The 52,363-nt window shown below is 45.0% G+C and carries 38 protein-coding genes and 12 pseudogenes (1 of these 50 cut by a window edge); 38 read left to right on the forward strand and 12 right to left on the reverse strand.

Going from position 1 to position 52,363, the window contains the following annotated elements; genetic code table 11:
- The 3 genes and pseudogenes from TZ48_RS01835 to TZ48_RS01845 form a co-directional block, all read left to right on the forward strand.
- A pseudogene (locus TZ48_RS01835) lies at position 1 on the forward strand (RNA-binding S4 domain-containing protein); it begins 515 nt to the left of the window's first position.
- 107 nt (positions 2-108) lie between these two features.
- Positions 109-852, forward strand: coding sequence for a phosphatase (locus TZ48_RS01840; RefSeq protein WP_112478042.1), 744 nt, complete (start codon positions 109-111; stop codon positions 850-852).
- A 189-nt stretch (positions 853-1,041) separates the two neighbouring features.
- Positions 1,042-1,413 (forward strand): cytochrome b562, encoded by a 372-nt coding sequence (locus TZ48_RS01845; protein WP_112478083.1) that lies wholly within the window; start codon positions 1,042-1,044, stop codon positions 1,411-1,413.
- Positions 1,414-1,493: 80 nt separating this feature from the next.
- Here TZ48_RS01845 and TZ48_RS01850 read toward each other — a convergent pair.
- Positions 1,494-3,166, reverse strand: a pseudogene (locus TZ48_RS01850) (FAD-dependent oxidoreductase).
- A gap of 208 nt (positions 3,167-3,374) precedes the next feature.
- On the opposite strand from TZ48_RS01850, the gene TZ48_RS01855 reads away from it, so the two are divergent.
- The 9 genes and pseudogenes from TZ48_RS01855 (at position 3,375) to TZ48_RS25670 (ending at position 11,010) form a co-directional block, all read left to right on the forward strand.
- A complete protein-coding gene (locus TZ48_RS01855) occupies positions 3,375-3,653 on the forward strand; it encodes an ArsR/SmtB family transcription factor (protein ID WP_112478084.1) in 279 nt (92 codons plus the stop codon).
- Between the two features lie 102 nt (positions 3,654-3,755).
- Entirely contained in the window at positions 3,756-4,172 is a 417-nt protein-coding gene (locus tag TZ48_RS01860) for a YeeE/YedE family protein (protein WP_112478043.1), read from the forward strand.
- A 9-nt stretch (positions 4,173-4,181) separates the two neighbouring features.
- Positions 4,182-4,624 (forward strand): annotated as a pseudogene (locus TZ48_RS01865) (DUF6691 family protein).
- A gap of 213 nt (positions 4,625-4,837) precedes the next feature.
- Complete coding sequence (locus tag TZ48_RS01870) at positions 4,838-5,842, forward strand: efflux RND transporter periplasmic adaptor subunit (RefSeq protein WP_112478044.1); 1,005 nt, start codon at positions 4,838-4,840, stop codon at positions 5,840-5,842.
- An 8-nt stretch (positions 5,843-5,850) separates the two neighbouring features.
- Positions 5,851-9,037, forward strand: a pseudogene (locus TZ48_RS01875) (efflux RND transporter permease subunit).
- A gap of 88 nt (positions 9,038-9,125) precedes the next feature.
- Positions 9,126-9,313, forward strand: a pseudogene (locus TZ48_RS01880) (YgaP family membrane protein).
- 68 nt (positions 9,314-9,381) lie between these two features.
- On the forward strand, positions 9,382-9,717 hold the full coding sequence (locus tag TZ48_RS01885) for a rhodanese-like domain-containing protein (RefSeq protein WP_112478045.1): 336 nt from the start codon (positions 9,382-9,384) through the stop codon (positions 9,715-9,717).
- A complete protein-coding gene (locus TZ48_RS01890; RefSeq protein ID WP_112478046.1) occupies positions 9,707-10,687 on the forward strand; it encodes a TolC family protein in 981 nt (326 codons plus the stop codon). Before TZ48_RS01885 ends, TZ48_RS01890 begins: the two co-directional genes overlap by 11 nt.
- Positions 10,612-11,010: a TolC family protein gene (locus TZ48_RS25670; protein ID WP_162674452.1), complete on the forward strand. Its 399-nt coding sequence runs from the start codon at positions 10,612-10,614 to the stop codon at positions 11,008-11,010. The genes TZ48_RS01890 and TZ48_RS25670 overlap by 76 nt, the downstream gene beginning before the upstream one ends.
- A 10-nt stretch (positions 11,011-11,020) precedes the next feature.
- Here the strand turns inward: TZ48_RS25670 and TZ48_RS01900 are convergent.
- Positions 11,021-11,835, reverse strand: a pseudogene (locus tag TZ48_RS01900) (endonuclease/exonuclease/phosphatase family protein).
- A 398-nt stretch (positions 11,836-12,233) separates the two neighbouring features.
- On the opposite strand from TZ48_RS01900, the gene nrdD reads away from it, so the two are divergent.
- The 4 genes and pseudogenes from nrdD (at position 12,234) to TZ48_RS01920 (ending at position 17,005) form a co-directional block, all read left to right on the forward strand.
- A complete protein-coding gene (gene nrdD / locus TZ48_RS01905) occupies positions 12,234-14,354 on the forward strand; it encodes an anaerobic ribonucleoside-triphosphate reductase (RefSeq protein WP_112478048.1) in 2,121 nt (706 codons plus the stop codon).
- A gap of 38 nt (positions 14,355-14,392) precedes the next feature.
- Positions 14,393-14,864: pseudogene (gene nrdG, locus TZ48_RS01910) on the forward strand (anaerobic ribonucleoside-triphosphate reductase-activating protein).
- 228 nt (positions 14,865-15,092) lie between these two features.
- Positions 15,093-16,280: an amino acid aminotransferase gene (locus TZ48_RS01915; RefSeq protein ID WP_112478049.1), complete on the forward strand. Its 1,188-nt coding sequence runs from the start codon at positions 15,093-15,095 to the stop codon at positions 16,278-16,280.
- A gap of 41 nt (positions 16,281-16,321) precedes the next feature.
- On the forward strand, positions 16,322-17,005 hold the full coding sequence (locus tag TZ48_RS01920) for a putative ATP-dependent zinc protease (protein ID WP_112478050.1): 684 nt from the start codon (positions 16,322-16,324) through the stop codon (positions 17,003-17,005).
- A 76-nt stretch (positions 17,006-17,081) separates the two neighbouring features.
- On the opposite strand, the gene TZ48_RS01925 is transcribed toward TZ48_RS01920, so the two are convergent.
- Positions 17,082-17,618: a hypothetical protein gene (locus TZ48_RS01925; RefSeq protein ID WP_112478051.1), complete on the reverse strand. Its 537-nt coding sequence runs from the start codon at positions 17,616-17,618 to the stop codon at positions 17,082-17,084.
- 239 nt (positions 17,619-17,857) lie between these two features.
- On the opposite strand from TZ48_RS01925, the gene TZ48_RS01930 reads away from it, so the two are divergent.
- The 4 genes from TZ48_RS01930 to modC are packed head-to-tail and all read left to right on the forward strand — an operon-like array spanning position 17,858 to position 21,941.
- On the forward strand, positions 17,858-19,336 hold the full coding sequence (locus TZ48_RS01930) for a cobyric acid synthase (protein ID WP_239670657.1): 1,479 nt from the start codon (positions 17,858-17,860) through the stop codon (positions 19,334-19,336).
- A 25-nt stretch (positions 19,337-19,361) separates the two neighbouring features.
- Entirely contained in the window at positions 19,362-20,138 is a 777-nt protein-coding gene (gene modA / locus TZ48_RS01935; protein ID WP_112478052.1) for a molybdate ABC transporter substrate-binding protein, read from the forward strand.
- 1 nt (position 20,139) lies between these two features.
- Positions 20,140-20,832: a molybdate ABC transporter permease subunit gene (gene modB / locus TZ48_RS01940; protein WP_112478053.1), complete on the forward strand. Its 693-nt coding sequence runs from the start codon at positions 20,140-20,142 to the stop codon at positions 20,830-20,832.
- Positions 20,829-21,941 (forward strand): molybdenum ABC transporter ATP-binding protein ModC, encoded by a 1,113-nt coding sequence (gene modC / locus TZ48_RS01945; protein ID WP_112478054.1) that lies wholly within the window; start codon positions 20,829-20,831, stop codon positions 21,939-21,941. Before modB ends, modC begins: the two co-directional genes overlap by 4 nt.
- 44 nt (positions 21,942-21,985) lie before the next feature.
- Here modC and TZ48_RS01950 read toward each other — a convergent pair whose 3' ends face one another.
- Positions 21,986-22,423 (reverse strand): DUF3069 domain-containing protein, encoded by a 438-nt coding sequence (locus TZ48_RS01950; protein WP_042495892.1) that lies wholly within the window; start codon positions 22,421-22,423, stop codon positions 21,986-21,988.
- Positions 22,424-22,658: 235 nt separating this feature from the next.
- On the opposite strand from TZ48_RS01950, the gene TZ48_RS01955 reads away from it, so the two are divergent.
- A complete protein-coding gene (locus tag TZ48_RS01955) occupies positions 22,659-23,621 on the forward strand; it encodes a GGDEF domain-containing protein (RefSeq protein WP_112478055.1) in 963 nt (320 codons plus the stop codon).
- A gap of 205 nt (positions 23,622-23,826) precedes the next feature.
- Positions 23,827-24,783, forward strand: a complete 957-nt coding sequence (locus tag TZ48_RS01960; protein WP_112478056.1) for a Solitary outer membrane autotransporter beta-barrel domain — start codon at positions 23,827-23,829, stop codon at positions 24,781-24,783.
- A 27-nt stretch (positions 24,784-24,810) separates the two neighbouring features.
- Here TZ48_RS01960 and TZ48_RS01965 read toward each other — a convergent pair.
- Positions 24,811-26,047: pseudogene (locus TZ48_RS01965) on the reverse strand (GGDEF domain-containing protein).
- A gap of 305 nt (positions 26,048-26,352) precedes the next feature.
- Between TZ48_RS01965 and TZ48_RS01970 the strand changes: the two are divergent.
- The 9 genes and pseudogenes from TZ48_RS01970 to TZ48_RS02010 all read left to right on the forward strand — a co-directional run bounded on the left by TZ48_RS01970 (position 26,353) and on the right by TZ48_RS02010 (position 35,566).
- A complete protein-coding gene (locus TZ48_RS01970) occupies positions 26,353-26,628 on the forward strand; it encodes an HlyU family transcriptional regulator (protein ID WP_112478057.1) in 276 nt (91 codons plus the stop codon).
- Between the two features lie 321 nt (positions 26,629-26,949).
- Positions 26,950-28,488 (forward strand): Re/Si-specific NAD(P)(+) transhydrogenase subunit alpha, encoded by a 1,539-nt coding sequence (locus TZ48_RS01975; protein ID WP_112478058.1) that lies wholly within the window; start codon positions 26,950-26,952, stop codon positions 28,486-28,488.
- Positions 28,489-28,497: 9 nt separating this feature from the next.
- Complete coding sequence (gene pntB, locus TZ48_RS01980; protein ID WP_112478059.1) at positions 28,498-29,901, forward strand: Re/Si-specific NAD(P)(+) transhydrogenase subunit beta; 1,404 nt, start codon at positions 28,498-28,500, stop codon at positions 29,899-29,901.
- A 236-nt stretch (positions 29,902-30,137) separates the two neighbouring features.
- A complete protein-coding gene (gene vxrA, locus TZ48_RS01985) occupies positions 30,138-31,532 on the forward strand; it encodes a sensor histidine kinase VxrA (protein WP_239670660.1) in 1,395 nt (464 codons plus the stop codon).
- Entirely contained in the window at positions 31,507-32,166 is a 660-nt protein-coding gene (gene vxrB / locus TZ48_RS01990; protein WP_112478061.1) for a response regulator transcription factor VxrB, read from the forward strand. Before vxrA ends, vxrB begins: the two co-directional genes overlap by 26 nt.
- Positions 32,166-33,043: pseudogene (locus TZ48_RS01995) on the forward strand (DUF2861 family protein). The gene vxrB and the pseudogene TZ48_RS01995 overlap by 1 nt, the downstream one beginning before the upstream one ends.
- Positions 33,044-33,136: 93 nt before the next feature.
- Positions 33,137-34,280, forward strand: a pseudogene (locus TZ48_RS02000) (conjugal transfer protein TraF).
- Positions 34,281-34,356: 76 nt separating this feature from the next.
- Positions 34,357-34,512, forward strand: a complete 156-nt coding sequence (locus TZ48_RS02005; RefSeq protein WP_112478062.1) for a YoaH family protein — start codon at positions 34,357-34,359, stop codon at positions 34,510-34,512.
- A gap of 853 nt (positions 34,513-35,365) precedes the next feature.
- On the forward strand, positions 35,366-35,566 hold the full coding sequence (locus tag TZ48_RS02010) for a hypothetical protein (RefSeq protein WP_162674453.1): 201 nt from the start codon (positions 35,366-35,368) through the stop codon (positions 35,564-35,566).
- A gap of 427 nt (positions 35,567-35,993) precedes the next feature.
- On the opposite strand, the gene yciH is transcribed toward TZ48_RS02010, so the two are convergent.
- Positions 35,994-36,305: a stress response translation initiation inhibitor YciH gene (yciH, locus tag TZ48_RS02015; RefSeq protein WP_042495943.1), complete on the reverse strand. Its 312-nt coding sequence runs from the start codon at positions 36,303-36,305 to the stop codon at positions 35,994-35,996.
- 1 nt (position 36,306) lies between these two features.
- Complete coding sequence (locus tag TZ48_RS02020; protein WP_112478064.1) at positions 36,307-36,675, reverse strand: DUF3319 domain-containing protein; 369 nt, start codon at positions 36,673-36,675, stop codon at positions 36,307-36,309.
- Positions 36,676-36,768: 93 nt separating this feature from the next.
- On the opposite strand from TZ48_RS02020, the gene TZ48_RS24280 reads away from it, so the two are divergent.
- The gene (locus tag TZ48_RS24280) at positions 36,769-37,341 is read left to right on the forward strand and encodes a hypothetical protein (RefSeq protein WP_162674454.1); all 573 of its coding nucleotides are present in this window, start codon (positions 36,769-36,771) and stop codon (positions 37,339-37,341) included.
- Positions 37,342-37,523: 182 nt separating this feature from the next.
- On the forward strand, positions 37,524-37,724 hold the full coding sequence (locus TZ48_RS24285) for a site-specific integrase (protein ID WP_162674455.1): 201 nt from the start codon (positions 37,524-37,526) through the stop codon (positions 37,722-37,724).
- On the opposite strand, the gene TZ48_RS02030 is transcribed toward TZ48_RS24285, so the two are convergent.
- Together TZ48_RS02030 and TZ48_RS02035 are read right to left on the reverse strand one after the other, a co-directional pair.
- The gene (locus tag TZ48_RS02030) at positions 37,715-38,716 is read right to left on the reverse strand and encodes a D-alanine--D-alanine ligase (protein WP_112478066.1); all 1,002 of its coding nucleotides are present in this window, start codon (positions 38,714-38,716) and stop codon (positions 37,715-37,717) included. The two genes, TZ48_RS24285 and TZ48_RS02030, sit on opposite strands and share 10 nt — an antisense overlap.
- Positions 38,717-38,878: 162 nt before the next feature.
- Entirely contained in the window at positions 38,879-39,508 is a 630-nt protein-coding gene (locus tag TZ48_RS02035) for an SPOR domain-containing protein (protein WP_112478067.1), read from the reverse strand.
- Positions 39,509-39,740: 232 nt separating this feature from the next.
- Here TZ48_RS02035 and TZ48_RS02040 point away from each other — a divergent pair, with 232 nt between their 5' ends.
- Positions 39,741-42,425, forward strand: coding sequence for a bifunctional acetate--CoA ligase family protein/GNAT family N-acetyltransferase (locus TZ48_RS02040; protein WP_112478068.1), 2,685 nt, complete (start codon positions 39,741-39,743; stop codon positions 42,423-42,425).
- Between the two features lie 28 nt (positions 42,426-42,453).
- Here TZ48_RS02040 and TZ48_RS02045 read toward each other — a convergent pair whose 3' ends face one another.
- Positions 42,454-43,341, reverse strand: coding sequence for a LysR substrate-binding domain-containing protein (locus TZ48_RS02045; RefSeq protein ID WP_112478069.1), 888 nt, complete (start codon positions 43,339-43,341; stop codon positions 42,454-42,456).
- A gap of 208 nt (positions 43,342-43,549) precedes the next feature.
- Here TZ48_RS02045 and TZ48_RS02050 point away from each other — a divergent pair.
- A pseudogene (locus TZ48_RS02050) lies at positions 43,550-45,747 on the forward strand (TonB-dependent hemoglobin/transferrin/lactoferrin family receptor).
- A 109-nt stretch (positions 45,748-45,856) separates the two neighbouring features.
- On the opposite strand, the gene TZ48_RS02055 reads toward TZ48_RS02050, so the two are convergent.
- Positions 45,857-46,222, reverse strand: a complete 366-nt coding sequence (locus TZ48_RS02055; RefSeq protein WP_112478086.1) for an NADH:ubiquinone oxidoreductase — start codon at positions 46,220-46,222, stop codon at positions 45,857-45,859.
- A 504-nt stretch (positions 46,223-46,726) separates the two neighbouring features.
- Here TZ48_RS02055 and TZ48_RS02060 point away from each other — a divergent pair.
- From TZ48_RS02060 to TZ48_RS02070, 3 genes and pseudogenes are all read left to right on the forward strand, one after another.
- Positions 46,727-47,959: an L-lactate MFS transporter gene (locus TZ48_RS02060; RefSeq protein WP_112478070.1), complete on the forward strand. Its 1,233-nt coding sequence runs from the start codon at positions 46,727-46,729 to the stop codon at positions 47,957-47,959.
- 186 nt (positions 47,960-48,145) lie between these two features.
- Positions 48,146-50,499, forward strand: a pseudogene (locus TZ48_RS02065) (fatty acid cis/trans isomerase).
- 30 nt (positions 50,500-50,529) lie between these two features.
- Positions 50,530-50,715 (forward strand): hypothetical protein, encoded by a 186-nt coding sequence (locus tag TZ48_RS02070; protein ID WP_112478071.1) that lies wholly within the window; start codon positions 50,530-50,532, stop codon positions 50,713-50,715.
- 131 nt (positions 50,716-50,846) lie between these two features.
- Here TZ48_RS02070 and TZ48_RS02075 read toward each other — a convergent pair.
- Positions 50,847-52,363 (reverse strand): ATP-binding protein (locus TZ48_RS02075; RefSeq protein WP_162674456.1); only part of this gene is annotated, 1,517 nt, incomplete at its 5' end.

Genomic DNA, 52,363 nt, shown 5'->3' on the forward strand with positions numbered 1-52,363 from the left:
GTTACGCACTGTCATTACTCGTAGCGCTGAGTTTAAAAGGATCTAGAACAAAACTGCAATATCAATGACCGATACTCATAAGAGTATCGGTTTATCGAGGAGAGAAGAATGAAGTTTGTGGTTGATACACACACGCATACCTACGCCAGCGGTCATGCTTACAGCACCATTACCGAGAATGCTCAGGCAGCAAAGGCCAATGGATTGGAAATTCTATGTACTACGGATCACGCAGAAACCATGCCCGGTGCTCCCCACTTTTGGTTTTTCTCAAACCAACGAGTGATCCCTAGGTTTCTTTCTGGTGTGGCAATCATTCGTGGTATTGAAGCCAATATTCTGAATACTCAGGGCGAAATTGACGTCAACCCTACGTCATACAAAGCGCTCGACTGGATCATTGGCAGTTTTCATGAGCCTGTGTTCAAACCGACGAGTAAAGAAGAACATACCGAAGCACTTATCAACGTGATTAAAAGTGGCAATATCGATGCGTTAGGTCATTTGGGAAACCCAAACTTTGACTTTGACTTCGAGGCCGTAGCAAAGTGCGCTGCGGAGCATCATGTTGCCATTGAGATTAATAATTCAACACTTAAGGGACATAGCCGAGTAGGGAGTGTTGACCGTTGTTATGAGATTGCCAGAGCAGTGAAAGCGGCAGGCGGGTATATTACGACCGGGAGTGACTCTCACTTCTATGACACAATCGGTGAGTTCGAACTGACGCGCAAACTCCTAGTTGAAGTAGAAATGCCGGTAGAGAAAATCATTACCGCGTCTGCACGCCAATTTCTCGACTTCTTAGCGCTTAGAGGCCGAGAGCCTATCGCTGAGTTCAGCGATTTATAAGCAAAGCGGTGTAGCGTAAACGTTACATGTTTTGATGCAATTTTTTATCCCGTTGTTGCAGGAACTTCGAGTACAATAGCCAAGACCTCAGGAAGCTGGGGTCTTTTGCTTTCAAAAGGATATAGAATGACAACGACAGCGCTTATAAAAACCAAAACGCTCGCCAAACCACTACAACTTGTTAGTCTTATGACGCTATGCTTTGCTATCTCTACATCAGTAATGGCGTCAGGTGGTGTTGATCTTAAGAAGAACATGCAAGCGATGAAGCTCGCCTTCAAGCAGGCCGCAGAAGCGCAGACTGTAGAAGCGATGCAAACACCGATTGCCGAGCTTGATCAATTGATTGCCGATTCAAAACAAGGCGATTACCCACCTGAAAAAGCCGATCTTTACTTAGAAGGCTTCAAAAAACTTTCGCTAGCAATCGACAATGTCGATGCGGAGCTTAAAAAGGGCGACTTAGAGGCGGCTAAGGAGTCTTTGCGTGAAGTCGATAGCCTACGTCTTGAATATCACGACAAGCGCAACCCGAGTATTTGGAAGAAGCTATTTGGTTAAATGAGTAGCACTTATACCAATTGAAAAGGAGCACCGAAGTGCTCCTTTTTACGTCGAGTTAAATAATGTTCGACTGATGATTAAGCTTGCGCAAACTTGTAGGTGCGGTAGCCACCAATCAAGTTACGAGCCTTGAAACCACTATTGACAAGCTGGCGATACGCCACGTTACCGCGTAAACCTACTTGACAGTAGATCACAATCTCTTTGTCTTTCGGTAGCTCATTCATGCGACCACGCAGTTGGTCAACAGGGATGTTAATCGCACCCTCAATAAAGCCCACGTTTTCAAGTTCGCCAGGGTTACGAACGTCGAGCAGGATCTGATCTTCTGTCAGGTTATCAATCTCGTCGAAGTGGATTGGCGTTGCATCACCTTTAAGGATGTTGTTCGCGACAAACGCTGCTTGGTTGATCACATCTTTCGCACTGCCGTACGGTGGCGCATAGGTAAGTTCTAAGTGTTGAAGCTGCTCAACCGTCATACCAGCGCGCTGTGCGACTGCCAGAACGTCGATGCGCTTATCGACACCATCTTTACCCGCGGCTTGCGCGCCTAGGATCTTACCTGTTTCAGGACTGAACAACATTTTTAAAGACACAATCTCCGCACCTGGGTAGTAACCCGCATGGCTTGCTGTGTGCACGTAGACTTTTTCGTAGGCAATGCCTTCACGTTTCAGAACCTTCTCGTTTTTACCGACAGAAGCGACGGCGAGATCGAAGATCTTAACAATCGACGTACCTTGCGTGCCTTGATAAGTTTCAGAGCGGCCAAGCATGTTGTCTGCAGCCATGCGACCTTGGCGGTTCGCAGGTCCTGCTAAAGGAACAAAGCCGGATTTGCCTGTGACAAAGTCAGTATCTTCAATCGCATCACCGACGGCAAAGATTGAAGGGTCGCTGGTTTGCATGCTGGCGTTGGTATAAATACCGCCCAGCTCGCCAAGTTGCAGGCCGGCTTCTTTTGCCAGTTTAGTTTCTGGACGAACACCAATAGACATGATCAGCAGTTCGGTCGTCAATGTTTCACCGTTGTTCAGTGATAAAGTCAATTCACCGGTATTGCCATCCGCACTTTGCGCCGACGGAGTGAAATCGACAGATTCCAGTGCTGCGCCTAGACGAAGGTCAATGCCGCGCTGTTTGATCTCAGCGTGTGCAAATCCCGCCATCTCTTTATCTACTGGCGTCATCACTTGATCCGCCATTTCAATCAGTGTGGTTTTAATACCAAGCTGATGGAAGCTTCCATCATTTCTAGTCCAATGAAACCGCCACCAACAACCGTTGCGTGCTTTGGCTTGTTGGTCTGAATCGTCTGGATAATGCGATCCATGTCAGGAATGTTACGCAATGAATGGGTCAGTGGGTTGTCAACACCAGGGATCGCAGGGATGAATGGCGCAGCGCCTGGGCTTAGCAGTAGAAAGTCGTAAGATTCGGTATACTCGCTATTATCAATAAGGTTCTTGATAGTGACTGTTTTGTCAGCACGGTTAATGGATACCACTTCGTTCATCACACGTACATCGACATTAAATCGAGCTAGGAAGCTTTCAGGTGTTTGTAGCAGGAGCTTTGAGCGGTCTTTAATGTCACCACCAATGTGATAAGGAAGGCCACAGTTTGCGAACGATACAAACGGTCCACGCTCCAACATAATAATTTCAGCGTCTTCGCTTAAACGACGAGCACGAGCAGCCGCAGAAGCACCACCAGCCACACCACCTACAATTACGATCTTAGTCATACCTTACCTCATTACTTATCTTGGATACTTGTCCAAAGATGCATGTTAATCGTGAATGACAGCCACTATAAACACTATAATTAGCTTTGTCTAATATATTTTAAACTAAATATAGTTTGGCTAATTAAGTATTGACTAATTTAATGGGTGTGTGGATAATGACGACATCAAATCAACACACAGAGGTAACAAAGTGAATTTACTGCAAATGAAAGATCGCGCAGTGGATGTAGCGGAAGTGCTTAAAACACTCGCCCATCCGGATCGCTTGTTCGTGTTGTGCCAACTAGTTGAAGGTGAACAGGGAGCTGGACAACTACAAGCAAATTCCAATTTAAGCCAATCGGCGTTTTCTCAGCATTTGTCTGTGCTGAAAAAAGCGGACTTGGTGACATCTCGAAAAGAGTCGCAACACGTTTACTACGCACTCAAAGACGATCGCGTTGTTGGGCTTATACAGCAACTTCATAGTCTCTACTGTCATTAAGAGTCCTCTTACTTTCTAGCTGTAGCTGGTTTAACTTGCAAAATTTTTGGATGAATTTTGCAACTTAAATCAATTTTAAGTTTGAAATTCAAAGAGGTAGTTATGGAATTTTCCTTCCCTTGGGCGTCTCTGCTCGGCGGTATGCTGTTAGGTGTATCGGCAACCTTGTTACTGATGTTTAACGGCAAAATTGCCGGCATTAGTGGCATTGTTGGACGTATTTACAAAGGTCGTAAAGGCGACACCAGCTGGCGCGTTCTGTTTGTATTGGGCATGATCTTAGGTGGTGTTGTTGTCGCCAAAGTGCTCAATATCGAACCCGCAGCGATGGTGGTGCCGACGCCGCTTGTACTCATTGCAGGTTTAATCGTGGGTATTGGTACTAAACTGGGCAACGGTTGTACCAGTGGGCATGGTATTTGTGGCATGGGGCGTTTGTCGAAACGTTCTATTGCGGCGACCATGACATTTATGGCCGTGGCAATGGCGACCACGACAATTATGCTACACGTACTTTAGGAGAAGACCATGTTTCGTATTATTGCTTTGATTAGTGGTTTTTTGTTTGGTGCGGGTATGATCGTTTCCGGTATGGGCGATCCGGCTAATGTGATGGCATTTCTCGATATCTTCGGCCAATGGTCTCCAGACCTTGCGTTTGTGATGGGGGAGCACTTCTGGTATTCGCGCCAAGCTATTGGTTGATTATCCGCCGAAAACCAGAGCCAGTGTGTACGGATCAGTTCTGTTTGACTGAAAACAAGAAAGTCGATGTTCAATTGCTAAGCGGTTCTGCACTATTTGGTTTGGGTTGGGGTATTGCGGGTATATGTCCTGGACCTGCTATCTCATCCATCGCCAACGGTAACATTGGGGTGGTTGGCTTTGTTCTTGCGATGCTTGTGGGCATGTTGATTGGTGATGTGTTGCTAAGCAAAAAAACACAAGTCGCGATGGCAAAGCAATCGTAGTGTTACAAACTACGACGAATAACTTTCTGAAATAAAGTGGAAATTTAAAGCTCGGTTGCCAAACCGAGCTTTTTTATTGCCTATAATTTGAAGAGCGACATACAACTTCAGTCACAAAAGCACATAAATTAGCACTTTCTAAATAAAAGTATTAGACATTTCTAATTTACGCCTTTATATTAGGGTTAACTAATTAATGATAATGAGGTAAACATGAAAGTCAGCTTTCTCAAATGGGCAGTGATCGCCAGTGCTGTCATCGGTACAAGCGCCAATGCGTATGAAACCACCATTATTGAACGAAACACTATCGATTCGGTTGTAGAGTTAGATGCAACCGTTGAAGCCGTTAATCGCGGCACACTGTCAGCACAAACGTCGGGTCGCATTGTGGCTGTTAACGCCGATGTTAACGATATCGTCAAGCAGGGTGATGTGCTGCTGGAAATCAGTGCTGAGCAACAATCAGCTTCACTTGACGCTGCATTAGCACAACTCAACAGTGCCAACGCCCAAAACATTAAAGCGACTGCTCAGGTAAAACGCTACCGTGAGCTGTTCCCTAAAGGTGCGATCTCCAGAGAGCGTCTCGATGCCGCGGAAGCCGAAGCACGTTCATCTATTGCTGAAGTGAAGCAAGCGAAAGCGGCCGTAGCACAAGCGAAAGAGTCGTTAGGTTATACCAGCATTCGTGCGCCTTATACGGGTGTGGTTACTCATCGTTATGTCGAACTGGGTGAAACAGTAGCGCCTGGCAGTCAGTTAATGGCAGGCTTTTCACTGTCGCCACTTCGTGTCGTGACAGAGATACCTCAGCGCTATCGTGAAAAGGTCCAAGATGCCAGCCAGTTTTCAATCACGACTTTAACTGGTGAAACGCTTGAGCCGTACGAGGCCAAATTGTTCAACTACGCTCATGAAAAATCTCGCACTTTCCATCTTCGTCTTGAGCTACTTGAACAGCCCAAAAACTTACTGCCGGGTGAATGGGTAAAAGTGGCGTTTCAACATGATGAAAAGCCCTCTATACAGATCCCAGAGTCCGCAGTCATTCGCCGCGGTGAGCTCAGCGTTGTCTACCGTGTAGAAGGTGAGCAGGTTTCAATGAATCCGGTACGTGTGGGTCAATCACACAATGGTCAACTAGAAGTGCTCAGCGGTCTTGAAGTGGATGATGAAATCGTCAGCGACGTAGTTAGCTATTTAGCTGAGAAGTAGGGGGCAGCATGAGTCACAATACACCAGATGAAAAAATGGGGATCTCCGGACGTATAGCGGCTGCATTCCAAGCTTCAGCGATGACCCCATTGCTGGCCTTGGTTGGCTTGCTGCTTGGTTTGATGGCGATTGCCGTGACACCGAAAGAAGAAGAGCCACAGATTGATGTGACCTTCGCAGATGTCTACATTCCGTTTCCGGGTGCTTCACCGAGAGAGGTTGAGAGCTTAGTCACCAATCCGGCTGAGCAAATAGTGTCTGAGATTAACGGCATCGATAAGATCTATTCGTTCTCTCAGCCTGGCGGCGCAATGATTGTTGCAATCTTCGAAGTCGGCATTCCAAGAAACGAAGCTGTGGTTAAGATATACAACAAGCTTTACTCCAACAATGATTGGATGCCAGCAAACATGGGTGTAGGACAGCCTATTATTAAGCCTCGTGGTATCGAAGATGTTCCCATTGTAAACGTGACCTTGTCACCTAAATCGGAATCAGCAACCCTGCAAGAAATCACCAGTGTTGCTCATGGTTTGGAAACAGAGCTAAAGCGCATTCCAGGTACGCGAGATATCTATACGGTGGGTCGTCAGCCAACGATAGTCGATGTGAGGCTTGATCCTGCGAAAATGTCAGGTTACGGCGTCACAATTGATTCGCTCAACCAAATGCTGCCAGATGCCAATTCAGCATCACCTATGCTGAGTCTGACGCAAGACAATCAATCGATCCCACTGCAAATTGGTGAGTTTCTCACCAATGTCGATGAGGTTAAGCAGTTAGTGGTTGGCTTACACGCGGGTCAGCCTGTTTACCTCGCTGACATTGCCGACATTAACTTGGGGACAGACACGCCAACGCAAGTTGTTTGGACCAGTGACAAGAGCGACATTAAACCAGCGGTAACCATTGCGATTGCCAAGAAAAGCGGTGAGAACGCCGTGGATGTAGCGAAAGCAGTGGAAGAGCGCTTAGGCGAACTGGAAAGCACGCTGATTCCCGATAACATTCAAGTGGATGTGACTCGTGACTATGGTCAGACTGCCGCGGATAAAGCCAATACATTGATTGGTAAGCTTGCCTTTGCCACCGGCGCTGTGGTGCTTCTGGTTCTGGTGACGATGGGCGTACGCGAAGCGGTTGTGGTTGGTGTCGCCGTCATTATCACTTTGCTTCTCACCTTGTTTGCGTCATGGGCTTGGGGTTTTACTCTTAACCGCGTTTCTCTGTTCGCGCTTATTTTCTCTATCGGTATTTTGGTCGATGACGCCATTGTGGTGGTGGAGAATATTCACCGTCATATGGTGAAGGGCAAACAGAAGCTGGCGGAGCTTATACCTGGTGCCGTTGATGAGGTTGGTGGGCCGACTATTTTAGCAACATTGACGGTTATCGCCGCTCTGCTACCGATGGCATTTGTTTCTGGCTTAATGGGGCCTTACATGAGCCCAATCCCAATCAATGCTTCGATGGGGATGTTGATCTCGCTGATCATCGCATTTGTATTAACGCCATGGTTAGCACGCATTCTGCTTAAAGAGGGTGATGCTCACGAAGAAGAGGTGAGCAGTAAGCAGTCGGCTTTCTTTAAAAAGGTGATGTCACCGTTTGTCGTTAGCCGAGTGCAAAAACGCAACCGACTATTACTCGGAGTGGGCGTATTGGTGGCGATTGCTGTCTCCATGTGGCTGCCAGTACAGCAGCTTGTGGTGATGAAAATGCTGCCGTTCGACAACAAGTCAGAGTTCCAAGTGATTTTGGATATGCCAGAAGGCAACTCACTAGAGCGCACTCAACGTGTATTGTTTGAGTTAAGTGATGCGCTAAATGACGTCGAAGAAGTCAGTGACTATCAGATCTATGCAGGTACTGCAGCGCCAATTAACTTTAATGCTTAGTACGCCACTACTTCATGCGTCAAGCGCCGGAGAAAGGCGATATCCAAGTTAACTTGGTAGATAAGTCAGAGCGTGATCGTTCAAGCCATGAGATTGCTGTCGCGGTGAGACCAAAGTTGGTCGAGATCGCTCAGAAATTTGGTGGCAAAGTTAAAGTGGTTGAAGTGCCACCTGGTCCACCTGTTTGGTCGCCAATATTGGCAGAAGTTTACGGTCCGACTCAAGAAGTTCGCGAGCAAGCTGCACTGCAACTTAGAGAGATTTTCCGCGAAACGGATGACATTGTTGATGTCGACCTCTATCTACCAGAAGCACATCAGAAATGGCAGGTAGTGATTGATCGTAGTAAAGCATCGCGCCTTGGCGTGGCTTACTCATCGATTGTTGATTCTTTGGCGACCGCAGTAGGCGGCAAACCGGTGAGTTACTTGCACAGCGAGCAGAGCAAATACCCGATCCCAATCCAAATCCAGCTAAAGAAAGTGCCAAAGTGCGTTTGGAGCAGGTGATGAATATGAAGATCAACTCTGCATCAGGCACACAGTACATTCTCGCGGATTTGATTAAGGTCCGAGAGCAGGCAATGGACAACTACATTGTTCATAAAAACCTAGTGCCAATGATCATGGTTGTCGGTGATATGACCGGTGACCTTGATAGTCCTCTGTATGGTATGGCCGATATTTCATCGAGCCTTGCCGACAAAGGAATGGACGTTGAGCAGTACTTTGTTTCTCAACCTTCTGGACTCAAAGGCATTGAGATCTTTTGGGATGGCGAGTGGACAATTACTTACGAAACGTTCCGCGACATGGGCATAGCGTATGCTGTTGGTATGGTCTTGATTTATCTGCTAGTGGTCGCGCAGTTTAAGTCTTACTTGGTGCCGCTGATTATTATGGCGCCGATCCCATTGACCATCATCGGTGTGATGCCGGGGCACGCATTGCTGGGTGCACAGTTCACCGCGACGTCGATGATCGGCATGATCGCCCTAGCGGGTATCATTGTTCGAAACTCGATACTGTTGGTGGACTTCATTAACCACCAGTTAAGAGATGGGATGGAGCTGGGTGAAGCGGTGATTGAGTCGGCTATCGTCCGTGCGAAACCTATCATGCTAACTGCATTGGCAGCGATGATTGGCGCTTTATTTATCTTAGATGATCCTATCTTTAATGGGTTAGCGATCAGTTTGATCTTCGGTATCTTCGTCTCGACAGTACTGACGTTATTGGTGATACCGATTCTGTATTACGTCGCATTAAAACGCGGCATTGTAAAGGCGGCGGTGTAGACACATCGTCATAGCACAGAGCTCCGTGTTGGCTGCGGAGCTTTTATTTGCATACAAATATTAGCTATTTCTTATTAAGAGGTTGATTATGAAAGTTGAAAACGGTATTCGAATTCTCGCAGGGACCATGGTTTTGATCTCGCTATTACTGACTGCTACGTGAGCCATCATTTTGTCTGGTTTACCGTGTTTATCGGTCTTAACTTGATTCAAAGTGGCTTCACTGGCTTCTGTCCACCACGTAAATTGCTGCTAAAGCTTGGCCTAAAAGAATGAGTCGTGCTTGCTAGTGATGACAACGCGTCACGCAATACCAGATAAAACAACAAAGTGGGGAAGTCACCATGTTTAATTGGATTACACGTCTTTTTGGATCCAACAATTATGCACAAACCATACAGGACTACTTAGATCAACAAGCGGTTCTGCTGGATGTGCGTTCGCCGCAAGAGTTTGCGAGTGGGCATATCGATAATGCCAAAAATATTCCACTGGATGCGCTAGCGACAAGAGCAAACCGAGAGCTCAAAACATCGGCGCCGCTTATCGTTTATTGCGCGTCCGGCATGCGCTCGCGCGCGGCTGTTGGTGTACTAAAGAGCCAAGGGTTTAGCCAAGTTGTTAATGGTGGCAGCGTGCACAAGCTTGCCGGTGCGGTAAGGAGTTGGAATGCCAAGTAGGTTCTCGCTCGCAGCCTTAACGCTGCTACTTGCAAACACTGTGTATGCCGAAAGCATACTGGATGTTTACAATACGGCCAAAGTGTCTGACCCAATGCTGCTGCAAGCAAAAGCACAATCTGAGGAAGCTAAGGAAGCCATCAATAGCACGCGCAGTGTGTTATTGCCACAACTCGATTTAACAGCGGGCTATGACTACTACAATAGTGATAGACCGCTATTGAGCAGCGAACAGTGGCGTGCTGGCGTTCAGTTTTCGCAGGAGATTTACAATCCAGCGAGTTGGATTCACCTTGAACAAGCTGAAAAATCGGCGGTGAGAGGCGGCGTGATGTACGCGCAAGCTCAGCAAGGTTTGATTATTCGCGTTGCTGAAGCGTATTTCAATGTGCTTAAAGCAGAAGATGCACTTAAGCTGACACAAGCTGAGAAGGCCGCCATTGAAAAGTACGCCAGTACGATAAATGAAGCCTATCGTGTCGGTACTGCAGATTTAACAGACTTACAAGATGCTCGAGCTCAGCTTGATAGAGTCAGTGCGACTTTAGTTAAAATTCGAAATCAAGTTCGCAATAGTTATGAAGCACTGCGAAAGATCACCAAAGTCAGTTACCAAGGTTTAGATACCTTGTCGGTTGAGCGCTTTGCCGCTTCTTTACCAACACTGCCAGCAGACTCGATGGTTGAACTGGCCTTACAAGAAAACCTATCGATTCTTAGTGAAACAATGGCGAAAGATATCGCTAAGACTGATATCGAGCTTGCACAGTCTGGGCATTTACCGCATTTGTCCCTAAATGCGGGGTATCAATACTCAAACGAGCAGCGTGATGACTCCTTTTATTCCAAAGGGGGAGTAATGATACCTATGGTGGACTTAACTTTGTATTGCCTTTGTATAGTGGTGGAGGGACCAGCTCTCAGGTTAAACAGGCTGAGCTTAGATATGTTGCAGCATCACAAGGTCTAGAGAAGGTCTATCGGGATGTATCCAGTGATGTACGTGGAACCTATAACGATATCCTAGCGAGTTTAGAGGACATAAAGGCGCAGCAACAATCGACAACGTCTGCTGAATTGGCACTGTCAACCCAACAGCTTGGCTTAGAAGTTGGAACCAGAACGATTGTAGATGTACTGCAAGCGACCAGTTTTTATTATGATGCTCAGCTTCGCTTATCGAATGCACGCTACAGCTATATCTTGAACCGACTGTATCTTAAGCAGCTGGTCGGTAACCTCAATGAGGGAGATATCCTCTCAATTCATCAAGGGCTTTCACGAGCTCAATGATGGCCTTCGTTTAGTGATCACTGCCATACAGAGTTATCGACAATGGGCAGTGATCACTCATCTGATATTTAATTACTTTCGATGTAGGCATGACATTTTGTTTTGCAGGACTAGCGCGTAGGTTAGGACTCACCACAATATGATCAATCAATGATCGATATTGGTGAGTGCTATTGGGATTTCGCTTTGAGCGTACCTTACAACGGGCTTTTGTGGATTGCGACGCTAGCCTTGGTGTCGTCGTTAATTCCTGAGTCATCAAAGTCCAAAGCCAATCCCCGCGATAACTCAAATTATGGTTAAAGTCACCAAGGATAAGATAGGGTTCATTATTGGCGTCTCGTTGCTGAAGCAAGAGTTGATAACTTGGCCTTGTTGTTTTAGCTGTTTACAGGCGCTGTGTCGACTCAGTTTGCCGCTGCAGCCAGCTTTTAAGTGAACGGAAAGAAGATGGATTGGTTGGTCGCTCGCCAACTCCAGAGTCACAGCACTGGCAAATCGTAGCTTACTCGCTTGTATGAGAGGGAAATCCGCCGTATCAGTTACTTTGATAGTTTCTTTAATCGCAAACCCTGTGTACTGATTGATGTCTGAAAACTGATGCTGACGATTATGGGCATCCGAGCGTTCTGACAAGTAAATACGGTATCCTTCGCCTACAACCCGTTTCATCGCTTGTACGCTGTCTACTTCTTGAAAGGCGAGAATGTCTGGATTGACGCTCTTGAAATGCAGATTTAGCGCATGAAAATCATCCTCACTTCGAAAACTGGTTTTGAATTTAGCCGAGGGTGTCGTGGTAAGCCACTCTAAATTCCAACTCATCAATGTTAGAGATTTTCCTTGTGCAATACTCAATGTAGGAAAAAGCGATATTCCAGCAAGTAAGGTTGTAACTAGGTGTTTATAACCGTTTGTTCTTATCATTGTCCTTGCCATTTATAAAACTCCTTTCAGCCAATGTGCCGTAAGCCTTGGCGGAAATGCAACTGTTTTTAGCGAAAAATTCGTGTCTTATTTTGAAATTACACGGTATGAGATCCAGTTCATTTAGATCGAATTCTTCTTGTTCACTACCCAGTTTTTATTGATCTAAGTCAATACTTTCAGTTGGTGCTTCTCGTTAAATACACCACAATATATTGTGTCAGAAGAAAAAGTAACAACCCTATATAGTGTGTTTGTGGATAACTCTGTGAGTATGCTAGGGGTAAGGAGAAAGGGTGAAAACAATCGTAATCAAGAGAGATGGCTCTCGTGCTCCGTTTACAAAGGATCGTATTGAAGCTGCTGTGGTAAGTGCGGCGGAACATGCAGACAAAGAACTCGAAATCTATGCTAAAAATGTAGCGTTAGCGGTCGAGCTCAAGCTGCAGGATTGCGAACATGTGGATATTCAGGAAATCCAAACTCTGGTTGAGAACGAGTTAATGCAGGGTCCATACAAAGGACTGGCACGTTCTTACATTGAGTACCGTCATGACCGCGATATTGCTCGCGAGAAAAAAAGCGCTCTGACTAAAGAGATCGAAGGCCTTATTGAAGAGAGCAATGCCGATCTTCTTAATGAGAACGCTAACAAAGACGGTAAAGTGATTCCAACTCAGCGTGACTTGCTTGCAGGCATCGTCGCTAAGCACTATGCGAAAACTCGTATTTTGCCGCGTGATGTTGTTCAAGCACACGATGAAGGCGATATTCACTATCACGATTTGGATTACGCACCTTTCTTCCCGATGTTTAACTGTATGCTTATCGACTTGAAGGGCATGCTGACGCATGGCTTTAAGATGGGCAATGCAGAAATTGACACACCTAAATCCATTTCAACAGCGACAGCGGTAACGGCACAAATTATTGCGCAGGTAGCGAGCCACATTTATGGTGGTACTACCATCAACCGCATCGATGAAGTACTCGCACCTTATGTAAAAGCGAGTTATGACAAACATCTTGAAATCGCGAAAGAGTGGGATATTCATCAACCAGAAGCGTTCGCTCAGGCACGCACTGAGAAAGAGTGTTATGACGCATTCCAATCTCTTGAGTACGAAGTCAACACACTTCATACCGCGAATGGTCAAACTCCGTTTGTTACCTTCGGTTTTGGTCTAGGTACGAGCTGGGAATCGAAATTGATCCAAACCTCGATCCTTAAAAATCGTATCGCAGGTCTGGGTAAAAACGCAAAAACAGCGGTGTTCCCGAAACTGGTGTTCGCAATTAAAGATGGACTCAACCATAAATCAGACGATCCAAACTACGACGTTAAGCAGTTAGCTTTGGAGTGTGCGTCTAAGCGCATGTACCCAGACATCTTAAACTACGACAAAGTGGTTGAAGTCACCGGTTCGTTCAAAACGCCTATGGGTTGCCGTAGCTTCTTGAACACCTATGAAGAGAATGGTGAACTTCAACATGAAGGCCGTAACAACCTTGGTGTTGTGAGCTTGAACTTGCCACGTATCGCAATTAAAGCGAAGGGTAGCGTAGATAAGTTCTATGAGTTATTGAATGACCGTTTATTGCTGGCTCGTAAGGCACTAGAAACACGTATCAGTCGTCTTGAAAAAGTCAAAGCGCGCGTAGCTCCTATTCTATATATGGAAGGTGCTTGTGGTGTTCGTTTGAAAGCGGACGATTCTATTGCACCCATTTTCAAGAATGGCCGCGCGTCTATCTCTCTAGGCTACATTGGTATTCATGAGACGATGACTGCACTATTTGGTACAGACACTCACATGTACGATGACAATCAAATGCGCGGCATGGCGCTAGATATCATCAAGCATATGAAAGAAGTAGTGAACAAATGGGCTGAAGAAACCGGTTATGCATTTAGCCTATACGGAACACCAAGTGAAAACCTATGTAGCCGTTTCTGCCAGATTGATACTAAAGAATTTGGCGTGATTGAAGGCGTAACAGACAAAGGTTACTACACCAACAGCTTCCACTTGGATGTGCAGAAGAAGGTGAATCCATACGACAAGATCGATTTCGAGATGCCGTATCCAGAAATTTCATCAGGCGGCTTTATTTGCTACGGCGAGTTCCCGAATATGCAGCGCAACATCGAAGCATTAGAGAACGTGTGGGATTACAGCTACAGCCGAGTGCCATATTACGGTACCAATACGCCAATTGATGAGTGTTATGAATGTGGCTACATGGGTGAGTTTGACTGTACCAGTAAGGGCTTTACGTGTCCTAAGTGCGGCAACCATGACTCTACTCGCGTGTCAGTAACACGCCGTGTGTGTGGCTATCTAGGTAGCCCGGACGCTCGTCCATTTAACTTCGGTAAACAAGAAGAAGTTAAACGTCGCGTTAAGCACCTGTAATCGTTAAACAAAAAAGTCAGTAAAGAGAGCAACAACGTATGAATTATCATCAGTATCATCCAATCGACGTGGTCAATGGACCTGGTACGCGTTGTACTCTCTTTGTTTCTGGCTGCGTGCATCAATGCCGTGGTTGTTATAACCAGTCGACGTTGTCATTGCATTCTGGTCATTTGTTTACCCAAGAGCTTGAAGACCAAATCATAGCGGACTTAAACGACAGTCGAATAAAAAAAACGCGGCCTGTCGTTATCCGGGGGAGATCCCCTTCATCCTGCGAATGTGAGTGCTGTACTTAAACTAGTGGAGCGTGTACGAGCAGAGTGTGAAGGTAAGGATATTTGGTTGTGGACCGGGTATGTCCTTGCGGAACTTAGTGCAGAACAAAAACAAGTAGTTGATCTTATTGATGTGCTGGTGGATGGAAAATTCGAGAAAGATCTTGCCGATCCCGAGTTAGAATGGCGTGGAAGTGCAAACCAGGTTATACACCGATTTACAAACCTGTAACATTAATAGTGCAAAAATAAGGAGCTTCGGCTCCTTTTTCTATGCCTCAGAGCGGTTAGTTACGCTGGCTTTGCTGATCTTTTATGCAACATATGGTCAGGCGTTAATCTGGTTTACGGCTAGGTTTACAGAACGAATCGTCCTCACCAATAACAAAACTATTTCAATATTTTTAATCTAATGATAACGTGAAGGCCATTGCTTGAATTTCAAAGGGTTGTGACTTTCATGTTCTCTCAGTTACCCGAGCCAGCGCTCGATCCTATTCTTTCTCTTTCCGTAGCTTACCGAAATGATCCTCGTACCGACAAAGTCGATCTGGGCATTGGTGTATATCGAAATAGCGACGGCCAAACTCCAATTATGAAGGCCATTGCCGAAGCTCAGCGCATTGTGACTTCAGAGCAACAGACAAAAGCCTACGTTGGCCTAGCTGGTTGTGAAGAATTTAACCAAAGCATCGCGAAAGTGGTTTTTGGTGAAACCCCTATCTACGACCGTATGTCAGTCATTCAAACTCCAGGCGCGAGCGGTGGCTTACGTATGCTGGGTGACCTAATGAATGTTGCTGCTCCAGGTACAACAGTGTGGTTATCAAACCCAAGCTACGTAAACCATAAGCCTGTTATGGAAGCTGCTGGTTTGAAAGTCAAATTTTATCGATACTTCGACGTAACGACAAAACAAGTGGATCGTGATGCAATGCTGACTGATCTGAGTCAAGCGGGTCAGGGCGACGTCGTATTACTGCATGGTTGTTGCCACAATCCAACAGGTGCAGATATTGCGTTGGATGACTGGAAGGCGATCACAGAGCTTAGCGTTAAAAACGGTTTTGTTCCGTTCGTAGATGTCGCTTACCAAGGATTTGGCGATGGTTTAGAGCAAGATGCATTGGGTCTTCGTCATATGGCCGAAAATGTAGAAGAAATGTTGCTGACCACCTCTTGTTCTAAAAACTTTGGTTTGTACCGTGAACGTACAGGTGCAGCAATTGTTATTGGTAAGAACGCAGCTGAAGCAAACAATGCCAAAGGTAAGTTGTTAACGCTCGCACGTTCAACATACACCATGCCACCTGATCACGGTGCAGCGCTGGTTAAAACGATTCTAAAGGATGACTATTTAACCAACATGTGGACAGCAGAGCTTTCTGAAATGCAACAACGACTTGTGTCTTTGCGTGATGGTTTGTGTAAGGCCTTGAAAGAGACTAACTCATCAAATGATTTTGACTTTATCATGTCTCACAAAGGTATGTTTACTGTGCTAGGATTTACAGCAGAGCAAATGCAAAAACTGCGCACAGACTATGCGATTTATGGTGTTGATGATGGCCGAATTAACATTGCAGGGCTTTCTGAGTCTCAATTACCATATGTAGCGGATGCATTGGCAGCCGTTAGTCAAAAATAAAGACAACTATAGAAACAACTAAAAATAATAAAGGTGAATGAATGAAACCTTGGAAAGCGATATTACCGTTAATGTTATCAGGTGGTCTGGTTGCGTGTTCGACAACACCGACAGAAACTCCGCCACCTGTTGAGCCACCAGCAGCAGAAACTACGCCAGAAACACCAAAAACTGAACCGGCTGAGCCAGAAGTAAAACCGGAAGAGAAGGTGACTGAAGCGAAACCAGAAAAGCCGGAAGAGCCAGTAAAAGAAACCAAACCAGCGGAGAAGCCGAAGCCAGCTCCGGTTAAGAGCGATGACGGTAAGTTAATCCTAGGTGAGCAAGAATATGTTCGTCTAATGGATATGAAAGTGACGACAAAAGCTCGTATCGACACTGGTGCGACAACGTCTTCACTAAGCGCGGTTGACATCGTCCCATTTGAACGTGATGGCAAAGATTGGGTGAAATTCAAAGTGAAGCACGATGGTGTGGAATCTAAAGAAGTATCGATGCCAGTTGACCGTTGGGTAAAAGTAAAGCAATCAAGCTCGGAAGAGAGTGATAAGCGCCCGGTCGTTGTATCAGTGATTAAAATTGGCGATATGACGAGTAAAACCGAGTTTACGCTTGCTGACAGAACGCACCTAAAATACCCAGTGTTATTAGGTAGAAGTTTCTTCAGAGATGTCGCAATCGTCGATGTGAGCCGTAAATACGTTCAGCCAAAACCAACCAAATAAAACAAAAGGGCTTTCCAAATATGGAAAGCCCTTTTTGATTCTTCGCACTATAACGAACAGAAAATATCGGTAGGGATTAGAAGCCAAACTCTACAGACATTTGTACTTGCGGGCCGTAAATGCCGCCATCTTTGATATCTGCACCTAGTGATAGGGCATCTGTAGAGTGGAAGCGTGCACCCGCGCTCCAAATAAACACGGTATCATCACGACGGTTTAACATACCGATTTGACCGACACCTTCAATATTCTGTAGTAGCCAAACACGTGAACCGATGTTGAATTCAGACATAAATTCGCTATCGAACTTTTCATCATCTCTGGTTTTCACGTTATGAATTAAAAGTTGACCATACACATCCGCAAATTGACCGGCAGGGCCATTAAAGCCTAAACCACCCGCGATGTCCCAGTCCCCTTCAAAACGGCTGTCTGCACGAGCAATGATATGCGTGTTTTCCGTAAAGAAGGTCGTAAACTCAGCACCTACTGTACCAGGGTTAGCACCTAAGCGGACTTCGAATGAGTTATAGTTAAAATTGTTCGCTTGAACCAGCGTAGGGGCGGCAACTGCCAATGTTAACAGCGCAGCTCGGCTTGCTTTACCTAGCATGAGGACTCCATGATAAAAAGGTATCGATATAATCTCGAAATTTGAATTGACCAATTATATAAACAAACTAATTGCAAAATACAGACCATTTTAGCGATATCGAGAGCTTGTAGGCACAATTGATGAAGCTTTAGTCAATCGGGCGTTGAATAATTCGTTAAGTTTCAATGTGAAGCGTTGGTCGTCATGCGTAAAAAAGGTAAACTAATCCCATTATTGATTAAGGAAATTTTCACGATATGCGCCGCACTTCACAAGCTCTTATGGTTCAAGGCACCACATCCGATGCAGGTAAGAGTGTATTAGTGGCAGGGTTATGCCGCGTTTTAGCGCGCCAAGGGATAAAGGTTGCCCCGTTTAAACCGCAAAATATGGCATTAAACAGTGCGGTTACTGAAGATGGTGGGGAAATTGGGCGCGCTCAGGCGGTTCAAGCTCAAGCAGCGAATGTAACGGCTACCGTTGATATGAATCCGGTATTGATTAAGCCAAACTCTGATACGGGCGCACAAATAATTATCCAAGGCAAAGCCTACGCCAATATGGACGCAGTGGGTTTCCATGATTACAAACGCTTTGCCATGCCATATGTACTGGAGTCGTTCGAAAAACTCAGCAGCCAATTTGATTCCGTGGTTATTGAAGGTGCAGGTAGCCCAGCAGAGATTAACCTTAGAGCCAATGACATCGCCAACATGGGTTTCGCCGAAGAAGCAGATGTTCCTGTTATTATCGTCGCAGACATTGACCGAGGTGGTGTGTTTGCCCATCTTTATGGCACTTTGGCTTTATTGTCAGAAACTGAGCAACAGCGTGTGAAGGGCTTTGTTATTAATCGTTTTCGTGGTGACATATCATTGCTAGAACCCGGTTTAGATTGGCTAGAGGAAAAAACCGGTAAGCCTGTCATCGGCGTATTGCCTTTTTTGCATGGGCTGAATATCGAAGCGGAAGATGCGATAGATGCCTCGCATGATATTAAATCTAACACAAAGCTCAGTGTCGCCGTTCCTGTATTAACACGCATCAGCAATCACACCGACTTTGATGCACTTCGTTTGCATCCAGATATCGATTTTAGATATGTAGGCAAAGGTGAACGCTTAGATAACGCTGATTTGATTATATTGCCTGGGACGAAATCTGTTCGCGATGATCTTGCTTATCTTCGAGAGCAGGGCTGGGATAAAGATATCTACAAGCATTTGCGCTTTGGCGGCAAAGTGATGGGGATCTGCGGAGGTTATCAAATGCTTGGTAACACCATTGCGGATCCGAAAGGGATAGAAGGCTCAGCAGGAAGTAGTGATGGCTTGAATCTACTTCAGCTCGATACAGTATTGGAAACTGAGAAGCAGCTTACCAACGTTAGTGGAACTCTTACTCTGGAGGGGTGCTCTGCACCGTTTTCTGGTTACGAAATTCATGCAGGTCGTTCAACCGTTGGTGACAAGCAGCCTGTGAGCTTCGATGATAACCAGCTTGATGGTGCTATCAGCGGTGACAACCAAGTGCTTGGAACGTACGTGCACGGCTTTTTTGATTCACCAGAAGTGACTCAGTTGCTCGCCCATTGGGTGAATGGTGCGGATATTGAGTCGTTTGCGATCAACGACGAGAAAGAGTTTGCCATCGATAGAATCGCAGACGCGATCGAACAGCATCTTGACCTTGTAAAACTTTGGCCTGACCTTAAATTATCAGGGCAAAAAGATTAAGAGTTCTGAAGAGGAAACGCCGTTAATGCGCACTGTAATTACTTGGTTATTGGTTACACTGTCGCAGTTTGCAGTGGTTCAATTTGCAATAGCTAAACCGCTTACGGTATTTGCTGCAAGCTCTATGACTAATGCAGTCAATGAACTCTCTCAAACGTTTGAACGCGAATATGGCATTGAAGTTCGGGCAGTTTACGCCGGCTCATCTTCATTGGCTAGACAGATTCAAAGAGAGGCGCCAGCGGACGTATTCATTTCTGCTAACGTGCGCTGGGTTGATTATCTCGTGTCCCAAAAGGTGATAAGCGCTAGCGACATTCAACATATCGCCCAAAATAAGTTGGTTCTGATCACGAGTAAATCAAACAGTGAAGAAACGTCATTTGATATTTCAAAGCAAAGTGATTGGCAGCAATACCTTACTGATGAGCGACTAGCCATCGGACAGGTTAACGCCGTACCAGCGGGTATATACGCGAAACAAGCATTGGAATCGTTAGGGCTATGGCCAACAGTGCAAAGTCAATTGGCGCCAGTGAACAATGTAAGACAGGTGCTAGCATTGGTGGATAGGAAAGAGGCGCCTTTGGGTATTGTATACAGTTCAGACTTAATGGTTAGTGACGGTGTCACCAAGCTGGCTGACTTTCCAGACTCGAGTCACGACGCGATCGACTATCCTTTAGTGACGCTCAACCATGACAAGCAGACCAAGCAGTTTGCTGAGTTTGTCGCTTCAGAACAAGGGCAAACCATATTGAGACAACATGGGTTTATCACAGATAAGGAAGCAACTCTTTAATATGCTGACTGACTATGAAGTAGAAGCGATACAGCTCAGTGTGAAGGTGGCTGGTGTTGCCATTCTCTGGTTGATTCCAATCGGTGTCTTTTTCGCATGGCTACTAAGCAAAAAGCAGTTCGTTGGAAAAAGTATTCTAGACAGCGTGATTCATCTGCCTTTGGTATTGCCTCCGGTTGTTGTGGGCTATTTGCTTTTGGTTTCTATGGGGAAACAAGGGGTCATCGGCCAGTTTATCTATCAGCTAACAGGGGTCAGTTTTAGTTTTAGCTGGCGAGGTGCCGTATTGGCCTGCATTATTGTTGCGCTGCCCTTGATGGTTCGTTCCATCCGCCTGTCGATGGACAGTGTCGACCACAAGCTAGAGCAGGCCGCTAGAACGCTCGGTGCATCACCGAGAAAGGTGTTTTTTACTATCACACTACCGCTTGTTATTCCGGGCATTATTAGCGGTACTATGCTGTCGTTCGCGCGAAGTCTCGGTGAGTTTGGCGCAACAATCAGTTTTGTCTCCAATATTCCCGGTGAAACACAAACTATCCCGTTAGCCATGTACAGTTTTTTAGAAACGCCAGGCGCTGAAGACGCTGCGATGAGGCTGTGTATTATCTCTATTGTGATATCGCTAGCGTCGCTCTATTTCTCGGAATCGCTTAACCGCTGGGTCGCTCGCCGATTAGGAGTGACACAATGACAAGGTTAGATATCGATGTTAGAAAACAATTTGGTGAACAAGCATTTCATCTAAAAGCTTCATTGCCCTCGAGTGGTATCAGTGCGATCTTTGGGCGCTCTGGTGCGGGTAAAACCACGTTAATAAATCTTATTAGTGGGTTAGTCCAACCCGATTCCGGGCATATTCGCTTTAATGGTCGAACGATTTTTGACTCTAGCCAAGGTATTGATCTTGCGATAGAAAAGCGAGAAATCGGCTATGTGTTCCAAGACGCACGCTTGTTTCCGCATTTATCTGTAGAGCGAAACTTGCGTTACGGGGTCACGAAAAATGATACTGCGCATTTTGATGAAATCGTCGAACTGCTTGCGATTGAGCCGCTTTTGAATCGCTATCCGAGTTCGTTATCTGGCGGGGAGAAACAGCGAGTCGCTATCGGACGCGCGCTATTGAGCAAGCCTAAGGTGTTGCTCATGGATGAACCATTAGCATCACTGGATAACCCAAGAAAACGCGAATTAATGCCTTTTCTGGAGGCACTTTCGAGTCGCGTCGATATCCCAATTCTATACGTAACACATAGTCTCAATGAGATATTACGACTTGCTCAGCACCTAGTTATTATTGATGAGGGCAGTATTGTTGAGTCTGGTCTGATTGAGCAAGTGTGGGGCACAAAGATCATGCAATCGTGGCAATCGTTTTCAGATAAGAGTGCGCTGTTTAAAGGTGAAGTCATCGCTCAGAATGACACCTACGGTCTGACCAAAGTGGCGCTAACAAACGATCACTACTTGTGGGTGCAACGCACGGAAGCGGCCGTCGGCGAGGCGGTACGATTGCGAGTGAGAGCGAACGACGTATCTATCGCATTGAGCCGCGCTAAAAATACCTCCATTCGAAACATTTTGCCTTGTACCATCAAAACCATTGCTGAGGGTGGGAAAGGAACGCCAAGACAAAGCGTAGAAGTGGTGTTGTCGTTGTCAGGTCACTGTGAACTTGTTGCAACGGTTACCCAGTGGGCAGTGGATGACTTGCAATTGAGCGTCGGCCAATCGGTGTACGCACAAATTAAAGGCGTGAGTGTCGCGCAAAAAGACGTAGCACTTGAACCTCACCTATAAAAAAAGCCACATGGAAATGTGGCTTCTTCAGTTCCCTATGGCGATTACTTCACGAATACTTCTTTGAAGTCACGCTTTAGAATCGCGTCACGACGCGCTTTCTTGATTTGCTTAACCATGTCTTTGATGCAGTTTTGTAGCACTTTATCAAGAAGCTCAGCTTTGTAAGATTCTTTATCTTCATCGCTCATATCTGCTGGTAGTTCCATTGTTGTAAACTCTTCAAGCGCGCTTACACCCGCGAACGCTTGGCTAACCGAGATCAACGCGTGGAACTGCTCAAAGTTGTCTAGGATGTTTTGAGCGCTAGCTGGTAGTGAGTCCCATGCTTCACGAACTGCTTCTTCAGTCACTTCGTGAATCGATACTACCATGTTGTAAAGCTCTTCTGGCACCTCGTCAAATAGGATCACCTGCTTAAGCTCAGCGGATACCGTTTCTAGGTCTACGATTGGGGTTTCAGTATTTTGTGTGTCAGACATGCAGCTTTCTCTGTGTAACGTTTATCGATAATCCTGCGATTACCGTTCTAAAAGACAATAATAATCCAACTCATCAGACAATGCCCAGCCAAAACTTGGTTTTCGGCCTAAACAAGCTGTTATTATTGCGATTTTTGTGGGACTGTTTGAATAATGTCCTAATATGTGGTTTATATTAACAATACATCGGCGTAATACAAAGACAAGGATGCTTATGAAGTCCATAGAATCTTCGATGAAAATACTTCTCGTAGATGACGCTCAGTTGGAAAGAATGCAGTTGCAAATACGCCTCAAACAGTTGGGGCATGAGGTCGAAGTTGCAGCAAGTGGGAGAGAGGCTCTCGCGCTTTATCCAACGTTTGACCCTGAGTTGGTCCTCTTAGATATCTCAATGCCTGAAATGGACGGATTTGAAGTCGCTTCAGAGATACGTCAACGCTACGAAGCCGATTGGATCCCCATTATTTTCCTAAGTAGTCACGATGAACCGGAAATGATTGCTAAAGCGATCGATGCAGGTGGTGACGACTATCTTGTAAAACCCGTCAATAAGATCGTGCTGCAATCAAAATTGATTGCTATGCAGCGTATTGCTCACATGAGACGCGAGTTAAAACAAGCCAGTTCTCAGTTGGAAGAAGCGAATCGAGCGCTTCAGCATCAAGCAAATGAAGATGGTCTCACCAAACTGTTTAATCGCCGCTATATGGATCAAAAGTTGACTGAATTAATCCAATGGCATGGCCGACATCAAATGCCGCTTTCTGTGATCTTAATGGATGTTGACCATTTCAAAGCGTTTAACGACAACTACGGACATACCGAAGGCGACCAATGTTTAATTAATATTGCTCAATTTTTAGATGTTATGTTCATCCGTTCTGGCGAGTATGTCGGGCGGTATGGTGGAGAAGAGTTCGTAATACTGCTGAGTCGAAGTGATATAACCGAAGCAGAAGAAAACGCAGCAAGAGTAAAAGATGGCATTGTGTCGCTGAACATTCCCCACGAGTATTCTCAAACAGCAGACAGAGTGACGCTGTCACTCGGTGTGTATAGCACGATCCCAACAGGCACTGAATCGATTAATGAACTGTATGAAAGAGCCGACAAGCTGCTCTATCAAGCGAAGCGAAGTGGTCGAAATCGCTACGTATTGCAGTTAGAGAACGATATTATTAGTACGACGTCATAACACCTTTTATCCTATCATTGTAGTTAAAACAATGAGTAAGCAACGATACTTAATGCTCGACTAAGTTGCATTTTGACTACCCCTTATGACAAAGCGTTACTTTGGCGAGTGGCGCTTTTGTTATTCTTAAAATAAGACTAGCTTTTAACTAGTCTCTGGATAAGCCAGTAAATTGTGTTTTTAGTTGTCTGTTTATGAGGTTGTTTTGTTAAAAGTCTCAAAGAGCTTCGTGGCTGCCGCGGTACTTTGTCATTTCTCGGTCCAGGCTGACCCAGAATTTAGCGACATCTTTGAAGAGGACTTTGCTGCCGCAATCATTCTTACGGATAGTGAAGCTTTGACGTTAGGGTTTAAAGACTTTGATCCCAATAGCGTATTCAATATCGACAACGAAAATATTGGTTCTCAAGACGCACTCGACCGTCGCAAGAATATTGGTGTGTCAGCATTGCCTATTACCTTTGACCTCTCCGACGATAAGATGTTCAAACGACGAGCCGTGGTGCGCTTTTCTGCGCTTCAGATTGAGGATCAAATCATAGATGGTCCCGATACACATAGAAAATATGTTCTCGGTCTCTTTAGTGGTTATGAGCAAGAAATTAACTTTACACCAAACTGGACGTTTGCAACGGGTATGGGTATCCATCTTCAATACCTCAACAGCAACTATGACTTTAAATCGCCATTTTCTAAGCTATTTCAGCCTTTTATCGATGGAAAGCTCGTGAATACCACGGCTTGGGCGACATCAATTCAACCAAAAGTCGGATTTCATTACACCAAAGATAAAGATTGGGGCCAGGTGAAATATAAATCTAACTTTAACTACTTTTTTGGTTATGGTTGGGGGCAAGCAAATGATGGTGATGTTGGTACTCCGGAAGGATGGTACTGGTCTAATGAGGCGAAGCTCTTTTATGACGTGACCGACTGGGGGCGTTCGATTCAAACGGTTTATACCAGCTTACGAAGAGTCGATATCGGTGGTGATACATTAGGGATATTAGGATCAAGTCATTACTATGAAGGAACGGTGGGGTGGTTGTTAACACCGCCGTTTCACATTCCTATGGTCGACAATGTTGGGATTGGGCTCAGCGTTAATTACGGTAGCGACTTAAAAGGGGGAAGTATTGTACTGTTCTTTAATCAAGAATAATGTCTTTCTCAATCAAGCAGAATGACGCTATCGCGCACACTGTACTTGGTTACGGCCTTTCTCTTTGGCGCTGTAAAGCGCTTTATCTGCTTTTTTAAGTACGTCTTCAGGCTTACGAGTCGTTTTGCTGTCGCTGCGCCAATACTGACAGTGACACTCACTGTCGACTGATCATTTTTAGCTCCGCGCTTCTTCACGCCTTGTTTGTTATTCGCAGGGCGTTTGGATTCGTCTCGAATAACCATCTGATAGTCTTGGATTTGCTCGCGCAGCTCATCTAAATAAGGCTTACTATCTTTCGCCGTTTTACCCTTGAACAAGATGGTGAACTCCTCACCACCATAACGGTACACTTTCGCATTGCCGCCAACACTTGTCATGCGTGATGCGACAAGTTTTAGTACGTCGTCACCAGTATCATGGCCATAGGTATCATTAAAGGATTTAAAGTGGTCGACATCGAGCATAGCGATGGTGAACTTTCTACCCAAATGCTTCATGTCCATTTCAAGTGCGCGTCGACCTGGTATGTTCGTCAATCGGTCGTTGAAAGCCATTTGATGACTGGCGGAGATGACGTACATGATGATGAGTACACCAGATAGCGAAAACAGTGTGCTTGAAATGTAAGGGATATGGAAGAAGATGAAAGTGCCGCCTGCCATAAAAATTGAGGCGAAGACAGCTGCGTCGATAGGGCGATTGTAATTAAGTAGAAAGATCCCAGTGGCGCCGACAATGGCTACAGTAAAAAGCACTAAAACCAATGGTAGCCGGGAGATTTGTGGAAACGCCATCAACAAATCACTTTCAAACCCTAAAAAGCCACCGCCGGCAAAATGAGAAAGAATGAGCGCGGTCCAGCCAACGAAGCTCATGATCGTGATACTAAAGATCGCCATACCGCGACTGATCACGCCAGTATCAGAAAACAGGTACACAAGACAGCAAGAAACAGGTAGTAAAAGGCTTAGCAATGACAATTCGAGCAACGTCGTTCCTGAACTAAGCGGGCTTTGAAGTCGAACTTGAACGAGAGATAAGCAAGCAGCATCGATAACGCCACCATGGCCATTCGAGACTGCTTAAACGTGTGACTGAGGGCGATCGCTGTCCCAAATAGGATATAAGGAAGATTGGTGACAAAACCTGAGTTAGCTTGAGTAGCGTCAATGATGTGATTTACACCAACCAAAACAACAATCATCATCAGCACGGGCATGAAGAGACGAAATAGGTTTGAACTGGTAAAAGAGGTCGCCATTAAATAAGAACTCAGGTACTTCAATAGAGATTATTATACAGTGCTTTAGCATACGGTAATTTAATGTTTTGCCAAGTATTTTGTCATTTAGGAGGCCAAAACCTGATCCTTTCCCGCAATGTTTATAAAAATACACTTTGCAATTAAATGTTTAGAAATTCCATGCCATTAGAAACCTCAATAACCACAAGGGAATAGTGCGTTCAATTCGGCATTAGATCGACAACTTCGCGAGATTCAAGTTGACCCTAAAATGGAAAATGGCGAACATGAGGTTTTAAGATAACTGCCGTTAAGGAAAGCCTGTGGGACTGTTTTCAAAATTGTTTGGTGGCGGGAAATCGCCAGAGCCAAAGCAAGTCGAACCTGTTGAGTACAAAGGGTTCCTCATTTACCAAGAAGCCATTGCAGAAAATGGCCAATATCGTATCGCTGGTCGAATCACCAAGACATTTGACGACGAAGTGAAAGAGCATCGATTCATTCGCTCTGATGTACTTGGAACTGAGGGGGACGCCAACGAGCTGATGCTCAAGAAAGCGCAAATGTTCATAGATCAAATGGGTGACACGATTTTTTAACATCCCTTTTTGATGCATTTTTGTTCTGGAAAGACCAGTTTCAGTTGATTGATTTAATTGACGTTGGTCATCTGTTTGCAGCAAATATTGTCATAATATGACCTACTTACACGAAAATTTCCCAAGCATAGGTAATATTGCACTGGTATGACCTCCAAATTGGGGTTTTCGTGTGGTTTTTTTACTAGATTAGTTTGTTTAAAAGTCATTACTTTCCGTTATATGTAATGAAATTATGTATTTCAGTTACAAATAGCTTGATGTTACGAACTCAGTTGGTTAAAAAAGAACAATACTTCTGCCAATAGTTAAGGAATAGCTATGCAAATTGGTGTGCCAAAAGAAACTCTCGCGGGAGAAACGCGAGTCGCTGCAACGCCGAAATCGGTCGAGCAGCTGTTAAAGCTGGGGTTTGATGTCTCAGTGGAATCGCAAGCGGGTGTGCTTGCAAGCTTCGATGACGCGGCTTATGAAGCTGCTGGAGCAACGATTATCTCTTCACAAGAAGTGTGGCAGTCAGACTTAGTTCTGAAAGTAAATGCGCCAAACGATGAAGAAATTGAATCACTTAAAGAAGGCGCGAGCCTGATTAGCTTTGTCTGGCCAGCTCAAAATCCAGAGTTAATGGAAAAGCTTTCTAGCAAAAACATTAACGTCATGGCGATGGACGCGGTTCCGCGTATTTCTCGTGCTCAAGCTCTTGATGCACTGAGTTCCATGGCGAACATTGCAGGTTATCGTGCCGTTGTTGAAGCAGCACATGAATTTGGCCGATTCTTCACAGGTCAAATTACGGCGGCGGGTAAAGTACCACCTGCGAAAGTATTTGTGGCAGGTGCCGGCGTTGCGGGTCTTGCAGCAATTGGTGCAGCGGGTAGCTTAGGTGCGATTGTTCGTGCGTTTGACGTTCGCCCAGAAGTAAAAGAGCAAGTTGAATCAATGGGTGCTGACTTCCTAGAAGTTGACTACCAAGAAAATACCGGCTCTGGCGATGGTTACGCCAAAGAGATGTCTGATGACTTCAATAAAAAAGCGGCTGAGCTTTATATGGAGCAAGCGAAAGACGTCGATATCATCATCACTACGGCACTTATTCCTGGCCGTCCAGCTCCAAAACTTGTTACGAAAGAAATGGTTGACGCCATGAAGCCAGGTAGCGTTATTGTTGACCTTGCTGCAGCAAACGGCGGTAACTGTGAATACACAGTGGCAGATCAAGTGATTACCACTGAAAATGGCGTAAAAGTGATCGGCTACACAGACATGGTGGGTCGTCTTCCAACTCAGTCTTCTCAGCTTTATGCGACAAACCTTGTTAACCTTCTAAAACTGCTTTGCAAAGAGAAAGATGGCAATATCGACATCAACTTTGAAGACGTCGTTCTTCGTGGTGTCACTGTCGTTAAAGAAGGTGAGGTCACATGGCCAGCGCCACCGATTCAAGTTTCAGCGCAACCAGAGGCGCCAAAAGCGGAAGCACCAAAACCTGCTGAAAAAGTAGAAGAACCAACGTCTCCTGTTAAAAAACTGGCTGGCCTTGTTGCAGCAGTAGGTGTGTTTGGTTGGGTTGCCTCTGTTGCTCCAGCAGCATTCTTATCTCACTTTACTGTTTTTGTACTGGCTTGTGTGGTCGGTTACTACGTTGTATGGAACGTAACTCACGCTCTTCATACTCCGCTTATGTCAGTGACAAATGCGATCTCAGGCATCATTGTTGTTGGTGCACTTCTGCAGATTGGTCAAGGTAATGGCGTTGTTTCTTTCTTGGCGTTTATTGCTGTATTGATTGCCAGTATCAACATCTTCGGTGGTTTCACCGTCACCAAGCGCATGCTTGAAATGTTCCGTAAAGATAAATAAGGAGTCACAATGTCTGCAGGATTAGTACAAGCAGCTTACATTGTAGCTGCACTATTTTTTATCATGAGTTTGGCGGGACTGTCTAAGCAAGAGTCAGCTCGTAACGGTAACTACTATGGTATCGCGGGTATGACGATCGCACTGATTGCGACCATCTTCAGCCCAGATGCTCAAGGCTTTGCCTGGATCATTGTCGCAATGGTTATCGGCGCAGCGATTGGTATTTTCTACGCTAAAAAAGTAGAAATGACTGAAATGCCAGAATTGGTTGCGATTCTCCACAGCTTTGTAGGTTTGGCAGCGGTACTTGTTGGTTACAACAGCTATATCGATCCACCGGCGATCCCAAATATTGAAACATTGGCAGAAGCTGAAGTTCACGCTCACCACGTTATTCACCTAGTGGAAGTGTTCTTAGGTGTGTTCATCGGTGCAGTGACCTTCACGGGTTCTATTGTTGCGTTCGGAAAACTACGCGGTGTCATTTCATCGTCGCCACTCAGTATTCCTCACAAACATAAGTGGAACCTAGCAGCTGTCGTTGTTTCAACACTACTCATGATCTACTTCGTGAAGGCTGATGGCAGCATGTTCGCGCTATTAGTAATGACAGCGATTGCTCTTGTGTTTGGTTACCACTTGGTCGCTTCTATCGGTGGTGCGGATATGCCAGTTGTGGTTTCAATGCTGAACTCGTACTCAGGTTGGGCAGCAGCAGCGGCAGGTTTCATGTTGTCGAATGACCTTCTCATTGTAACAGGTGCTTTGGTCGGTTCGTCTGGTGCGATCCTTTCTTACATCATGTGTAAAGCAATGAACCGCTCGTTCATCAGTGTTATTGCTGGCGGATTTGGTCAAGAAGTTGTCATTTCTAGTGATGAAGAACAGGGCGAACACCGCGAGACGTCTGCAGAAGAAGTTGCTGAGATGCTGAAGAACAGCAAATCGGTAATTATCACTCCTGGATACGGTATGGCGGTAGCACAAGCTCAATACCCAGTTCATGAAATCACTGAAAAACTACGCGCACAAGGCGTTGAAGTTCGCTTCGGTATTCACCCAGTAGCGGGTCGTCTACCAGGTCACATGAACGTACTACTAGCAGAAGCGAAAGTACCGTATGACATCGTTCTTGAAATGGACGAGCTAAATGATGACTTCGGCGACACTGATACGGTTCTTGTAATCGGTGCGAACGATACGGTTAACCCTGCGGCACTTGAAGATCCAAACAGCCCAATTGCTGGTATGCCAGTACTGGAAGTTTGGAATGCGCAAAACGTTATCGTGTTTAAACGCTCGATGAACACCGGTTATGCAGGCGTTCAAAACCCACTGTTCTTTAAAGAAAATACGTCAATGCTATTTGGCGATGCGAAAGACAGTGTCGATGCAATTTCAAAAGCGCTGTAAGACGCACTCAGTCATTACAAGCTCTTAACTCTTTAAAGCCAGCAATTGCTGGCTTTTTTTGTACATATTGACATCAACAAACAGTGAATTAACAAAATAATTGCGTGCAACTAGCTTTCTTCTTGCCGATAATGTGTAAAAATCCATGCCAATAAACGATCTACAAGACGCGTCTTTTGAAGAACTTACTTTACACCTTATTGCTGTCTCTGCCTCTTAGCTATTCCCACACGGTAATGGCTGAGTCTTTGCCTGAACGAATCGATAAGTTCGTAGAGTTTTTCGATTATGAACAAGCGACTGCCTCTTACGATGTGCGAGTCATTCAAGCCGATTACCCGACGCAGCTACTGACGCCGGTATCCATGTTGCCGCAAACGACTAAGTATCCGCTTAAGGAGATACAGCAGTTATATCGCTTAGCAGAAAACTGCAGCGGTACTTTGCCACTCAGCCCATTAATCACTGAGCCTTTGGTCTATACTCGGGCAATGTGTGGCGGGCGTCAGCTTTCAACTAAGTGGTTTGCTCGAAGTGGTTTGATTCACCCGGGCGGAGGGACTTATGCCGCGCGATATATCATCAAGTATCCGGATAAAAAAGACGCGCTGCAAAAGTACATGCACATTAAAGAGCGTGAACTAGCACCTCCTGGCTCTTTGTTAGGGCGCCTACAAATTATGGATGAAGCGACAGTGATTTCACTGATCCGTGGCTCATCTATGTTTGTCGAGAACTCCGAACTTTGGCTAAGGCGAGGGGATAGTTACTACTTGTTCGACTCTGCTATCTGGCGCGAGAATGCCAAGCAAGCGGGATTGAACTTTAAATTAGCTTCACAGACGAACACGTGTTTCGTACAACGAGGCAATTTGTGTTGGGAAGTAGAAGATCATTCTGATGTGTTAAGAATCAGCATGATCGTACTGATCATTGCCAATATCTTGTTGGTCATCGGTTGGTCCATCTATCGCTGGAACTCCAAACGACAAGAGATGAAAAGTCGTATGTTGGTTCTGCAAATATTGACTCACGAGCTACGAACTCCGATCGCAAGCTTGTCTTTGACGGTGGAAGGTTTTCGTCGAGAATTTGAGCACTTACCAGAAACTGTATATGATGAATTTCGACGCCTGTGTGAAGACACTCGTCGACTGCGACAATTGGCGGAAGCCAGTAAAGACTATTTGCAGTCAGACAATAAGCCGTTAGCGACTGAATGGCTGCCTTCTGTACAAGATTGGCTAAGCTATAAAGCAGAAGAAGAGTTTGAAGCTGACGTAAAATTGACTATCAATCAAGATGTAGCCGCTAAAATTAACATCTATTGGCTTGGAACCTGTATCGACAACTTGATTCGCAACGCAATCAAATATGGTGTTGCACCTGTGAGCGTCAATGTCGTGACGTCATCGAACTCACTCAAAATTGAAGTGATAGACAACGGACAATTAACGGCTAGGGACTGGCGAGAGCTTCGTAAGCCATTTGTAAGTAAGGCCGGTTTAGGGCTGGGGCTTACAATAGTAGAATCCATGGTTGGTCGAATGGGCGGTAAAATGTCCCTAGTTGGCCCACCAACAACTTTTATATTGGAGATACCTTGTGAAACAGACACTGCTACTTGTTGAAGACGACAAGAATCTAGCTGATGGCCTATTGGTAAGTTTGGAACTAGCGGGTTATAACGTCCTGCACGCCGAGCTTATTTCTCAGGTCGAACAGTATTGGGAACAAGCAGACTTGGTAATTCTCGACAGACAACTTCCTGATGGTGACTCTGTAGAACACCTAGCGGGTTGGAAGCAAACCAAAGATGTTCCAGTTATTTTGCTCACTGCATTGGTGACCGTTAAAGATAAAGTCACCGGTCTTGATGCGGGTGCAAACGACTACCTAACAAAACCATTTGCGGAAGCAGAGCTATTTGCACGTATTCGTGCTCAGCTTCGTGCACCGGAAGCGGATGCTGAAGATGCATCAAAAGTAGTAACCGAAAGCCTTGTCATTGATAAAGCGACGCGTGAAGTGAACTACAAAGGTGATTTTATTACGCTAACACGTACAGAGTTTGACCTACTGTTATTCTTAGCGAGCAACTTAGGTCGTGTGTTTACTCGTGATGAACTGCTTGACCACGTATGGGGTTATAACCACTTCCCAACAACTCGTACCGTTGATACACACGTACTTCAACTTCGTCAAAAGCTTCCGGGTTTGGAAATTGAAACACTTCGCGGTGTTGGCTACAAAATGAAGGGCTAATGGTTAACGCACGTAAACTTGCAATCATAGCGTTACTGTCGGCATCAACATCTGTTGGTGCCGATTGGTTTGAGGGTACCTCAACCATTTCTCAAGCGCATAAGCATTTACTCAATAATGATCTGGAATCGATGTTCCAATCGTTGGTTGAAGAGTGGCAACAGCAGCCAAGTAAAAGCATAAGATCGCATATCAATAAGCTGTTTCTACAATCACTTAGTGTCGATTGTGGTAAAGGCTATTCATCGCAGGCGTTACCTGATTGGGTAGAAAATGTTGTCGTCAAGCAGCAAACGATCCAAAGTCCAGGTCGAGACACATATTTATCAACGATTGAACTGGACTCAAATAAAGTCGTTTCGGAAATCAGCCTTAAGCGTTGGGTTGATAAACGAGTATCAAACGACAGTGAGTTTTATATAAATGGAAGCAGTGACAGCGTCACTGATGTCACCACATACGGTATTCGCTATAATCTCGCATCGCCACTAGAAGTCGGTTTATACCGTTTAGATGTTTCATTAGTGAACGGCGAAAGCTGGAGCCAATGGCTAATATTGACGAATCAGCGTTAAAGCAAACGGTCAGGTGGGCATCAAAAGATAAGTGGCAGGTAGAAAAGAACGCGCTTCTCAACCCATATTGCCCCTTGCCAAAACTTGAAGTGGGACTGTTTGATTACATCGATGGAAAATATACTCAGGTCTGGGGGCAGGAATATGAATCAGATTATCCAACCACACTAGATACCAAAGGTATTGCACCCGACCGATATGTGCTAGCTGTGTCTATGAAGCAAAGTCGCTGGCAAGGGCCAATTCGATTTGAGCGCGCGCAGATCATAAACAAGACTTTTGATGTATCTGCAGACGAGTAGCACATTTTCACTTATTTTCTAGCTAACTCGCTAAAGTATTTATAATTTACGCCGTTAATACCTACACAAAGGATTAACGGCGTTATTTTTTATATGAAGACCAAACTAAAAACCCTCGCTTTACTCGTAACTACTGCAACGGCATCAAGCCAACTCGCAGCGTCGACGCTTTCGATCGATGCAAGAGGAGATGCAATGGGGGCACGGGTGTTGTGTCTGCTTCATATTTAACCGCACCTTTCTATAACCCGGCTTTAACGGCCATTTACCGCCGCAATGACGATGCTGGGATGTTAGTACCAACCTTGGCATTAATTACGATGATCAAGACAACCTCTTAGACAAAGTCGACGATGCATTCAGTGCAGCTGACCGCAATGACGCGGCAGCCACTCAAGCAGCATTGCAAGCGTTAGATGGTACGCAAGCGAAAGTCGATTTTGGTGGTGCTGTTGCATTTGGCCTTCCAAATCGATTTGTTGCGGCGAACGTATTTGGTAAAGCTTACGTTGAAAACGTTGCAACGCCTGATATCGCTCCCGATCAGGGTGACCCTGTCACACAGGCGCAAAAGACCGCAATCAAAACTGCTTCTGTTGCTGTAACAGAACTAGGGATATCATTAGCGAAATACCAAACCTTGCTTGGCCAGCACTTCTCATTTGGAATTTCGCCGAAATTGCAGAGAATCTACACCTATACCAGTGTGAACTCACTTCAAGATTTTAAGTTTGACAACATTCGAGAGGACTCAACAGGTGAAACCGCGTTTAACTTGGATGCTGGTGCCTTGTGGTTTCATGGCCCGTTCCGTGCTGGTATCTCTGCAAGAAACATGCTTTCAAGAACAATTGATACCAAAAGTGGCTTCGTAACAGTAGGCGGGCGTGATGTCGCCTATGGCTACCAATACCAGTTACAGCCGCTCTATACGGTAGGTGCTGGCTTCATTGCTGACTATTTCCAGCTATCGGTGGACTATGATTTGAATAAAGAGAAAAAATTCACTCAGTTTGATGACGATGTACAAATGTTCCGTGCCGGTATTGAGGTCGACTTAGTTCGTCAAATACAGTTAAGGGGAGGGTATCACAAAAACCTCGCTCGAGATTCTGAAGGAACACTAACGGCTGGTATTGGACTAAGTCCACTTAATCTGTTTGAACTTTCTGTTGCAGCAAGCTATACATCTCCTCAAGCGATGGGAGCATCAGTCAATTTTCTTGCAACCTACTAATCTAAATCCCTTGCGCTTAACTTGAATTCGTCTATAGTCCTCCAATTACTCATGTCCGTAGTAATTGGAGGACTAAATGTTTGATGATTTACCAACACTAAGCCACGAAGAGCAACAAGCGGCCGTCGAAAAAATTCAAGAGCTCATGAAGCAGGGCATCAGTACCGCCCAAGCAATCAAGATAGTAGCGGAAGAAATTCGTGAAGAAATGAGTAATAAAGAAGACCATTAATCGCGAACAGCATAATCAGCCCACCTAAAGGTGGGCTTTTTTGTGCTTGAAATCCATCCATATACAAGTCGAATACTTTGCCTCTGGCGCCCGCACATCCTTTAAATAGATAGGGTATTTATAACGCAATCCATTAAATTCAACGAGTTACAACAGGATAAAACTCTAACGAAGTGCCCAGATATATATTTCGTTGTAATTAAATTACAAGATCGCTTTCAGTGAATTTAAGTGCCAGTGTTTTATGCTGCTTGTGATTTGGAGGATTCAAGGACAGTAGGCGTTTACAAACCTTTTCCTTTTAATGGTTACTATTTTCACTCTGGATGAGAACCTATTAGCTTTCTAGCCAGCTAAAAGAACCAGTCCAAGTAAACACCTTTAATTACGCTGTAACTTTTACGTTTGATTGCACGTTGTTTGGTTTTTATTTCTGAGTCGATCAAGGCTTTTAAATTGGTTTAGGAGGACACGAACGAGTCGTTTCTGAACGGCATCTAAAGTTACGATGTCACTTGAGTTTATTAGAAGAAGTACTAACGCACTATAACTCAGCGTGCCAATTGCTTGTTTAAAACAGTTAGAGGTGATTGTGAGATAGAACTTGAGCATCATATTGACCAAATCCGTCTAGATGTGAGGTGATAGCAACACATCAATCTGCATAAAGCTCTAAGTGACAATGTAACTAACTGTGCCGAAGCTATCAGTCCATTCATGGCTTCAACAGCGTTCGTGAAACGATTTATCGTGTTGCACCAAAGAAAGAAAATGGCTCAGAAAACAACGCACGTTTTATGGCAAAAGGTATTGGTGTTGGATCAACATCAGTAGTAACGAGCTACTCGCCAAGATGCTGTATACCATGTCCGTCATGGAAGTCGGTCGCAATTGCAGTGTTGCGGATGCAATGCAAAGAGTGCAGCGTGCAACTGGCATGACCAAAACTGAAATCGTTCAACGTGTTACAGTGGGCGTTACCGTTGCCTTTAAAACGGTGGTCATTTTTGCTAACCACTATAAGCTCGAAACAGTTGCTTTAGTAAGCGCCTGACATGTCGAGTAGAGATATTCAAAATATCAGCAGCGTCGATTTGTCGTAAGCGTTTTTCTCGCACACCCGTCAGGACTTTGAATCGATTAATCTCGTGATTACTCATAGCAATTAACTCCTCATAAGCTAACTACGAATTAAGCTTAGGAGGACATTTTAAAGTTGCTCAAACCGGACATTACTATATTGCTCTTACAATCTCACTTCGCATTATGTATATTATGTTAAATAAAGCATGGCTGAGCTTAAATTAATTCCCTTATTAGCTCCCCTATGTCACAAAACTTTCCCAATTTAACCATAACGATGATTTACCATAAAATACCTAATAACCACATTATCTTAATCTACGATTTAGATAATGTGGTTTTAGATACACAAAAGCCAGCACCTAAACTGTACTGGCTTTTGTTTTATTCTGGTGTCATTAACCGCCGGCTAACTTAACTGTGTAGCCTTTCTTTTCAAGTGCGGCTTTGATCTTGTCTCGAGCATCGCCTTGGATCTCGATGTTGCCGTCTTTTACTGAGCCGCCACAGCCACAAACTTTTTTAAGTTCAGCTGCAAGTAGCTTGAGCGGCGCATCATCTAGGTCTAAGCCTGTGATGATCGAAACTCCTTTTCCTTTACGGCCTTTAGTCTGTTTTTGGATTCGAACAATGCCATCGCCTTTTGGACGCTCTGGCTTTTGTTTTTCTTCTTTGATACGGCCTGTTTCCGTTGAGTATACGAGAGTCATATTATTTCTTTGCTAGTTCGGCTTTCTTTTTTGCAATTAGGTACGCCTCTATATGTCTTTGTATAGCAAGCTTACCACCTTTGATAAGTTTACCATTAAACATGCAGTACCAGGCGTTGTTTTCACCTGTATCGTTACGAATAGTAAAACCGTTGAAGCTTTCTTGCGCGCCTTTCGCGGGCGCTTTTTCGGAACGTGAAGCCAATGTAGCCGGGTCAATGATTGACGCGGTATCACACCACCAGTCAATGCTCTTCTTTACAGCAGCAAGAGTGCCCTGTAACTCACGGTTTTTAATAGTGACTTTCCATGTTTGATTGGAAGAGCCGATAGATTTTAGGGTAAACCCTCGATAACTCGCTAGAGCCATAAAGACTTTTCTCTTGTATCGTTGTTGTATCACTGTTCACGTGACATGTTATCAGGTATTGTAAGTCAATCAATTAAGTTATAGTGCATTAGTATGAAAAAAGACATCCCGAAAATAGCAGAACCTGACGAAGCTAACAGATTTAAAGGGTTGCTACGCTCATCAATTGGTTCTCAAGAGTTTGCTGACATGACTGCTAATTGTTACTCACGTAGTACAAATCTGGCGATGTCGAAAGACTGGCGCACTTTCAATGAGTTTTGTCAGCGACATCGTCATCCCTCATTACCCGCTACAGAAGCTACATTACTTGAATTTATCGAGCATACAAGGCAAACCAAAAAATTCAGTAGCGTTAGACGTTACCTTGTCACTATATCTTTGGTTCACTATCTATTTGATTATAAAGACCCTACTCGCTCGCGTCAGGTAGGATTGGTGATGAATCAGTTAAAAATAGCCAGCTACACGAAAGTCAAACAAACCACTCCTTTTACTTCTGAACATTTAGCCGAACTCCATAAACTCTTGTCTTCCAGCGATGAAAAGAAAGACTGTCGTGATTTGGCTATCTACTTTCTATTGTACGAGTGTGCGCTGAAGCGTCGAGATTTAAAGTCATTGACAGCGAGGATATCGCTCAAGATGATGAAAGTTACTGTGTAACAATAGACGATAGACAATATCGGTTAAGCGAGTATGGTGGTGAGAGCATCCAGCGATGGTTAAGCTTTGTTCCCTACTCTGTTTTATTTCGAGCGATTGATAGACACGGCAATATCAGTGATTCGCCGCTCGACGACTCTTCGATACATCGAGTACTGAAACGCGCAAGTCAGTTACTCGGCTTGGATGATACGCTCAGTTTTTCTTCTCAATCAGGGCGTGTTGGTGCGGTTCAAGAATTGTCTCGTGAAGGTTTGAAAATCAGGGAGATACAGGAGTTTGGTCGTTGGGCCAGTCCAGCAATGCCGCTGCAGTACAGCGGCAAAACGTCTTTGTCAGAAGAGCAGAAGTCACTCTTTAAAACAAAGAAAAATCACGATTGATTAAAAGCAGACTCTATACAATCAGTCAAAAACTCTGAAAAAGGTACGCCGGAATGCTCCACCATTTTTGGGAACATGGAAATCGGTGTCATTCCTGGGAATGTATTGACTTCATTTAGGTAGATTTTGTTGTCTTCTGTAAGGAAGAAATCTATGCGAGACAAGTGCTTAAGCTTCATTTGAGTGAAGACTTTACGTGCCGACTCATGAATAACAACGCGCTGCTCATCTGTTAAGTTGGTCGCCTCTACGGTCGTCGTTGAGTGGCTGTCTGCACTGTACTTTTCATCATAGCTATAAAACGCGCCGTCTGGAGCGGTTACTTCACCAGGCTGTGTGATAACCAGTTTGCCCTGGTATTCGTAGGCTGCGACTTCAAGTTCACGTGGCTTCACCGCTTGCTCTACGACAACTTGGTCTGAGTAACCGAATGCGGCATCAATGGCGTTATCAAGTTCGGCCTTATCCGTGACACTGTAACATCCAACCGATGAGCCCTGCTTGGCCGCTTTGACAAACACTTTACCCCACTTATCAAACGCTTGGCTTGCCGCCTGGTGAGAGTTTTCGTCATTTTCAGTCAAGAAAAGGTATGGTGTGTTAGGAATACCTAAGGTGTCGTACCATAACTTCGAGGTGATTTTGTTGAAGCTGTTACTGCTTGCCTCTGGTCCACAACCTAGATACGGGATACCTGCCATTTCAAACAATGATTGAATGTCACCGGTTTCTCCTGGGAATCCGTGAATACAAGGAACGACATAATCGATATCAAGTTTAAGATGTTCTCCCACCAACGCCTTTTGGTTGAGATCTAATACAACGAGATGACCATCGCTGCACGTCCAACCTTCTTTGGTGATTTCAACTCTGGTGACATTAAACTTGGCATTCAGTTTAAGTTGGCTTTCTAGATAGTTCGCAGAGACGAGAGAGACTTCATGTTCAGCAGAGCCGCCGCCACATAGAAGTAGGATATTCAGTTTTGACATCTTAAGCTTGTCCTTGGATTGCTTTCAAAGAATCATAAACGATTGAACAGCAAGATTCAGTTCTAAATCTGTTAAATTTGCCATTTATTCACTCGGATGAGCAGTTTACATACAAAAATGCCCAGTGCATCTAAGCACTGGGCATCTTGGGTATTCATTTTACTAATTAAGCTTGCTCAATGTTGGGTAGTCGGACTTTTTGATCTTGTCGATGCTGCGAACGAAAGGTTTTAAGTCTTGGAATTCTTGAGGTAAAGTTTTGATTGCCTGCTGCGCTTTCACTTTAGTAGCAAAGTCTCCGTAAAGTAGTGCGTACCATTTAGTGCCATTCACCACTTTATAGTTTTGCCAAACTGGTTGGCTGCTCTTAGGTAGCTTATTCGCAAAACCGGTTACTTTATCTTGACTACCTACGGCAACAACTTGAATCGTATACCCGAAGCGAACGTTCTGCTCTGCTTGTTTTTTAGACGGCGGGACAATCTTGACCACTTTATTGTCCTGAGCAGGCTTCGCTTTCACTGGGGCTGCTTTTTGTTTAGTTGCAGTGGATGCTGTTTGAGTCGATGCTGCTTGGGCTTTTGCAGGCTGATTTTCTGCTTTTTGACTCTTCGCTACTTTTTCTGAATCAGCATTTGCAGCTGCTGTTGTCGCGACCGCAACTGGCGCAGCCGTTGTTGCTACCGGTTGATAGTCTTCACGATAACTTTCTGACTTCACTTCTGCTGTGAAATCACCAGACGAACAAGCTGCCAACATGGTAGCTAAGCTCACTATTACCACTTTCTTCATCGTATCACTGCCTGAATTAACTTTTGTCTATCCTTTATCAGACAGGAATGTCATCTATCGATGGTTCCAGTACCCTGTCCTAACTACCTGTGACATGTTACACAATAATTGAGGCACAGCAATACGTTATGTCTAAATTTAAGAGCAAACCAACTTTAATCGATTCAAAGCTAGTCTAGTATTGTTGAATAATGCATCTTATGCCCAATACTCGACCGCTCAGGGAGACGCTATGTCGTTGGATACACTATTTAAACCCAGTTCTATTGCCGTAATCGGAGCATCTCGTCAACCGAATCGTGCAGGTAGCGTCGTTATTAAGAACCTCCTTATGGGCGGGTATCAAGGGACTATTTTGCCGGTTCACCCTAAACACAAGTCCGTTAATGGGATCCTTTGCTATCGCTCAGTCAGTGAATTGCCGCTGGTTCCAGACATTGCCATTCTGTGTACGCGAGGAGATAGAAATGTCGACTTGATTAACGACTTGGCTGTCGCTGGGGTGAAAGTCGCGATCATAATGGCATCGGACATGTCAGTTCCTTATGACAGCGAAAATACGATAGAACAAACTTGCTTGCGCATCGCTCAGCAAGCGGGCATGAAAATTGTCGGACCAAATAGCCTTGGGGTATTACTGCCTTGGCAACACTTTAACGCCTCGTTTTCACCCGTCGATTGTCTTCCAGGTAAATTGGCATTCATTTCCCAGTCTTCGGCCGTCTGCACAACAATTCTAGATTGGGCGAATGATAAAAATATTGGCTTCTCAGCATTCATCTCCATCGGCAATGGTAGCGATGTGGATTTCGATGACATTCTCGATTATTTATCTCGGGACAGTAAAACGGAAGCCATCTTGCTTTATGTTGACTCCATTCGAGATGCAAGGCGGTTTCTCTCAGCAGCTCGAGCCGCTTCTCGTAATCGACGTATTTTGGTTCTTAAAGCCGGTCGGCACACAGCCGGTACTATGGCGCAATCTAACCAACCTTCACGGTCTTTCGATATCGTGTATGACTCAGCAATTCAAAGAGCAGGTATGCTGCGGGTAAACAATACTCATGAACTGTTTGCTGCGGTAGAAACGCTCACTCATTCTGTTCCACTGAGAGGCGAACGCTTGGCCATTATTACCAATGGCATGGGGCCTGCATTAATGGCGCTCGACACGCTCGCTGATAAAGGAGGCAGTTTAGCCCAACTATCAGCGAATACGATCGACGAGTTAGATAAAATATTGCCGGTGAACTGGCCAAAGTCGAATCCTGTCGATTTAGGCGGCGATGCAACATCCGCACGATATTGCCAAGCAATACAACGAATCCTAGACAGTGAAGACATTGACGCACTGCTGATCATGCACAGCCCATCAGCAACTGCCGAATCCTCACAAACTGCGCGTGAAGTTATTGAAACCATTCACGCTCACCCCAAAGCAAAACGCTTTAATATTCTGACGAACTGGTCTGGCGAAGCAACAGCAAAAGAGGCACGCCTTCTGTTTACGCGCCAAGGGATACCCACCTATCGAACCCCCGAAAGTGCGGTGACGGCGTTCATGCACCTTGTCGAGTACAGACGAAATCAATGGCAACTTATGGAAACGCCGACGACAACAGATTCTTATTCAACAGAACAACTCGACAAAGCACACGAATGGCTAGCGACTCAAATCGGGACATTACCAGAGGCGAGTGGCTCTTCATCATTGGAATCTCATGTCTGTGAACAACTATTTGGCTTGCTTAATTTACCGACACTCCCGACATGGCTTGCACACGACCCAAGCGAAGCTATTCACTTAGCCGATGATATTGGCTATCCCGTTGCAGTAAAACTTCGCTCTCCTGATATCGCCCATAAATCTGATATCCACGGCGTCATGCTCAATCTAAAAGATGCGCAAGAAGTATCTAACGCTGCTCAGTCTATTCTTGATCGTACGCGTCTCTCCTACCCTGACGCACGTATAGAAGGGTTGACTGTTCAGCAAATGGCGAAGGTTGCCGGTGGTCAAGAAATACGAGTCAAAGTGCTTAGCGACCCAACATTTGGTCCGGCGATTTTTATTGGGCAAGGGGGTTCGGAATGGAACATCGAGCGTGAAGCCGTCACAGCGTTACCGCCTTTAAATATGGCGCTAGCCCGTTACCTTATTATTAATGCGATTAACAAAGGAACACTTAAGTTCCAACAGTCCCCCAATGCGATCAATCTTGCCAAACTGGCGGGATTCCTAGTAAAGATCTCTCAGATCGTAGTGGCCTGTCCAGAAATACATGAACTGGATATCCATCCACTACTTCTTAATGGCGATGACATTACCATACTCGATGCCTCCGTCGTCATCCAGCGCTTTGACGGAGAACCGCAATCCAGACTCGCGATCAGGCCATACCCAACCGAGATGGAACAGACATTAACGCTGCGTGATGAGACTCAAGTTTTATTGCGCCCCATTCGTCCGGAAGATGAGCCTTACCACGCGGATTTTATCAATAACGTCACCAAAGAAGATCTCTACAAACGGTTTTTCTCTGATGTTGGAGAGTTCAATCATGAAGCACTCGCGAACCTAACTCAAATCGACTACGACAGGGAAATGGCGTTTGTTGCGGTTGATCTGAGCCACCAAACACCGCACATCATTGGGGTATCTCGAGTACTCGTCACGCCGGATAATAGTGACGCTGAGTTTGCTATCTTGATTCGCTCAGATCTCAAAGGCAATGGACTTGGTCGTATCTTGATGAACAAGGTCATCGATTACTGTAAAAGCAAGCAGACCAAACAAATCTCTGGCATGACGATGCCCACAAACCGAGGCATGCTTACCCTCGCCCAAAAGCTTGGCTTTGAACTCGATGTACAGTTTGAGGACGGAGTCGCTGATATGGTGTTGAGACTTGATTAATTGAAATGATAAAGGGGCAAAAAGCCCCTTATTTTAAGTCCCAAGTCTTAGTGAGGTGACGAATACACCAAGATTTTGCTTCACCAATGTGGTTGCGTTTCCACGCCAGAACCACATCGATGCTACTGACTTCAGTGTCTTTAATCGCTTTGAGCTTCCCTTCAGCTATCAGTTTATCCGCAACTTGTGTTGGCAATGTTCCAATTCCTAATCCGGAAACCAATGCCTCAACTTTTGCGTCTAAATTAGACACTGTTAACCGGGGCTGCTTCTCTAAAATGTTGACGCTTAATGCTGGCTGCTCGCGAGCGGTATCGGCAATGGCAATCACTCGGTATTTGCTACGCGCTTCACTATCAAACTCACCATTACGTTTATGTACATAGTGATCTGTTGCGGCAACCCATGTCATCGACATTTCACCAAGACGCTGCGCTTTAACTCCTTGCGGCAATACTTCTGGCTGTGGACAAACAAGCAAGTCACAACGCCCTTCACTCAACGATTCCCAGCATCCAGCAAGGACTTCTTCCTCTAATTTGACACGTGTTTTGCTGACACTACCTAGCTTATCAACAAGGTCAAAAAAGTTAGCAACCGGGATAATGCTGTCGTAAGCAATGGTTAAATCGACTTCCCAGCCATTGGCGAGCAACCTTGCTTCATTAATCATGCTCTCCGTTGCCTGAAGAATGACTCGACCTCTTTCTAGAATCAATTTTCCAGCATCAGTCAGTGTCGCTTTGTGGCCAGAGCGATCGAAAATCATAATATCCAAGTCTTGCTCAAGCTTCTGCATTTGATAACTGAGCGATGACGTAGCGCGGTCGAATTCAGCCGCGGCTGCGGCAAATGAACCTCTTCTCTCAATGGCATCCAGAATGGTTAACGCTTCCAATGTAATCGACACCGACATTTCTGTTCCTTATCACCGACAATTTGGTGGGTATTGTCTAACTGTCTGTCAGTGATAGCAAAACTTAACGAGTTATACAAGGTGAACAATTTTTGCACGCCCGGTCAACTATTTTAACGATAATAATAGTAATTATCATTTAGATCTGTATTATCACATCCGCATCCTCTAAAGGCATTACTCACATTTTTATTTATGGATTAAATTGATGTACCAGTTTCCCTTCAAAAGACAACTCATCGCTACTTCAGTATTACTGGCCTTTGCACCACAACTATACGCAGAAATTGACGCTAAGTCCTATGACGACGTGGTTGTCGTTTCTGGCACAAAAACACCTCAAGCCTACTCTGATGTGTCAACGTCCATTAGCAAAATCTCAAGTGATGAATTTGAGAAAAATATGGCGGGCGATATTAAACAAGCAGTGAAATATCTACCTGGTGTTGAAGCGGAAGGCAGTGGACGGTTTGGTCTTTCAGGTTTCAACATTCGCGGTATGAACGGATCTCGAGTCAAAATTATGGTTGATGGCGTTCAACAACCTGTTGGCTATAACCCTGGTGCGGGAGAGCAGCGTAAATATCCCAATGCCATTGAAGTCGACACGCTGGCAACGATTGAGGTCAATAAGGGCGCGTCTTCGTCCCTGTTTGGATCAGACGCGGTAGCTGGTGCAGTTGTGATGAGAACCAAAAACCCCGACGACGTACTGGTCACAGATGACAATGAGCACCGTTTTGGGATCAAAACCGGTTACAGCTCGGCAGACGAGAACTTCAAGACCACAGGAACTTGGGCAATGCGCCAAGACAAGCTAGAAACATTGCTCATGCTAACGTATGCAGATGGCTCTGAAACCAAAACTCATGGTAGCGGCGCGAATGTGGTTGGCGAGCAACGAGGTGCCGCCAACCCTGCGAGCAAAAGGCTAGGAAATGTTCTAGCGAAAGCGTACTACCAAGTCAATGATCAACATCGTATTGGGCTTACGGGTGAGTACTACAATTACTCACATAAAGAAGATGAACTCTCCTACTACGGCATTAGCATTCCAATGGGCCCGATGGATTTCACCTACAACTCAAGAAATACATCAGATGAAAACAAACGATTCCGACTCGGGTTTGAGCACCAGTGGCAAATCAATAGCGCGTTCGCTGATGGTTTCGACTGGTCGGTTAATTATCAAGATAGTCGTAGCCTGAATAAAAACTTTGACAACACTAACCTGTACGGCGACCGACTAAGACAACGCGATGCTCAAGATAGCTCTTGGCTATTTGATGCGAAACTTAACAAGCAGTTGGATTACGACAGTCATTATCACCTACTTACCTATGGTACGAGTTACAAAGACAATCGTTTTCAACTGAATAACGATGACTACAAACAGACTGGCAGTGCTGTAGGATCGACCGGTGTACCCGATGCGACTACCACAAACTTTGGATTATTCATTGACGATCAGATCTTCTTGCTCAATGAACAACTGGTCTTGAACGCAGGGTTACGTTACGACAGCTTCAAGACGGATCCAAAACAAAGCGACGGCTATAGCAATGAAGTCAGTGCCTACCAAGATGATGACTTTTCGGCAAAACTGGGCGCAGTTTACCACCTAAGCCAACAATACAGTGTATTTGGTCAGGTGAGCCAAGGCTTTAAAGCCCTACCGTTCACGATCTTTATTACACCTATAACCAGGGCGCAATTATACAAGCCAACCCGAATCTAACATCTGAACGCAGCACATCTTATGAGCTCGGTTTTAGAAGCCAGTCCAAAAATGCTACGTATGAATTGGTTGGTTTCTACAATCAATATACTGATTTTATCTCTCAAAAAGATCTAGGAACGGATCCTGACAGCGGTAAAGAAGTGTACACCATGGTTAACTTAGACAACGTTGATATTCGCGGCGTTGAGTTTTCAACCAATGTCGCCCTCGATGAATGGTTAGGTGCACCTCAAGGCCTGTATTCTCGTTTTTCTTTGACCTACACCGACGGTGAAGACAAGTCTACTGGCGAACAACTCGACACCATTACTCCGGTTCGTTCCGTACTTGCACTTGGTTATGACAATACGGCTAACAATTGGGGATTATTGAGCTCGCTAACAATGGCGAGCCGAAAAACGGATTGGCAGGACAGAGACGCAGAAGCGGACAAAAAGAACGTAGATGCACCAGGTTATGCGGTTGTCGACCTCACCGCTTATTACCGTCCAATGCAGGATCTTACCTTACGCGCTGGCCTGTTTAACGCATTTGACACTAAGTATTGGCTGCATGATGACTTAAGATCAAAGACGGTCGTGCCAGGGTCAATGTCTCCAAAAAACTATGACCTCTATACCCAACCGGGCAGAAACTGGTCTGTTACCTTAGAGTACTTGTTCTAGTCAGTGAATGGCCTGTGGTAAAAAAGCAACACTCGAAAGGAAAAAGCGCCGACTCATGTTAATGAATCGGCGCTTTTCTATGCTTAGGTAACATACCTTGCTGAGGCAGTTATGCGACGTGCGCTTTCATTCCTTTAGGCGCTGGCGTAATGCTGTCACGGTAGCTGAACCACAAATAGCTCACGGCAATGATGTAGAACAGATAAGACAGAGCAAATACGATTGGTGAGGTGATCAAATCGTTTGAAATACTTAAACCTACCCCTACCACAGTAACTGTGAGTTTCGCAATCGTACCTAGAAGTAACAGTCCCATAGCAAATTGTGGGAAACGTGTGCTCGCAAATGCGATCATGTAACACGCGCCAACAGCCAAAGAAGCAATAGATAAACCAAGGAGATAAGAGTGAATGTGATCTGCGGCTGCGTAACCTGCTCCAAGAGAGACACCGAGCAACATTAGAATTTTGGTCATGAACATACGTCACCTCAACAAATAATCAAAAACGTGTTTGAAATGTCCATTTTCAATTTTGAAATCTCATTTTTCCTGTATTGTGATTCCTTATTGACGACATTTCAAGCTTACTTTTTGACCATTTTTAGGGCGCATTTCATACATTCATTTCTCGTTACAATTAGACAACAATCGAAAATATAGATCGCCTTGAGCAACAGTATGTTACGTATTTTACTGTCGAGTAAAATCATATTGTAACAATGTATTTACAATTCGCTTTTTTTTAATATTTGCCAATTTTGTGATCCCACAACCCAAGCCAATAATTCACACGTCAAATTAATATCAAATTTACACTTTTGTTACATCAATAAGTTAATTGAATTAATTCGGAAAAATCGATTCCAATTGTAGGAATATTGGTTATAATCCGCGCTCCTTTGCGGCATCTGTTGATAAACGCAAACTTAATTTGAATGTTTAACCCCCGAACGTTGTTCGACATATCAGAGAACAAAAATGAGCAAGATTGATAAAGCTATGCGAATCCTAATTGCAGGATTCTGTATCAACCTTTGTCTTGGCATCCTGTATGCTTGGAGTGTATTTAACAAAGCCCTAGTAAGTGAATGGGGTTGGAGTGCAGCAGACGCGTCATCTCCTTACGCTATCGCGACCATCACTTTTTCTATCTGCCTTCTTGTGGCTGGCGTACTTCAAGACCGTATGGGTCCACGTAACATCCTTATTTTGGGTGCAACGCTCACTGGCCTTGGCATGATTGCTTCTAGCTTTGCTCAATCGGTAATGATGCTTAACATTACGTTCGGTATGATCACTGGCGCGGGCATCGGTTTCGGTTACGCATGTCTATCTCCTTCTGCAATGAAGTGGTTCCATCCTTCTAAGAAAGGCATGGTTAATGGCCTTATCGCAGCGGGCTTTGGTCTAGCAGCAGTATACCTAGCTCCCCTAACCTCTTCTCTGATCGGTTCTATGGGTATTAGCTCTGCATTTATGGTACTAGGTGTTGGCGTTCTTATCATTGCTGTTCCACTTGCGGCTACGATCAATAACCCACCAGCAGGTTATCAACCACAAGAGCCAAAAGTAAAAGCAGGTCAAGCACCGGTACAAGTTAAGAAAGCGGCCGACATTAGCTGGAAAGCAATGCTAAAAACGCCTCAGTTCTACTCTCTATGGGTAATGTATGCGTTCGCAGCAGCTGCTGGTCTGATGATCATTGGTAACATCACCAACATTGCAAGCGTACAAGCTAACCTACCGAACGCAGTTTACTTGGCTTCTCTGCTTGCTATTTTTAACTCTGGCGGTCGTATCGCAGCAGGTATCCTGTCTGACAAGATCGGCGGCGTACGTACACTAATGCTCGCGTTCATCCTTCAGGGGATGAACATGGTACTGTTCTCAACGTTTACTTCTGAGTTCATGTTGATCATCGGTACTGCAGTTGCTGCCGTTGGCTACGGTACACTACTAGCGGTATTCCCATCACTAACCGCTGAGTACTACGGCCTTAAGAACTACGGTACCAACTACGGTGTGCTTTACACGTCTTGGGGTATCGGCGGCGCGATTGGTGCAGCTATCGTGGGTTACTCAATGACTCATGGTGGTGGTTACAACCTAGCGTACACAATTTCTGCGGTTATGATGGGCGTATGTATCGTACTTTCGCTTGTGACTAAACCGATTTCTGAAGAGAAAGCAGCTGAGCTGAAAACAGCTTAATTCCCTTGCTTTTAAAGTACCATCACATCGAAGCCTGACGATTCATCGTCAGGCTTTTTTTGTCAATTCAGTACATTATTGGGGCGCTGTTTAGGATTTATAGTTGGAAAATTATCGAGTTATCAATGAAAATTAGCGTTATGCAAAAGGAAAAACTCGCACCATGCGATGCATTGAGAGCACAATATGACACTAAAACGATTTTCACTCACCCTGCTGATCCTGTTTTTTTCAGGATGTGCCACTTACGCAGGGCTCAATTATGACCAGCTATTTGGTACACCAGAAGTAAGAGAACGTACCGTTCCTGTCTCGTCCCCGAATCAGACTTCTTTCTCTCTGAAGTCAAGCCTATCATCGACAATCGCTGTGTCGTTTGCCATGCCTGCTACGACGCCCCCTGTCAGTTAAAACTTTCTTCCGTTGATGGTATTGATCGTGGCTCAAGCAAAGAGCTTGTTTATCAAGGCACCCGTCTGACTGCATCGCAGCCTACTCGTCTATTTGAAGACGCTCAGACCACTGCAGAGTGGAGAGAATTAGGGTTTATCCCAGTACTTAATGAGCGCGAGCAATCTCTGTCTGGCAACTTAGATGCAGGCTTGGTTGCTAGGATGCTGACACAAAAAGCACGCCACCCGCTGCCGGAAACGGCTCAACTTGAAGGATTTGATTTTTCCATCGATCGCACCCAGGTTTGCCCAACGATTGAAGAATATGATGCCTACGAAGCCGATTACCCGCTCTGGGGTATGCCTTACGGTATGCCTGGCATTACCAACACTGAGTACCAAACGCTAATTTCATGGCTAGGTAGTGGCGCAAAAATGAATGCACCACTGCCACTCACAGAGGAAGAGCAAAGCCTCGTCAATGAATATGAAACGCTGCTCAATCACGATGATTTAAAAAACCAGCTGACGGCAAGGTATATCTATGAGCACCTCTATCTCGCTCACCTCTATTTCTCAGAGGTGGAAACCGAGCGACGCTTTTTTACTATCATTCGTTCTACGACACCGCCTGGTAAACCTATAGATAGGGTCGTGACTCGACGACCTTATGATGCCCCGGGTGTTGACCGTGTCTATTACCGCCTCGTTCCAGTAAGAAGCACAATTGTAGATAAAACCCACATGCCTTTTGCTCTTAACACACAAAGGCTCGAGTCTTGGTATCAATGGTTCATTAAACCTAGCTATGAGGTGAAAACCCTTCCTAGTTATGATATCGCTGTCTCGGCTAACCCAATGACGGCATTTAAAGATCTTCCGGTGAACGCACGCTTTAAGTTCATGCTCGATAATGCTCAGAATACGATCATGGCCTACATTAAGGGGCCTGTGTGTCGCGGTCAGCTAGCTCTGAACGTCATTAATGATCGTTTTTGGGTGTTCTTCCTCGACCCAGACAAGGCAGACTTACCAGAAGTGAATGAGTTTTATCAGCAGCAAGCTGACAACTTGAAGTTGCCAAGTGAGCTAGAAAGCAATACGGTTCCAATTACTAACTGGGTGAAATACGCAAATCAACAAACTCGCTATCTAGAAGCAAAATCCGAGTTCATGAATAAATGGTTTGAAGGTGGCAAGCACCTGACGACCGACGTACTTTGGACCGGCAATGGAGAGAATCCAAACGCAGCGCTGACGGTTTTCCGTCATTTCGATAGTGCCTCTGTCGTTCAAGGTATGGTGGGCACGCCGCCTAAGACAGCCTGGATCCTTGATTACGCTCTCTTAGAGCGTATCCATTACTTGCTGGTGGCTGGTTTTGACGTCTATGGTAACTTTGGCCATCAATTGATCACTCGCATGTTCATGGACTTCTTGCGAATGGAAGGTGAAAGTAACTTCTTAGCCCTATTGCCAAATACGGTTCGTCACCAAGAGTTCAGCAGTTGGTATCAAGAGCAAAGCCCACAATTTAGTGAGTTTTTACAGCGCAATATCAAACCGTTCAGCCAACCTACCCAAGAGCTTTATTTAACCCAGGACTATAAACAAGAGTTGTATGGTAAATTGCAGACCAAACTCCAGCCAATACTTCACGACCGATTTAAAATCGTCAACACGGGTTTGTCTGAGAAAAACGAAGCATTGCTTCGCAGTATTGACGATATCAGAGGAGAAGGACTGCAAACCGTGCCTCAAATCGTAATGGTGATGATTGAAGCGGAGAATGGTAATCAACAACTGTTTACCCTGCTTCATAATAATGCACACATCAACATCTCAAGCTTGTTCTCTGAAGAGAAGAATCGCGATTATAAAAACGATGACCTCACCTTTGTTCGAGGTGTGATCGGTAGTTACCCCGGCGCGTATCTAAGTCTCAAAGAGTCAGAGATCGAAAATTTTGTCGTTGCACTGCAAAATATCAACGGCGAAGAGGACTATGTAAAACTGCTCGACAATTATGCAGTTAGACGTAGTTCTCCAGATTTTTGGCAATTTAGCGACCAAGTTCATGAGTTTTACCAGCGCACTCAACCTATCGAATTCGGGCTGTTGGACTATAATCGGTTTGAGAACAGATGAGTGCTCGTGGGAACGCTTAGGAGGTGTAAGATGAGCATTAGAGATAGCATTGAAGCCATCGAGCAACAGATCTATGTTGCCTGTTCAGACGGTGACTACGAGACCGTCAATATGTTGGAACACCAACTCGAACACTTGAGAGGACTCTCTAACAAAGGGGTTGATGAAGATCCCTATGCAGTTGAACACCGAACCTATTTTGATGATGAGTGGTAACGTTTAATCCAACTGTAGAACGAAAAGGGCTCACACGGAGCCCTTTTTCTTGTTTGGCGTATTTTTTACTCACAAGCTCGTTAATGGTCAAAAAAGTAGCGAAAATCAATGAGCTGTATATTCATACAGCACTAGCTGTTTAGGATACGCCTTAAACGATTAACAGATTGCTGTCTTGACTGAATTAAAAGCTCTAGGACGGAAAGCAATCGCCCAATATGATCATCGGCAGTTTCGATAGCAAGGCAGATTTCAAAGAGTTGCGTTAAACCCAGGGCCGCTGCGCTACCTTTGAGTTTATGAGCCAATGCTTTAACTTCTCGCCCATCATCCGTTTGCGCTGCGTTTTCTAGTTCTTCGATGATCTGCTGACTTGATTCCACAAACGCATCAACAATTTTCTTCACTCGGTCATGACCTAATATCGATAAGTCATCACGTAGCACTTTTTCATCAATAATCGTCGATTCTTCCAACGTCTCTAACTCTGTTTGGGAAGGCTGACTTTCCGACGCCAAATAGGTTGTCACTTTATGGGCAAGATGCTGCTGTATTGTGTCTCGCAGATCTTCTCTATCGACCGGCTTTGGAAGGTATCCGTCAAACCCCGCCTCTAAGTAAGATTCTACCTCTTCGTTAAATACATGAGCGGATACCGCAATCATAGGTGTCTTTTGCTTCGTAGCTTTGGAAGCTTCTATTTGTCTGAATGCTTTTAATAAATCAACACCACTACAGTCTGGCAAGTTAATGTCCACCAGCGCAATATCAAAATCGTGCTCGGCAAACATAACCTTGGCATCTTCTCCAGTTTCCGCAGCGATCACATGATGCCCCATATTCACCAGAAAGCCTTCTGCAACCATGAGATTCACTGCGTTATCTTCTATCAAGAGCACGCGACCGTTTACGGTTTCAGAGCCACCAATAGGCGTTGTAATCTCTTGCCCTTCAAGTGCACATTGCTCCAATGGAATCACAAACCAAAAACGACTCCCTTCACCAAGATAAGAATCAACGTAGATCTCCCCATTCATCGCGTGGACAAGCCTTTGGCTTATTGCTAGACCGAGCCCAGTGCCACCAATGGTGCTGTGACCATTTTCTGCCTGAGTAAAGGCCTCAAACAAATTCAATTGATCTTCCGGGCTAATTCCGACACCCGTATCGGAAACCTCGATCATCACACATGTTTCGTCATCAGGATCCAGAGATACATAGATGTCGACCTGACCAGACGAGGTGAACTTAATCGCATTGCCAACTAAGTTATTAAGCACCTGACTAAGGCGGGTAACGTCACCGCAATAAACATCAGAGACGTCACTTTCAATATGGAAACGAAAATCTAAGTTCTTCTCCAGCGCTTTACCTAGCATTAGCTGATAACAATCTTGCACCATCCGATAGAGATCAAATGGTTTGTTTCTAATCTCAAGGTGACCCGCCTCTATTTTCGAGTAGTCCAAAATATCATTGAGGATTGCGAGTAAGTTCTGACCACTGCGGTTGATTACCTGCAAGTAATTGCGCTGCTGAGCATTCAGTGGCGTATCTTCCATCAAGGCAGCGGTGCCGAGCACCCCATTCATCGGGGTCCGGATCTCATGACTCATGGTCGCAAGAAATGCAGATTTAGCACGGCTTG

Source organism: Vibrio variabilis (assembly GCF_003263785.1).
Classification (GTDB): Bacteria; Pseudomonadota; Gammaproteobacteria; order Enterobacterales; family Vibrionaceae; genus Vibrio; species Vibrio variabilis.

Bases quoted from the DNA above. Each gene is read 5' to 3' on its own strand.
- TZ48_RS01840 (WP_112478042.1), top strand. From the start codon at position 109: ATGAAGTTTGTGGTTGATACACACACGCATACCTACGCCAGCGGTCAT.
- TZ48_RS01845 (WP_112478083.1), top strand. From the start codon at position 1,042: ATGACGCTATGCTTTGCTATCTCTACATCAGTAATGGCGTCAGGTGGT.
- TZ48_RS01855 (WP_112478084.1), top strand. From the start codon at position 3,375: ATGAAAGATCGCGCAGTGGATGTAGCGGAAGTGCTTAAAACACTCGCC.
- TZ48_RS01860 (WP_112478043.1), top strand. From the start codon at position 3,756: ATGGAATTTTCCTTCCCTTGGGCGTCTCTGCTCGGCGGTATGCTGTTA.
- TZ48_RS01870 (WP_112478044.1), top strand. From the start codon at position 4,838: ATGAAAGTCAGCTTTCTCAAATGGGCAGTGATCGCCAGTGCTGTCATC.
- TZ48_RS01885 (WP_112478045.1), top strand. From the start codon at position 9,382: ATGTTTAATTGGATTACACGTCTTTTTGGATCCAACAATTATGCACAA.
- TZ48_RS01890 (WP_112478046.1), top strand. From the start codon at position 9,707: ATGCCAAGTAGGTTCTCGCTCGCAGCCTTAACGCTGCTACTTGCAAAC.
- TZ48_RS01915 (WP_112478049.1), top strand. From the start codon at position 15,093: ATGTTCTCTCAGTTACCCGAGCCAGCGCTCGATCCTATTCTTTCTCTT.
- TZ48_RS01920 (WP_112478050.1), top strand. From the start codon at position 16,322: ATGAAACCTTGGAAAGCGATATTACCGTTAATGTTATCAGGTGGTCTG.
- TZ48_RS01925 (WP_112478051.1), bottom strand. From the start codon at position 17,618: ATGCTAGGTAAAGCAAGCCGAGCTGCGCTGTTAACATTGGCAGTTGCC.
- TZ48_RS01930 (WP_239670657.1), top strand. From the start codon at position 17,858: ATGCGCCGCACTTCACAAGCTCTTATGGTTCAAGGCACCACATCCGAT.
- modA (WP_112478052.1), top strand. From the start codon at position 19,362: ATGCGCACTGTAATTACTTGGTTATTGGTTACACTGTCGCAGTTTGCA.
- modB (WP_112478053.1), top strand. From the start codon at position 20,140: ATGCTGACTGACTATGAAGTAGAAGCGATACAGCTCAGTGTGAAGGTG.
- modC (WP_112478054.1), top strand. From the start codon at position 20,829: ATGACAAGGTTAGATATCGATGTTAGAAAACAATTTGGTGAACAAGCA.
- TZ48_RS01950 (WP_042495892.1), bottom strand. From the start codon at position 22,423: ATGTCTGACACACAAAATACTGAAACCCCAATCGTAGACCTAGAAACG.
- TZ48_RS01955 (WP_112478055.1), top strand. From the start codon at position 22,659: ATGAAAATACTTCTCGTAGATGACGCTCAGTTGGAAAGAATGCAGTTG.
- TZ48_RS01975 (WP_112478058.1), top strand. From the start codon at position 26,950: ATGCAAATTGGTGTGCCAAAAGAAACTCTCGCGGGAGAAACGCGAGTC.
- pntB (WP_112478059.1), top strand. From the start codon at position 28,498: ATGTCTGCAGGATTAGTACAAGCAGCTTACATTGTAGCTGCACTATTT.
- vxrA (WP_239670660.1), top strand. From the start codon at position 30,138: ATGGCTGAGTCTTTGCCTGAACGAATCGATAAGTTCGTAGAGTTTTTC.
- TZ48_RS02005 (WP_112478062.1), top strand. From the start codon at position 34,357: ATGTTTGATGATTTACCAACACTAAGCCACGAAGAGCAACAAGCGGCC.
- TZ48_RS02010 (WP_162674453.1), top strand. From the start codon at position 35,366: ATGCTGTATACCATGTCCGTCATGGAAGTCGGTCGCAATTGCAGTGTT.
- yciH (WP_042495943.1), bottom strand. From the start codon at position 36,305: ATGACTCTCGTATACTCAACGGAAACAGGCCGTATCAAAGAAGAAAAA.
- TZ48_RS02020 (WP_112478064.1), bottom strand. From the start codon at position 36,675: ATGGCTCTAGCGAGTTATCGAGGGTTTACCCTAAAATCTATCGGCTCT.
- TZ48_RS24280 (WP_162674454.1), top strand. From the start codon at position 36,769: ATGAAAAAAGACATCCCGAAAATAGCAGAACCTGACGAAGCTAACAGA.
- TZ48_RS02030 (WP_112478066.1), bottom strand. From the start codon at position 38,716: ATGTCAAAACTGAATATCCTACTTCTATGTGGCGGCGGCTCTGCTGAA.
- TZ48_RS02035 (WP_112478067.1), bottom strand. From the start codon at position 39,508: ATGAAGAAAGTGGTAATAGTGAGCTTAGCTACCATGTTGGCAGCTTGT.
- TZ48_RS02040 (WP_112478068.1), top strand. From the start codon at position 39,741: ATGTCGTTGGATACACTATTTAAACCCAGTTCTATTGCCGTAATCGGA.
- TZ48_RS02045 (WP_112478069.1), bottom strand. From the start codon at position 43,341: ATGTCGGTGTCGATTACATTGGAAGCGTTAACCATTCTGGATGCCATT.
- TZ48_RS02055 (WP_112478086.1), bottom strand. From the start codon at position 46,222: ATGACCAAAATTCTAATGTTGCTCGGTGTCTCTCTTGGAGCAGGTTAC.
- TZ48_RS02060 (WP_112478070.1), top strand. From the start codon at position 46,727: ATGAGCAAGATTGATAAAGCTATGCGAATCCTAATTGCAGGATTCTGT.
- TZ48_RS02070 (WP_112478071.1), top strand. From the start codon at position 50,530: ATGAGCATTAGAGATAGCATTGAAGCCATCGAGCAACAGATCTATGTT.